This is a genomic window from Citrobacter sp. GW821-FHT07H02 (assembly GCF_059418505.1).
Genome location: NZ_JBWKPZ010000008.1, coordinates 57,672 through 115,342, shown reverse-complemented (window position 1 = coordinate 115,342; position 57,671 = coordinate 57,672). Strand labels below are relative to the sequence as shown.

Sequence of the window (57,671 nt, the reverse complement as noted above, 5' to 3'; positions counted from 1 at the left end):
CACCCTGGGAACCCTGATTTTGTGGCCCCGTTTGGGGATCCGCCTGCCAGGACACCTTCCGGCGCTGTTGGCAGGCTGTGCAGTCATGGGGATCGTCAATCTGACCGGAGGGCACGTCGCCACCATCGGTTCCCAGTTCCACTATATTCTCGCCGATGGTTCACAGGGCAACGGCATTCCGCAACTGTTGCCGCAGTTAGTGCTGCCGTGGAATCTGCCTGATTCCGATTTCACACTCAGTTGGGCCTCTCTGCGTGCCCTGCTTCCAGCGGCGTTCTCAATGGCAATGCTTGGGGCGATTGAATCCCTGCTGTGCGCCGTGGTGCTTGACGGTATGACCGGCACCAAGCATAAGGCCAATAGCGAACTGATCGGTCAGGGGCTGGGTAACATCGTCGCACCGTTCTTTGGCGGCATTACCGCGACGGCGGCGATTGCCCGCTCTGCGGCTAACGTCCGCGCCGGAGCGACCTCACCTGTCTCTGCGGTGATCCACGCCATCCTGGTCATCCTTGCCCTTCTGGTACTGGCACCGCTGCTTTCCTGGCTGCCGCTTTCCGCGATGGCGGCCCTGCTGCTGATGGTCGCCTGGAATATGAGCGAAGCCCATAAAGTCGTAGACCTATTGCGCCATGCGCCGAAGGACGACATCATCGTCATGCTGATGTGTATGTCACTGACGGTACTGTTTGATATGGTGATTGCTATTAGCGTGGGGATTGTTCTCGCGTCCCTGCTCTTCATGCGTCGCATCGCGCGTATGACGCGTCTGGCGGCAGTGAACGTCGACGTTCCGGATGACGTGCTGGTGCTGCGCGTGATTGGGCCACTGTTCTTTGCGGCGGCTGAAGGACTCTTTACCGACCTGGAGTCACGTATTGAAGGCAAACGGATCGTTGTTCTGAAGTGGGATGCGGTACCAGTGCTGGATGCAGGGGGTCTGGATGCCTTCCAGCGCTTTGTGAAGCGTTTACCCGAAGGCTGTGAGCTGCGAATCAGTAATCTGGAGTTCCAGCCATTACGTACCATGGCGCGCGCAGGCATCCAACCGATTCCTGGTCGCCTGGCGTTCTTCCCTAATCGCGAAGCCGCACTGGCTGATTTGTAATCACTATCAATTACCGGTCTGCGCCTTTGCGGACCGGTAATTAAAAAGTGACAGGCAAGATAAACTTAGCTGTGACGACGATTATCGCTGCGACGACAACGTTTATCGTAGTGGCGAACCCACCAGTATCTGTCACTTACCTGCTCATGCCCGCCAACACGCGCTCCTGCCAGCCAGAGGATAGCGCCGACAAAGATACTGAGCACCGCGCCGTGTGCGAAAAACTGCGGCAGGTTAAACTGCGGAAGCTGATTTAAAATGGAATAACCAACACCAACAACCATTACCACTAAACCCAACCCCATGAGCACATTGCCGAGTAGCGAAGCGTTTTTGCGTTTCATGTGTCACCTCCGGAACTTTTGGGTTGCTGCAGGGAATACCCCTAATCCTTATGTGTAAAGTATAGACAACAGTTATCTTTGCATGTGCGGGAACGATCACAATTACAAACATCTGTTCAACAAAACTTTACAAATAACCCTCTGAACACCTTGACATTTCAATAGTCCACAAGGGAAATTATTCAGTTCCTCTCTTAACACACGCTGTTTTTTGTCAAGCGACGCCGCAGACAGTACACTACGCGCCAGTGATAGACATACTCAGGACAAATAGCGTGACGATTAAATTGATTGTCGGCCTGGCAAACCCCGGCGCTGAATACGCAGCAACCCGACACAATGCAGGCGCATGGTTCGTTGATTTACTGGCAGAGCGATTGCGCGCCCCTCTGCGCGATGAGCCTAAATTCTTTGGTTATACCTCCCGAGTGACGCTGGAGGGCGAAGATGTTCGCCTTTTAGTACCGACCACATTTATGAATCTGAGTGGCAAAGCGGTTGGTGCAATGGCCAGCTTTTACCGTATTAATCCCGATGAAATTCTGGTCGCTCACGACGAACTGGATCTCCCCCCCGGCGTGGCGAAGTTTAAACTGGGCGGCGGACACGGCGGACATAACGGGCTGAAAGATATCATTAGCAAGTTGGGCAATAACCCTAACTTTCATCGCTTACGTGTCGGAATAGGGCATCCCGGCGATAAAAACAAAGTTGTGGGCTTCGTGTTAGGCAAACCGCCTGTTTCTGAACAGAAGTTAATTGATGAAGCCATTGACGAAGCGGCCCGTTGCACGGAGATTTGGTTCAAAGATGGCCTGACTAAAGCAACGAGCCGGCTGCATACCTTTAAAGCGCAATAAGCAGGGATATGCGGCATTTTTGCCTTACGCTGTGTATAATAGGCAAAGTTATTTACTTTTCTACAATCTGTTTTCTATAACAGGTTGATTATCAAGATATTAAGGTGATTTAAATCATGGGATTCAAATGCGGTATCGTCGGTTTGCCCAACGTCGGGAAATCTACCCTGTTCAATGCGCTGACCAAAGCCGGTATTGAAGCGGCAAACTTCCCGTTCTGCACTATCGAGCCGAATACCGGTGTCGTACCAATGCCCGATCCTCGTCTGGACCAACTGGCAGAGATCGTTAAGCCGCAGCGCATTCTCCCCACCACTATGGAATTCGTCGACATCGCTGGTCTGGTAAAAGGGGCGTCCAAAGGTGAAGGCCTGGGTAACCAGTTCCTGACCAACATTCGTGAAACCGAAGCCATCGGCCACGTTGTTCGCTGCTTTGAAAACGACAACATCATCCACGTGAATAACAAAGTCGATCCGGCTGACGATATTGACGTTATCAATACCGAACTGGCGCTGTCAGATCTCGACACCTGCGAACGTGCCCTGCACCGCGTGCAGAAGAAAGCCAAAGGTGGCGATAAAGACGCCAAAGCCGAACAGGCCGCGCTGGAAAAATGTCTGCCGCAGCTGGAAAACGCAGGCATGTTGCGTGCGCTGAAAAATCTGACCGACGAAGACAAAGCGGCAATCAAATACCTGAGCTTCCTGACCCTGAAGCCAACCATGTATATCGCCAACGTGAACGAAGACGGTTTTGAAAATAACCCGTACCTCGATAAAGTGCGCGAAATCGCGGCTGCGGAAGGTTCTGTCGTGGTTGCCGTGTGTGCCGCCGTTGAATCCGATATCGCTGAACTCGACGATGCCGATCGCGAAGAGTTTATGGCAGAACTCGGGATCGAAGAGCCGGGCCTGAACCGCGTTATTCGTGCTGGTTACGAACTGCTGAACCTGCAGACGTACTTCACCGCAGGCGTAAAAGAAGTTCGCGCATGGACCATCCCGGTCGGCGCTACTGCACCGCAAGCGGCAGGTAAAATCCATACCGATTTCGAAAAAGGATTTATCCGCGCCCAGACCATCGCATTCGAAGATTTCATCACCTACAAAGGTGAACAAGGTGCGAAAGAAGCCGGTAAGATGCGCGCCGAAGGTAAGGACTATATCGTTAAAGACGGCGACGTAATGAATTTCCTGTTCAACGTCTAAATAAGTTTTGTCGTCTCATGAGGTTTTATTGAATCTCATGGCAACCAACAAACCCGCTAAAATCCACGCAATTGCGTGGATTTTTCTTTTCCTAAAGTCTCAATTTGGACTGACCTGACCTCTCCTCGCCAAAAATTCAGTTTACTCTACAAGTGCCTTCTAATTGTGTATTTTCAGACTTTTTATCCTCCCCCCAAAAGATGTATTATACGTTAATATTCCCATACGTTTAATATGGTGGTTTATTATGATCAGGAAAATTGCTCTATTGTCTTTATTTTTAGTGTGCGCTTGTGATAATAATAAGGCTGATAACACATTAAGCTCTGACGTTGCGATCTCATTGATAAATGAGAAAATATCTTCAGATTGTGTTTACTCAAACCTTCATCGTGAATTCGATGATATCGAATTCAACACGCAGAGAAGATATTACGATAATTATTTTAACGAAATGAGAACAGATGAAAAAAGGGATACTATTAGTATAGAAACTAACGGAATACACAATAAAGCCCTAAAGCAAATTAATGTATTAGCTAACATAGGCCTTTTTGAAAAAACTAACGATAAGGTTATTGTTGGAGCGTCGAGTATTAATGGGTACTTTACGGATCCTATCAATTATAAAAACGAGCATCGTACAGAGACAACGACAAACATCCCTGGACTCCAGTTTAAAATAACCAAAAAAGGCGAAGAATATATATCTGTCGATAAAAAAAGATACAATGCCATTTTAGTTTGCATCGGGAAAATGAAAGTTAAAGATGTGACTATATATAATGACAAAGAAGCCATAACAAGTGGTCGATTTCGGGTAAAGTTTAATGCGGATGTAGTAAACACCCCAAGCTGGCTAGACACTATTGATGTAAAAAAATCGTTTCCTTCAATATCAGAGGATTTAGATATGAATAATGGGTCACATGGTGAAGTTTATATTACCAGAAGCAATAAGGGATTTAGTATTGAAAATGACGGCAAGATTTTTTTATCAAAGAAAAATGGCTCATGAAAATAATTATTTTGTTTCTATTTTAAGACCTTTAGTCAGGTCAGTTGCCAGTGTTTTTTAGTTTTTTCATCCATGAACTGCCTGTTTCTGCTGTCTAAATGAGCATGTTATTAACAGGCAGTCACACAGAAACCTTAATTAAAATCTTTCGAGTAAAGTACGCATTCAACCCGTTACAACTGTGCTATATCAGAATGTGACTTATTCAATTTTATTAAATCTGATCAGAACTGACAGATACCAGCTATTTATACTGATACCTGTCAGATTACATCACGTTCTGGCATCCTTACTTTTGATTAAAAAATCAGCTTACAAAATCACGTAGAGAGTCATGCTTCAGACAATAGCACCGAGGTAAACACCCACCATTAACTGGAATCTGCCGTATATTTTTACCTGATCTCCTTTCGCTTTGGCACTGCACTGCACTGCACTGCACTGCACTGCACTGCACTGCACTGATTTTGGGCCAGGTTCACTTGGTCGGGATCTCAAAAAGTGCGTGGAACTAAAGCGGGTCTATTTACACAACGTCTAAATAAAATTTGTTGTCTCATGAGGTTTTATTGAATCTCAGGGCAACCAACAGAGCCGAAAAAATCCACGCAATTGCGTGGATTTTTCTTTTCGCACTCTCTCAATTTATCGCCTGATAGACGCAGTCCCCAATGGGTATCCGGGAGAATTCAGCGCGGCGCTGGCAGCCCCAGACCTGGTGTGTGACTGCGTCAGGCAAACCAGCAGGGCATAATCTGTCGTAGACGCTGACATTGTCGCTTGCGTACTTCCTGAAGCCAGGTTGATAGATTGCGCCTTATTGTCTGCCGTCAGATCGGCACCCCAATAGACATAATTGGTCGGCCATCCATAAAGCGTTGCCACCGCACCACCAGGATGATCACCGTAGAGTGTTTGCCACTCACTGAGCAGCGGTATTTTATCGATGGAACATCCCTCGATATTCAACGAAGAAGCCTGTGGGTAAGTTATCGCAGACCATTTTTCGTTATTAGCCGAACTGTAGGAACCCACACCGATCTCTGCCTGAAGCATTGGCCGACGAAAAACAACGCCATCACTGCTGGTTACTGTCTCTGGCATATGACCCCAGTACTGGGCTTTACTAGAGTCAGGGCTCGTCAGCACGGTAAAAACAGTGTCCAGACTGGACGTTACGTCGGGAATGTCAGTGATCGCGATATTAATCGGTGCTTTTGTGCCTTTTACGGTTGACGGACGCGTTACATCCAGAAGCAGGTTACCGGCGTCATCAGTAGACAAATTGCTTGTTGATCCTGGTGAAGGCAATGTGGAGCCGTTAACCGTCATCGCTTGTGCTGACTCCTGGACTGCCTGACGGTTATAATCATTGCCGCGGGAAATGGTCAGCATTGTTGCGGGTACGGGATTGCCGCTGGCATCTTCGACGGTCACGTTTAGATGAAGTGTCTCACCGCTTTTTGCCTTCGCAACATTCTGTGATGCATCCCATTGCGTGCTATCGACGGGTTTGATAACGATCTTCGATGGCGCTGGGTTGGCGTCTTTCAGGCACGTAATCATCATCCACGATGATCCACTCGCAGAATACGTATATCCGCTTTTTAATTCGATTGAATACCAGGCCGAAAGTCTGTCTGGATAATAATACGTGGAGGTCCAGTAATTATAACTTGAGGTGACCGGCCAACCGAATTCGGTACTGATCTTATTGCCACTGTGCGCATCATATAACGCACTCATTTGAGCGATCTGCGGTAAATGGTTTACCGCACATCCCCCCGCCTCTGGGTTGTTGAAAGCCACGTTATGATCCCTCACGGTTGCCCAGGATTCATTGTTTATCGTCGAGTGACCACTTGCTGATGGGGCCTCCGCCGCCAGTTTTGGCCGCTCAAAAACCATATCATCTACCGTGATGGTATCTGGCATATGTCCCCACATCGCGGCTTTATCACTGTCCGGACTGGTTACTATCGTAAAAATAGAGGGCATATTTTCAGCTAAAGCGCTGTTTTCATCGGGTGAAACAGAGAGTAATGCCTCAAACCCTGCGCCGCCGGAAACCTCCACCAGCGCCTGCCCATTGCTGTCCGTGACACCGTAGAAACGGGTACTCCCTGATAAATATGTCGTAGACCCTCCGGGATATCCGGCGTACAGGTAACCGCTGTAAGACTCACCATTACGTTTCGTGCCCGATGCACCAAGAATAGAAAAAGCGACATCTGGTACTTCATTCCCCTGTGCGTCTTTGAATTTTATCTGCCACGTAATTTTCTCACCTTTTTTCACTTTGGCGGCATGCAGTTCGGGTACATATTGCGCAGACGTCAGTTCAATTTGAGCGACATTCCCCTTTGGTCGCGCTTTATCAAGACAAGTCAGATACTTTGTTTGATTTTGTGCCATCCCCGAACTGCTGTCCGAATACAGGCTAACGGTATAATAATTGCGACTGGCGGTAACAGAATTATCAGCCGTATTACTCCAGTAGTAGGTGTAGGTGGGCCATCCTTGTTCAGATTCCATTTTGCCGCCCGGATAGGCGCTGTAGAGCGAATTGAGCGAATCTCTGGTCGGGATATGTGCCTCATCGCATCCAGATGAGGCGTTATCTTGTGCCTGCGGATACGTTAAGACAGCCCACGACTCATAATTTTCCGAAGCAGATTTATACCCGCTCGTCTGAGCCAGTTCATTAAAGAGTTTCGGGCGTTTAAAGACGGTACCATCGGTTGCCGTCAGCGTTTCGGGCATATGCCCCCAGTAAGTCGCTTTCGCCGAGTCCGGGCTGGTGACAACGGTAAAAAGGGTGTCTATGCCAGCCGTGACGCTGGTGTTATCAGAGAGCTTTGCGGTAAGCGTCGCTTTTGTGCCTTTGGTGTTTGCCCTGGTGATCTCCAGAATCAGACTACCGTCAGCGCCGGTTGACGCATACAGCAAAGAGGATGTATTGGCTAATGCCTGCCCGTTAATCACCATGGATGCGGGGGCACTCTCTTTGACTTCCTGGCGAGAATAATCGTCTCCACGCGAGATAACGACCGACGTATCCGGTACCGGATTGCCCGCACTGTCCTTTGTCATCAGTTTTAATCGCAGGGTATCGCCTTTTTTCACTCGGGCGGCGTTCAGCGTCTCTGACCACTGAGTTTTATCCGCCGTCTCCAGGGTTATCTGTGCCGCTACCGGGTTGGCGTCTTTCAGGCAGGAGACCACGAATATGCCAGCGCCGCTGGAGCCCGTGGAGCCGGACGCCATACTGATAACATCCCAACCGGCGCTGGGGCCTCCTGAAGACAGCGTCGACGTCCAGTAGCTGTAGGTAGTCTGCCAGCCGTGTTCAGTATTCATTTTGTTGTCTTTGTTCGCGTTATACAGCGCCTTCATCTGGTTAGTACTGGGGAGGTGGCCGGTTTCACATCCTCCCGCCGCGCTGCTCTGTACACCAGCGTTCGTCAGCAGTCCCCACACCTCGTTATCCAGTGCACGCGTTGAGCCGCTTGGGGTGGCAGTAAACTCACTCGCCAGTTTGGGGCGATAAAATGTATCATCACCCACCGTCACGCTGTCATCCATGTGCCCCCACATCTGCGCTTTGTCCGTATCCGGGCTGGTGACGGCGGTAAAAATCACCTCATAGTTAATCGCATCGGCAACCCGCGAGTCATTCAGTTTGATGATCAGCGGCGTTTTTACGCCAGGCCCTTTCGGTTGCTCAATGACCAGTTGCGCCTGCCCCTGCGCATCCGTTGTCCCCAGGTAAGAGCCAGTCATGCCGCTGTTGGTGCCAAACGACTGTCCGTTCACTATCAACGCGCCGCCGGATGTAAACCCGGTGGCACTCCCCTGCCGGTTAGTCGACGCTTCGGACGTCACCGTGAACGCCACGTTCGGCGCAGGCAAACCGTTTACCGCGTTGGTTGTCTGCACCGTCAGCGTGATGGGTTCTCCCGCTTTCGCTTTTGCAAGCCGCGGGCTGGCGTCGCCGTTGGTAATGACCTGAAGCTGCGCCACCAGCTCCGTGGCGGCGCAGGAGAGATAGTTCGGCGCGCTACCGGTAAAGCTGCCCTGGTCGCCGTTTTTCAGGCTGACGTTGTGGTACGTGGTGCCATCCGTGTCTGCCGCTATGTAGCTGTAACCGTCTGTCGGCCACCCCAACGCCGTGACTATCTGGTTTGCGCTGTGCCCGGCATACAGTTTTTCCAGCGAACTGGCTGACGGCACCTGTCCGTCACCGCACTGGCTTTCCGCCTTACTCAGCTGCGCAAATGTCGCCCAGTCCTCGTTGTTTTCCCGGTAATTACCCGTTTCATAGCCAGATTCAGCCGCCAGTAGCGGGCGCACGAACAGACTGCCGTCTGCCGTTGCCGCATCCTTCATATGGCCCCACATGCGGGCTTTGTCGCTGTCCGGACTGGTGATGACGGTAAAAATCACGTCTTTACTGTCAGTGGTGGTATACCCTTTGCGCATTTCGGCCGTGATGGTGGTACGCACGCCGGCGCCCTGGGGCTGGGTCAAAACTACGGTTGCGGCGCCGTTGGCATCGGTAACCCCCTCATAAAGGTGTGGATCGCTGGCCTGAATCTGCTCGCCAGTGATCACCACGGGAGACGTTTCCCACTCGGAACTGGTTTCATTGGCGCGGTTATGTACCTCGCCCAGCGTCAGGGAGTAATACATGTGAGGAAGCGGCTCCCCGGTCACGCTGTCGGTGATCGTGACCGTCATGGTGATGGATTCCCCGGTCATCGCTTTCGCCGCAGTTAGCGTGGTGTCGTAATGATCAGGCGTCAGCGTTATTTTGGGTGTAACCACCGGCATAGCGTGATCCACGCAACTGACAAGGTAGTGCTCACTGTCATTGCTGGATGCGCTCTCCTGACCATTCATATCCACCGCGAAGTGCCGCCCTGATTCACCGGGCGAAGCCGACCAGTAATCATTGCCCTGTATCGGCCACCCCAGCGTGTCCTGAATAGTTTGCGTGCCCTGGGCAACGTCCAGCGCGACTAACCGTCGGAGATCCGGCAGAAGGGAATTGCAATGGCTGTTAGCGTTGTTCCAGTCAAACAACGCCCAGACTTCGTTATGGTCGGTCACTGCGCCATTCGTTCCAGTGGCCTCCCCCGCCAGTTTAGGGCGACTAAAGGTAAAATCGCCTACCGTGGTACTCTCCGCCATATGGCCCCACATCGCGGCTTTATCGCTGTTCGGGCTGGTCAGCGTGGTGAATATCACATCCACATCTTCTTCCAACACGCTGCTTTTTGATGGCTTCACCTTCAGCGTGGTTTTTACCCCAGGCCCACCATCCTGCGTTACTGCCACGGTCGCCGTACCGTTAGCATCCGTGACACCCTGATATTCGGTGTCGACGGTGGTCAGTTCGGTATTGCCGATATGCACCGGTGCGTCGTTTTTAACATCGCCCCGTCGGCCAAGCGCATCGCTGCGGGTAATGACAAAGGGTACGTTATTCAGCACATTTCCAGCGCAGTCATGGGTGGTAATGGTCAGTACGATACTCTCACCGGCCTTCACCTTCGCGGCTTTCAGCGTATCGTCATAGTGGCTGGCGCTGACCGTCAGCGGCGCATTCGGCGACGGAGCGATATCAATTGCCACCCGCTTATCCTGCAGCGCCACGGTACCGGTGGTGGGCGAGCCGGTGAGCGTGGAGAGATACAGCAGAGGTAGCGGCGCCGTCGAATCCACCTGCGGCCACGTCACCAGATGACGCCCGGCCAGATTTTGTGCACAAAAGCTTTCGTCGTCCACCGGCTGTGGATCAAGCAGCGTATCCGGGGTGGCGGCATCGGCCCAGACCAGGTCCGCGCCGGGCGGCTGCTGGTTCTCCCACTGTAGCGCTGGCGGTGCGGCGAACAGGTCGCCTTCGGTATCGTGGGGATTCGTCAGGATAAGATGACTGGCGGCAGTATCAGCACTGAAATCGCCGGGCGTTGCGCTGAACGGTACGGCGTACGTTTTTGAGGGATCCAGCTGTATACTGCCCTGATAAACCGCGATCGCCGCGCTGTCGGCCTGTGGGCTGGTCCCCTTAATTTCACCTGTAGAGGTGGGCGTTGTCTGCCAGGTTCCTCCTTTAAGCGCTGCCTGGGCTGAAAATGCGGGTATCCCGAACGACATCGCCAGTAGCAATAAGATACTCAATATCTTCTTCATTTTCCGATATCCGCGCATAAATCAGTCCTGACTGGTTTCGTTCTGTTTGTTCAGTGGTGTATTCAACAAAAAATGCATCTGCAAAAATGCCATTCCCCATGGAGAATGGCATCAGAGATAAAACACTATTTACGTTTGTATTTGATGGCCAGCGTATTGCCCTGAACGCCATCCACGCCTGCGCCGGAGAGAACACTGGTTGCGGCAGTATTGGTTGCCGGGAGCACCAGATCCTGGTTCTGTACGCTGGAATCGCCGGACGTATTTGCCGTCGCGCTCGTACCGGTGAACACCCACATATAGTCATAGTAGCTGGTGACATCGGTATCCGTACCGGAATCGTAGGTGCCGTTACCGTTGGTATCTCGCCACAGTTTGACCTTATAGGTATGACCGGTATGCAGTGGAACCGTGGTGTTCTTGAGCAGGTTAACCGTGGTATCGGCGGCGTCATAAATCGTCACCTTCAGATCGTCATCCACCACCGGCCCTTCCGGAATATCATCACTGTCGCTACCGCCGCCAGCCGCGGTGGACAAATCGGCCATATCAACCAGCACGCCCGTGCGGGGATCGCCGGTCTCCGTCATCGGGGTAATTTGCATCCCGATATAACAGTTCTCGTCTGCGGCTACGATGGTATAAGAGTCCGAGCCATTCGTGCCGTTGCCCTGAAGGGTCCGGCCATCCTTTTTGCTCTGATCCTTGTAACACATCCACTTGATGCTCTTTTTAGTTAACCCCGTAGCATCCGTATCGCCTTCGGTATCGTTGATCTCCCAGGAGACGGTTAACTTATCGCCGACATGAAGTTGCTTCTCGCCATCCGTCGACGCCGTAGATCCGCCCGTACGACCCGAGCGATCAATTTCCACCTTGACGTGCAGGCCGTCATCGGTCGCTGGCGCGCTCGGGATTTTAATTTTAGGGGCCGTACCGACAATGCTGCCCGTGTTACCACTCGTCAACCAGCCAGCCCCCTCTTTTAGATTGCCCACTTTACTCACTTTATTCGCTGCAAATGCGACAGGTACGGAGCAATATCCGGCAATGGCTAACGCTATAGCAATTTTGGTCAGACGCTGTGTTGTTACTTGTTTCATTAATATTCCTCTTGTTTCGAATATCAGCGACTGGCCTTGTTAACCATCGCGCCAATAGCCTTTTACTTTTTGTGATACGTGACACGTATCCCATACCCCTGAACGCCACTTTTTTCGCTGGCGCCAAATTTTTGCTTCGCTTCACGGTTCGTCACCGGAAGCACCAAATCCTGGTTCTCGGTATTGGTTTGTGCCCCCGAATCCCCGCTGATGCTTACACCCGTAAACTCCCATTTGTAGTCGTACTGCGCCATTTCCTCAGCGCTGAGCTGCTCCGACATCTGGAACACCCCGTCCTTGTTTTTATCGCGCCATAACATAAATCGGTATGCGCTGTTCAATGGCAGGTGTCCGTTCTTATTCCCAATTAAATTCACCGGGTTACCGACATGAGTCTGGTAAATAGCAGCATTAACATCGTTGATGTTTTGGCCCAGGAAAGTGATGTCCACATAATTACTGTCATCGTAGGCATCCGTTTTCGCCTTCCAGCGAAAAGTGCCCGGCTGCGTACTGGAGAGAGTGAGGGTTCCGGCCTGTTTATCGCGGTTGGCGATAAACACGCAGGGTGTTACGTTCGTGCAGGGTTTGGTCGAGAGCGCGACCTTTTTGTCATTGCTGTCGTACAGCTCAGGCACCATGGCGTCATCCGTCAGTTTGTCGCCTTTGCTGTCGTTATCATCGCCATAAGCATCTGTCAGCAGCAGTGCCATCACGACGCCGTCGACGCCATCCGCCTGTGCGCTGGCCTCGTGTTTATGCTGACTGAGATCGGCCCCCGCGAGGGTATCAACAACCAGTTCAATTTTGCGGTGCTGCTGTACCGTCAACTCCACGATGCCGGAGTTCTGCTGATTACCTTCTTCATCCACCAGCGTGATCCTGACTTTCCATGTATTCAACGCAAGACGTTCAGCATCCGTGGCCGCGTTTTCCCATGTAGGCAATACCAGATTCCAGCTGTTGTTATTACCTTCCGTCAGCGTGTTCGCTTTAACCACGGGCATGACCAGCGTACGGTTCGCATTATTCTTTGCCTGCCATGATGCCGCCGCTATTTTGTAGCGATGACTCACCAGTGCATTGATCGTCCACTTACATTTTTCCAGGCCCACGCCCGCTTCCGGCGTATCGCTGATCACGCATTCCGGATGTTCATTGGTTGTGTCGGCTTTCAGAAACAGCGAAACGTCCAGCGGATCTTTTTCGCGATATTCGAGAACGATAAAGTTATTGCGGTCGACAAAATCATGGCGACTGCCTTCCAGTGAATGCTGGATTTTGACATTTTCCGGATCGAGCTGTGCCTTAAGCGGTGTGCCAAACTGATAATTTAGCGTGGCTGTCACGTTCACATCCGTGTTATCGCCCGTCCCGGCTTTATAATCCGTACTGAACGTGAGCAACGGTACAGGGGTATAATTTAGCCCGAGCGTGACGGCCTGCGGGTTACGCTCCAGGTTATCTTCACCAAACAGCGCCACCTCATCACCGTAATAGTGTTCATAGACCAGCTTACCGCCGACCTGTGGGTAAAACGGCAGCCATGTCTCCATGCGAACATCCCAGCCACGGGCCGGGCGCTCTTCATAAAAATCTAAGTCCTGCGAATTTTTCCAGCCGGAGAGCGGATGATAATAGTTGCCAGAGAACCGCAGGAAATCGGTCCAGGATTCGACGCCAAGTCCCAGGCGACGATGATTGCGGGTAAAATCATAATCATAAAAAGTATTGCCGCCGAGCATCCAGCGCCCAATATTATGGCGGATACCTAATCCCGCATTACTGATAGTACGATCTTCTTTACGCTGGGTAGAAAACTGGCTGAACAGGACCGTCTGCTGATCGTCAAACCAGGGAATGAAGTAGTCCAGAGAACTGCCTTCCAGAGAACCCTCCTGATCAACAGACAAATTAGTGCGTACAGTGCCGTAAGGCGACATCAGCCCTTCGATATAGGATTGTGTTGAGGAGGTAATTTTATTTTGTAAATAACTTTTAGCCTGTGATTCCAGCGCCTCCGGCGTCAGGTTTTCAAACCCCTGAGCGGCCGAATTCGTCACATAACTTTCTGATTGCTCTGTAAAAGAGACACCGTTGTTTTCTTTTTCTGCTTTCTGTGCCGCATCACTGCCTAAATCCGGCAGGTCCGCTGTTGCGGTAGAACCGTTCTTTCCTTTAGAAGGAAGTGGATTTTCAATAGATTGATATGCGGCTAATAATGTTCTGGGTATTATAAACATGAAGAAAAGGAACAACATAATACGATACATTCCAGAACCTACCATGACATTATTTTATAAAGAACCCCACTCAGACAAAACCTATATCCATATAACAAAATAAAATTCAATATGACTATTTTTAATATTATATACTTTAAGACGATTATATCTGATAGCCGTTACATGTTTCAGTATTAATTTGTCTATTTTTGGACTACTAAAATCTTAAATACAACGTTCTTGCAACTTTTCAGTATCAGCATGGTGTAAACCATTTTGTTTTGGTACCGATACACTTTACGGATTTTAATGTGTGCGATGGGTACAGCGTAATCAGCGATGTTCGGATTTCATGACCCGTTTTCGAACAATATGGTGAATCCCCAGGTTCCCTGGTTATCATTTTGTGAACGTGAGTAAAAATTCGTTATATTAAATAAGCAATTTAAATGATAACTCTTCATTCAACGTTTAAAGAATTCCTGCTGCCTTGTGAGGTTTTATTGCATCTCATGAAGATCAGTAGAGATCATATAAACCACGCTATTGCGTTAGCACCTTTCACTTAAGCCAATGAATGAGGGGAAACACCGGTGAGTCTACCGGCAGCGCTTATTCTCATCAGTTTTCGTATCGACGAATTCCATAAAATACTTATTAAACATAGAGATACGCACATCACTAAGAAGTGTCTGATTTTGGCGGAAGCTACTATATGTTGTAGTAGCCTGTATCACACTCCTGTGACAGTATTAACAATTCTGCAAAATGTGGTAGGACCCGCTTGATGTCAGAACATTCGCAATCCAGCCTGTTTAATGAAGGACAGGTCACTCTTCCTGAAGGTTATCAGGACCGCTCAGTCAATATTTTCACTCAGCCTGGCGCTGACGTCCCGGCGTTCAATATTTCCCGCGACACGCTGAACGCCGGTGAAAATCTTTCGGCTTACATCAACCGTCAACTGGTACTGATGGAAAAACACCTTAAAGGCTGGAAACAGAGCGAACGCCATACTGTCGTGCTGGGCGATAACCTTTTACAGGGCGAAAATGTGCACGCCAGCTACCTGCGCGATGGGAAACGTATCTGTCAGCAGCAGGCGGTGTTTAACACGCATGATGCGCATATTCTGGTCTTTACCATGACCTCCGCCACAACGCTGACAGACCGCGACGGCGATCTGTTTCTTTCATTGCTCGGGAGTTTTCGCCTCCACGCTTAACGATAAGGATTATTGTTATGTTTGAAGCTGCACGCGCGGGTGATGATATTGGACACTCCGGCGCGCTGGCCGGGATGATTGCCGGAACCGTCGTTGGCGGCCTGATCGCTGCCGTGGGGGGGATCGCGGCGGGTGCGATGTTTATTGCTGGCCTTGGGGCATCCTGTATTGGCGTAGGTGTACTGCTCATCGGCGCCAGCCTTGCGGTCGGTTATCTCACCAGTGAACTGGCAACTGCCGCAAGAGACAGCATTGCGGATGCCGGGGCATCCAGCATGACGAAAAAAGGCGTCATCACCGCCGGTTCGCCTGACGTTTTTATCAACAGTAAACCCGCAGCACTCGCTACCAACAGCATGGTGGCGTGCTCTGACGACGGCTCTCAGCAGATGGCGGAAGGCTCCTCGCGGGTCTCTATCAATGGCCTGCCTGCGTCCCGTCTGGGGGATCGCACCACCTGTGACGCAAAGATCATGGCCGGTTCGGACAATGTCCGCATTGGGGGTAGCCCGAAACAGACACTGCCTATCCAGTCCGAAGTCCCGGAATGGGTTTATAAAGCCTCAGATCTCACCCTACTGTTTACCGGATTGTTCGGGGGCTGGGGCGGCGCTGCGGGTAAAGTGGGGGCGCTGGCTAAGCTGCTTGACAAAATTCCCGGTATTAACAAACTTAGCCGTATTGCCTGTCGTGCAGGCACGTTGATGACCGGCGTGGCGGCCGCAGGGATCGTTGCCCGCCCGGTGGATATGGTCAGCGGGCAGAAGTTTCTCAGCGGCGATGACGAGCTGGATTTCATCCTCCCTTCCCGCTTGCCCGTCCGCTGGCAGCGTTACTGGCGTAGCGGTAACCCTGGCGACAGCGTTCTTGGCCGGGGGTGGAGCCTGTTCTGGGAAACCCGACTGGAACGCTATCAGGATGGACTGGTCTGGCGCGCGCCTTCCGGGGATTACGTCTCCTTCCCGAGGGTGCCGAAAGGCCTGCGGACATACTGCGCAGACGAAAAATGCTGGCTGGAGCATCACCCTGATAACAGTTGGTCGGTGTATGACATCAGCGGCGAGCGTTGGCATTATGCCCCGCTGGGCGAAGCGTCGCCTTCCCTGTTACAACGACTGTCTGACCCCTGCGGCAATGATATTCTGTTTGAATGGAACGACAATCACACCCTGCATGCGCTGACCGACAGCGCCGGACAGCGAGTGGTCTGCCGCTATGATAATGAGCGCCTCGCCAGTGTCTGGCAGGATGATACAATCTGCCTGGTCAGCTATGCGTATGATGAACAGCGCCAGCTCGTTTCAGTAACGGGCCGGGGCGGTAGCGTGCGCAGACGTTTCCACTGGCGGGATGGTCTGATGAGCGCCCACGAGGATGCGAACGGGCTGCTGAGTGAATACCGCTGGCAGGAGATCGACGGCCTGCCGCGCGTGGTCGCGTTCCGGCACAACGGCGGCGAACGGCTAACGTTCGAATACGATTTTGACAACGGCACCCGCCGTGCCATCCGTGATGACGGCGCACAGGCGCACTGGCTGATTGACGACGATGACAATGTCGCGCGTTTTACGGATTTTGACGGCCGCCAGACGGCGTTTATCTACCGCGACGGCGAGCTCTGCGATGTTGTCCTGCCCGGCGGTGCCATCCGCCGTAGTTTATGGGACAAATATGGCCGGATGACGCAGGAGACGGACCCGGCTGGCCGTCGTACCGAATATTACTGGTACCGCCTGACGGACCGTATCACCCGCACGGTTTACCCGGATGGAACGTCATCACAGAACATTTATGACCTGAAGGGTCGCCTGTTAGCGGAAGACGATGTTTCCGGCAACAAAACCACGTATCACTACCCTGCTGAAGACGAAATACTGCCGGACAGCATCACGGATGCCACCGGCGGTGTGGTGCGACTGGTGTGGAACAACCAGGGACTGCTGACACAACGCACCGACTGCTCCGGCAGCGTCACCTGTTTTAGCTATGACCGCTTCGGGCAACTGGTTGCCAGTGAGGATGCAGCAGGCAATATCACGCGTCGCGAATGGAACGACGCCGGGCTACTCAGCGCAGTGATTCACCCGGACGGCAGCCGTGAATCGCTGCTGTGGAACGAACGCGGGCAACTCGCCGCCTGGCGTGACCCGCTGGAAAGCGAAGTCAGTTGGATGTACGACGTGCTTGGCCTGCCGATCAGCCTCACCGATCGTATCGGTCGCACCCGTCGCTGGCGCTACGACCCGCGCGGCAACCTGCTGCGACTGGAGAATGGCAACGGCGGTGAATACCGGTTTACCTATGACGCCGTGGGTCGTCCGCTCAGTGAAACGCGCCCGGATGATACATCCCGCCAGATGGAATGGGATGCCCGGGGTTTTCTCTGCGCCCTCCAGGAAAACGGCAGGCCTGCCGCCGACAGGGGCATCGCCCGGCGTTTACAGCAGTTCAGTTATGACGACAGCGGTCTGATGACCGGGCGCAGCCACCGCCATGCTGAATATCGTTATTTCCGCGATCTGAGTGGTCAACTCACCCGTATCCTCCGCACCCCCACGGCCGAAGGTGTCGCGCTGGGTATCGAAAACGATGAAATTGCCCTGATCCGTGATACCGCCGGACGCATGTTAAGCGAATCCGGGGTGAATGGAGAGGTTGGTTACCAGTGGGATGGGCTGAATAATCTGACTTCCCTGACCTTGCCCGGTGAGCAGCCGATTTCCTGGCTGCACTATGGCTCCGGCCACGTCAGCGCCATCCGTTTTGGCCAGCAACTGGTCACCGAATTCACCCGTGACCGTCTGCACCGAGAAACGCACCGTACTCAGGGCGCACGCGGCCAGCGCCGCCGGTATGACAGCCTCGGCAGACGTACCGAGCAGCGCAGTGAAATAAACGCCGACGTCACCCTGCCAGAACAGGCGATACTCGGGCGTCTCTATCGCTATACCGCCCGTGGCGAGCTTTCTGGCGTCAGCGACAGCCTGCGTGGCGAAGTGAATTACGGCTACGACGCCGAAGGCCGCCTGCTGAAACACTACGAAGCCCGGCAGGGGCACAGCAGTGCGCATTTTCGTTATGACGCCGCAGACAACCTCGCCGCCAGTGACGACGACGCGCCGGTCACCGATAACCGGCTGCAGCACTGGCAAAACCTGTTTATGCAGTACGACGCCTGGGGCAACCTGGTCCGCCGCTGCAGCGGCCTGTATGAACAGCACTATGCCTGGGATGCCGAGAACCGCCTGATTTCGGCGCAGGGAACCGGTCCGGAGGGACGTTTTCAGGCTCATTATCAGTATGATGCCCTCGGCAGACGCACGCGAAAACAGGTCGCTACCGCCCACGGCACCACCGAAACCCGCTTCCTCTGGCAGGGATACCGCCTGTTGCAGGAGCAACACGAAGGCGGGCAGTGCAGCACATACCTTTATGACCCGAACGAAGCCTGGAGTCCGCTGGCGCGAATCGACCATCTGCGCGACGACAGACGTGGGGAGATTTACTGGTTCAGCACTGACCTGAACGGCGCACCGCTGGAAGTTACCGACCAGTATGGAAACGTGCGCTGGAGTGGTCATTACGGCAGTTTTGGCGAAGTACGGCATCAGACGGCAGGCTTCACCGGCGCGTTGCAGCATACCGCCCTCGCCCATCAGCCTCTGCGCTACGCCGGGCAGTATGCTGACAGCGAAACCGGACTTCACTATAATCTGTTCCGCTACTACGACCCGCAGGTCGGACGGTTTATTGTTCAGGATCCGATTGGGTTAAATGGCGGGTGGAACCTTTACCAGTATGCGCCGAATCCTCTTTCATACATAGATCCGCTTGGGTTGGCATCATGTCGTCTAAATAATATGGGAAAAACTCCAGGTAAAGATAGCAAGACCGGTAGAGCAGTAATTGAACGAATGCGCAGCGAAGGTCGTATTCGTGGTACAGGTGACAGGATGCAATTTAAGAGCTCAACAGATAAACAATGGTATTTTGTTAAAGATGCAGATATGGCTCACTTAACTGATGCTGTTAAATATTGGAACCAGAAGGGCGGTTATTATGGACCGAAATCTAAAGAAGTTAGAGCCTTTATGCGTGATTCTAATAATTATGAATTGGAATATTATGGCCATAACCGTTCTCAAGGTGCGAAACTGCCTGATAGATATAAAGAACCAAGTGATTTTATTGGGGCGGCAGAATTATCTCAATACTTTCCATGATTAAGGGTGGTGTGTAATGAAAGAATTTATTGAAAAACATGATAAATTAGAAAAATTAATAATCTCTACTGTAGAGAAAGGTAATGAACTTCATGATAGCAAATCTTATGAATCAGCATTAGATGAATATATTAAGGCTTGGGAATTACTCCCTGAACCTAAGTTAGAATGGGAAATCGCTAGTTGGATTGCTGCATGTATAAATAGTGCTTATTTTGATATGGGTATATTCCAAAAAGCGAAAACATGGGCAGAAATCGCATTACAAACTCGATGTTCAGATATAGATACGGCCCCGTTAATTGATCTTGGAATGGTCTGCTATGAGTTAGAACAATATGATGAATCATATAAATACTTTGATAATGCTTATAATTATGGCAAAGCTCGCGCCTTTAAAGAGAGGCCGGAAAAATATTTTGACTTTTATTTATCAAAGAAAAACACGATGAAGTAAAAATGAACGGCCGGAATGATTTTTTGTATATTTTCGGCCGTTTATTTGTTACTACTCCAGTGTATCTCCTCCATCAAAACCTGATAACCACAATGTCTATATCACATTGATTACCCGTGGTTACCTTGTCAGACCACACTGAACCCGCCAGTCTCTCACCAGATATTTCTTATCGCTATCTAATATCTACTCCAGGCTGAGATGGAAATAAGTGCTAACTCTAGTAATAACCGCTCAATATCTACCTTACTGAGTGTTAGGATTAGTTATGATGCAGATAGTACAAAGTGCTGAACCATGTGGCTAACGATAATAAACAGTTAATGCCAATCAGCAAGAGGCAGCACTTAAAGGGCACGACCATAACAATGCAGTGGTTGTGTGGTGTAAAGTCAATCTGAAAGGAAATTGCTTTTCACGTATGATGAAATTTATTACCATAGCCATAGATTAAACAACTCTGGTAACTGGTATAAATATGGTATCGCGAGGTGATGACGATCAAACACCTGCGGAGAAGTGAAATTTCTCACAGTAAAGGGTGGCTTAGAGGTCGCGTTCCTAAACATTGCGTATAGGTGGAAAAATGACGGTAAAACTAATTAATTCATATCCCTCTTTAACCGCAAATGATCTTAACAAGGTTGAAGCAGCATTAGGGGTTGTTTTCCCTCCTGTACTCAGGACTATGTGGCTGATGAGCAATGGCGGAGTTCTGGATGAAGAGCGCTGCGTCTATCAAAACGATCAATATGAATTCGATATTAAGTATTTTTTGCCAGTTTTACATACAAAAAAGGAAGGAATACTTAGGGTAGAGAGCCTCTATAAGATATTGACGCGCGATAAGGAAATATTGCCTGAAACAATCCTTCCCTTTGCAATTGATGGTGGTGGATTTCCATTTTGTATCAACATAAGTAATGGAACCGTTCATTTTGCGAATTTGGAAAGCCAAAAAATTATTTATCTTGAACAGGATTTTGATAGTTTCATAAACAACGTCATTACGGAGGATGAAGCCTGGGGATGATTATATAGCAACCAGAGCGAAAGATGCTTCCCCCCACCAAGTGCTTAATAGCAGGAATATATCTGGTATTATTCAGTCCTGTCGTAAATTTATTGTTCAACTGCGTTGTCTTCGATTTACGGATGCGGATAATATTCATAACCTAGTTTCCTGTAAGCATCTCACATAGTAGTGTCATTCACTTGTAGTGATCTTACGGTATGCTGCTATAGCCAACCTGATAATGATGCAAATTATTGTTTTATATTCCATATCTAACATCTTGATTAAATAGTAAAATAACTATCGTGCAGATAGATATCTTATCAGGGTGCTGCGGTAGCGTACGCACTCTGACGTAGTTATGCCTGGAACGTAAGAACGACACTGCAGGTCTGATTCGCTGTTGCGCCTGCTAAAACACTACGAAACCCGACAGGGGCACAGCAGTGCGTATTTTCGTTATGACGCCGCGGATAACCTCGCCGCTGTGGCCTGTATGAACAGCACTATGCCTGGGATGCAGAGAACCGGCTGATATCGGCGCAGGGAACCGGTCCGGAGGGGCGTTTTCAGGCGCATTATCAGTATGATGCCCTCGGCAGACGCACACGAAAACTGGTCTCTACCGCCCATGGGAGCACCGAAACCCGCTTCCTCTGGCAGGGATACCGCCTGTTACAGGAGCAGCACGAAGGTGGACAGTGCAGTACATACCTTTATGACCCTAACGAAGTCTGGAGTCCGCTGGCGCGAATCGACCATCTGCGCGACGACAGACGTGGGGAGATTTACTGGTTCAGCACTGACCTGAACGGCGCACCGCTGGAAGTTACCGACCAGCGTGGAAGCGTGCGCTGGAGTGGTCATTACGGCAGTTTTGGCGAAGTACGGCATCAGACGGCAGGCTTCACCGGCGCGTTGCAGCACACCGCCCTCGCCCATCAGCCCCTGCGCTACGCCGGGCAGTTTGCTGACAGCGAAACCGGACTTCACTATAATCTGGTCCGCTACTACGATCCGCAGGTCGGACGGTTTATTGTTCAGGATCCGATAGGGTTAAACGGCGGGTGGAATCTTTACCAGTATGCGCCGAATCCATTAACCTATATTGATCCGTTAGGTTTAACTAACTTAAATTCTGCTCAGCAACAGATTGATTCTGTACTTAGAGAACATCTGTCTGCAATACAGCAGTTCGATCCAAATGCAACTATAGGTTATAGAGGTAGTGTAGCAAGTGGTATTAGTAAAGCTCACGATCCTAGTATATCCAGAGCTATAAATTTTAATAATTTTGATGTGGATGCCTATATACAGTCGGATTATTTGGCTAATAACCCTGTCTTTACTAACAGGCGTCGTGATGCCGCAAAAATTGCAGGAATGAGCGAAATAGAAGCATCTATAGACCGTAAGTTACGTGATATTTTCCCAGGATTAAGATCTGAACCTTTTGGTTTTAGAATTTTTAAAAGCCATGAACTAAGCGACATGGCGCGGCACAGTGACATTCAGCACAAAGTTGGCTGCAAGTAGGAATTAATGGACGTTAATAAAAGATGGTTAAGCTTTGTATTAATTGATGACAGCACATTTGATGAACTAGTTATAAAAATGGAACGGGCATTTAAGCATAATCTAATATGTGTAGATGATGAAGGACGTTATATTGCCAGTGCTGAACTTGATAGTTTTTGCATTAAAGTCATTGACAAAATTGATAGGCTTAGCGAATTGTTATGTGACGAACACTATACACTTGAAATAGCAATAAGCTCTGATAAATTCTTTAATTTTGAATTTGAAAAGCATATAAAAGAAATATTGAATAAAAATGCTGTGCAATGGGAGCGTTCTATGTGGGCTCCGGATAAATTACCTGACTAAATTATGATTGCTATCTAAACATTTAAAGCCGGGGCAATTATTATAATTTCCCGGCTTTTTTATTAATTAACTCTCGTTCAGCACACAAAACACCTCGTCCTTCAACCCATTAACCACTTGTTCAACCTAGTAAATTTACTTCTTAAGCTCCTGCGCCTCGCTGCAGTCAACGATCAGGATCACGCCCCCCTTCGAGATCTTCACCGTGATGCCCGTCCCGCTATCAAATCCCATCTCAGTGAACCAATCTCCCTCAAGGTGCAGGCAGGCATACTGTGAATAATCCGTTATATACCTATTTTACTGTTTTCGGGGAAAGTTCTGAAATAGCTCACCTGATAATGCCGTTGAGTCATTTATATTATATTTGGTGTTTAACCTTATGATTAAATAGTAAAATAAGTATCGTGCAGATAGATATCTTATCAGGGTGTGGCGGTAGCGTTTGCACTCCGACCAGGTTGTTCCTGGTATGTAAGAAGACACTACGGGTCTGATTCGCTGTACCGACTACTGAAATACGATGAAACCCGGCAGGAATAGTCTTCACCGGCGCGTTGCAGCACGCCGCCCTCTCCCATCAGCCCCTGCGCTACGCCGGGCAGTATGCTGACAGCGAAACCGGACTTCACTATAATCTGTTCCGCTACTACGATCCGCAGGTCGGACGGTTTATTGTTCAGGATCCGATTGGGTTAAGCGGCGGGTGGAACCTTTACCAGTATGCGCCGAATCCGCTGGGGTGGATTGATCCTCTTGGGTTAAGTTGTTCCAGTGATGCAAAGGCCCTCAGAGGAAATATGGTTGCTGCTGGTAAAGTCGAACCTAATTTCAAAAATTCTGCTCATCATATAATTATGTCTAATTCTACGGATCCGCGAATGACTGCGCTACAGAATAAAATGAAAACTTTGGGGTGGATATTAATACTGCTGAAAACGGGATATTCTTACCTTCAAGTAGTAAAGTCCAACTCCCTACTGGAAATACCTTACCTAATCATGCAAGCATCCATACAGATGCTTATAAACAGAAGGTCTTTGATCGTTTGAACAAAATAAATAACAAGGGTAATTTCTTAAGTGAATTAAATAAGATAAACTCAGAGATAGCCGGTGGCTTATTCTAGTTAGTAGAGGATATTATGTGTAAACTAACGCAACTTGAAAAAAAAATTTTTGAAGTCAGTTCGGATAGTGAAAAGTATTTATCTGAATATACTTCTTCTGTATCTTCAGTTTCAAATGAAATTGTAATAAGCAAAGGTGCTTTATATAATCTAAGGCCTTATGAAATTGAACGAGCTGGGTTTAAAAAAGGTAAGAAACTTAGTAAGTTACCAAAAAATGTAAAGAATACACATGTTTATCATTTTGATGTGTCTGGATGTATAGTGGTGATTGAAATATATGGGCAGGCTGAAAATATAATCAGCAAGGAATTTTGTATATACGGAGATGATTTCCTTGAGCGTCTGCATTTTACAAGCGCGGGAGTATTGCGAAATATATCTGTCTCTTTATTTGAAAACTCAATACTCAAGAAAGATATAAACTGGGGAATGTATGGATGCAGTATATCTGACTATATATGTTGATTCCATTCTTGATAAAATAACAGTTCATCAGAAAGAACATGATGATACTTCATTCTCAGAATTTGATGTTATCCTTAAATACCAAAATGAAGAGTTAGAAAGTATTACAAATGTTTTCCCCAACGGTTATCAAGAACAACGGTATCCATAATTAGGGCCTAACTCATGGTAACAACAAACAATCTGAATGAATTTATTAAAACAAACGATTATGTCTCTTTATTGAATGAGGTAATCGAGCGTTTGAATATAAAAGTGAGTAAAGATGAACCATCTAGCCAGATGTTTAACATTCATGCGTATTGTTTAAATAAATCCAGTATTAATTTAGATGAATTAAATGAGTTATGTTACTCAGAAAAAGAGCATCTTGTATGCATTTACCAAATTAAAGCTTGCAGAAATAGAAGGTGATGACGATGATTATAATGATGATACCGGTAAGTCTGAAACATTAGAGATACTGCCATTTCACAAAATATTTTTAATCGGATATATCATTGAGTTTAATTTTTAAAAATAATCCATATGCTCTTGCTAACCACCTGAAAAAAATTAAGGATTCTAGGCTCCATAAAATATGCAAAAGAATTAAAATCAATATATAGTCGTATTTAATGCCTTCTTAGCCGAGAAAAAGGACTATATTATAGCCTGTTCAGGTACTACGATCCGGAATGCGGGAGGTTTACCCAGCCAGACCCGATAGGGTTAAACTGCGGGTGGAACCTTTACCAGTATGCGCCGAATCCGCTAGGGTGGATTGATCCGTTGGGGCTTAAGTGTGGTGGGATTGTCAAAGCTAAAAGTCGAAATGATGCTTTGAGACAAGCCCGACAACATGCTCAGGTACCGCGAATATCTCGTGGTGGTGAAAATATTGGATTGGATGATTTAAATCCAAGTAGCCGTGGTGTTAACTGGGGAAAATGAAAGCTGAAAGTGGGCAATCATTAGGTTTGCGTAACCCCAATGGGAAAAATCAGTGGTTTGAACACCCTGATGGTCATCCCGATGCTGGTCAGCCAGGCATTCCCGAACATCATTCTGATGGCCATATACATGCAATAGATCCCAAAGGGAACGAGGTTATCTTTACATGGTAAATAATTCGAATGAAAAATTAATTAAACTCCCTATGTCTGAATGGATGATTCAATCCGGTGGTTTTACAAAGGTTCTCCCCCAATCAGCCTATTGTATTTACTATCAATATAATATTGATGATGATGGGTTTGGTCCATATGGTTTTTCCACTACGCGGTCTGATAGGCTGTTATCTTTTTTATTTCCTAATATCTTATTTTTTTATAAGAATGAAAATAAACTTGAGTCTAGTTCAAAGATTGATAAGCGAGGAGTTTATTTTTATGGAAATAACAATGGTGAAATTGATAAAAAAACAAAGGAATATAACAAGTTAATTTTAAAAAATAAGTTTAGAGCTAATAAAGGGCTACCTGAAGAGACTCTCGTTGAGAAACCACCGTTACTTGAACTCTATAGTGGCAATACAATTGAAGTAAATGTAGTAAACGAACTCATAAAAAATAATTTCCATCTCTTATTTAATTGTTTTTTTACCCCAATGGCAGGACAAACTTTAATTTTATTTGATCATGATGTATGGGTTAAAGCAACAGAGTATTGTAAGGATAATAAGATTTGCGTACAGGAAGTTAATTCAATCGATGATTTAAATTCATGGTAATTGCTAATAAAAGTATGGTAATTATCAGATAGGCAAAGTTTCCCTAAAAACGGCGCACCGCTGGAAGTCACCGACGTACGCGGAAACGTGCGCTGGAGTGGTCACTACGGCAGTTTTGGCGAAGTACGGCATCAGACGGCAGGCTTCACCGGCGCGTTGCAGCACACCGCCCTCGCCCATCAGCCTCTGCGCTACGCCGGACAGTATGCTGACAGCGAAACCGGACTTCACTATAATCTGTTCCGCTACTACGATCCGCAGGTCGGACGGTTTATTGTTCAGGATCCGATAGGGTTAAATGGCGGGTGGAATCTTTATCAGTATGCGCCGAATCCATTAAGTCATATTGATCCTCTAGGTTTAAAAGGTGAGAAACCATCAAATTCACCTGATATGGATAAATGGCTTAACAAAGGAGGAGCTGTATGGGCAGAAATGGATGGTACATGGGTTTATAGAAATAAAGATGGTGCGGTTGTTCGTTACCCAAATGGTTATCCAGATTTTTCTCCTTATGCTATTCAGGAAACAAATGTCCCTGATTTGAAAGGAAATCACGGAAAAATGCCGGCGGTGATTTTGGTAAGGCTGATGCTTTAGCACCGAATGGGCCAGCAGATTATAGAAATAATACATGGTACCATCATCAAAATGGTACAACAATGCAAGAAGTTCCGAAAAATATACATGGTGAATTTACGCATAAAGGCGGGGTTTCTAATATAAAATGTGGAGGAGCGTAAAGCATGGCAATAGAGATTTATCATGGTATATCTAACTTAGATATTGGTAAGATATCCAATCTATATGGTATAATTTTTCCTGAGAGCTATATCAATTTTTTATCTAACTATAATGGATTGTTTATAGGTTCTAATTCTTACTGTACGATTCCTTGTTTAAAAGTTGATGATGATGAGATAGAATTCCAGGAATTATATGGCATTGATACATCGAGTCCGCTGTTTGATTTGACCAAAGTTAATAATGTCAGAGATGAAATAGTTGTATTTGAAAACCCATTTATCATTGGCGCTGACCCTGGGGGTAATTTTTTCTTATTCTCTGGCAATAAAAATGATAGTGCTATTTATTATTGGGACAGGACTCATATTCATTTTGGGGATGGTTTTGATTATCATGAAGTTAATGAGGAAGGGAATATTTATATGATATTTGAAAATTTTTCCGATTTTTATGATACAATAATGTCAAATGTGGGTGGCGATACCAATATAATTAAAGTGGCGTTTTAGAAAAACCTCTCATTAACGTACAAAAACCGGGAGAGTTTAACATATCTCCCAGCTTTTATTATTTAACATTCATTCAACACATTAAACATCCCGCCGCGCATTCCCTTAATAGCCTGTTTAGCCTGATAAAGTTACTTTCGCAACTCCTGTACTTCGTTACAATCCGCGAGCAGGATTAGGCTGCCTTCTGAGGTTTTTACGGTAACCGATCCCAATATCAAAATTGAATTTTGTCCCGCCTCTTGCAAAATCAACCCAACCTACACTCGCCAGAAGAAACGAGAAAAAAGGATGAGCACTGGATATATTTCAAGGCGTCCCAGTATCATCGCGACGCACATCAGGTACTTTGCCCCTTCGTTAAGGGTGCCGAATGTTGAAACGGTTTCACCAAATCCCAGTCCCATATTGTTAATACAGGCCGCAACGGTTGCAAATGAGGTTAATAAATCATAACCCATCATATTAAGCAGCCAGATGAAAAAAACGGTAAACAGAACATAGAGGAAAAAGAAACTCCAGACCGAGCGCATCACACGGTCAGTGACGACACTTCCGCCAATCTTAATACTTATCAAGGCTCTTGGATGGGCTAACTGATGTAATTCATGTCGGCTTTGCTTGAAGAGAATAAGAAATCTGAGCGCCTTAATACCACCGCACGTCGAACCAACACAGCCGCCAAAAAAGCTCACTAACAGCAAAAAGATGATTGTATGCGTCGGCCAGTCCGCGTAATCCAAAGGCGCCAGACCATTATCCGTCATCATCGAACTTGCCAGGAAGAACGAATGCACAAGGCTTTCCGGGATGTTGTACATTCCTGCATGCCAAACCTGCCATGCCGTAATCAGGATGACAATTAACGCGGTCAACAGAAAGAAATGCAACTCTGCGTTGCGAAGCAGAGGTTTGAGGGTACGCCTGAGAATGACCACGTACCATAGCGTAAAGTTGAACGCTGATAATAATGAAAACAGACCAGCAACAAACTCAATAGCATTGCTGTTATAAAATCCTATGCTCTCTGTGTGCGTTGAGAATCCCCCCAACGATACCGTCGACAATCCGTGACAAATAGCATCAAAAACCGGCATTCCTGCAATGACGTACGCGAGGCTACATACGACGCCTAGCAACAGATAAGTTAGCCAAAGCGTGCGAGAGGTATCAGCAAGCCGCGGTGTCAGTTTCTCTTCTTTAAATGGGCCGGGCATTTCTGATTGATACAGTTTTGAACCACCAATCCCCAACAGCGGCAGTACGGCGACTGCCAGCACGATAACCCCTAATCCACCTATGAAATTAAGTTGAGCACGATAGTAAAGGTAGGATCGTGGTAACGCATTAACATCACCGATCACGGTCGCACCGGTGGTTGTGATGCCAGAAACACCTTCGAATAACGCATCGGCGAAGGTTAAATGAAGCACGTCATCCAGCCATAAAGGAAACGCGCTGATCGTCGAAAACAAGAGCCAAAATAACACGATAATGATAAATCCATCGCGCGTGCGCAGTTGAATACCTGTTCTTTTTGTTGCCATCCACGCAGCACCACCGAGGATAAAACATGCGATGAACGTTTCCAGAAAAACAAAAAAGCTCCTTTCCTTGTTAACTATTGCGATTATCATCGGCGGCAACATAGAAAAACTGTAAAGCCATACCAAAAAACCGCACATATGAGTAACAACTCGAAGCTGAGATGTATTCAGGGAATAGTAGGTTTTCAAACAACACCCCGGGCTTAAAGCGAAAATTCGTCATTTTTATCGCGTTAGTATATCTCTTCTCGCGATGAATCACCTGTCTGCGACAATCCCACTCATACTCTGTGCTTACTTTGCAACCAGCTCCCCTTCCCGACGTTGCAAGCTTTTATTCCGCTGCAGTCGGCAAGTGTCGTTGTCACCGGCTCATCGTTTTTGAGTCAATGCCGCACATAAATGCCGTAACGGCAATGTTCTGGTCAACAGGTTAATGCCTGCCGATATCAGGATATTGGTGAGATAGCGTATAAACAGGAAGATTGTAAAAGTCCCAGCGACTACCGGGACTTTAAGGAGGAGTGTAGCGCCTTGCAGGGCGACTACATGCTTGTTGCTGGTTTGCCCCTGTCACCAGGGGGAATCACCGCAAAAGGGTAAAAGGTGAATTAGTTGGTTGCTTTGCCAATCATAGCGCCAGCACCGGCACCCACTGCGGCACCCTGAACCATGCTACGACCCGTCATTGCAGCAGCCCCAGCGCCGACAGCAGCACCGACAGCGCCGCCCTTACGCGCAGACTTCCCCTCTTTACCGTGTTCAGTCATGGCGCCAACGCCGCCGCCGACGACGGCGCCTTTAACGGTGGAGCTAACACTTTTGCCTGTCAACGCGCCAACTGCGGCACCCGCGACTGCGCCACCTGAAGTTTTATCCATTGCCTGGGCTGAAAAAACTGGAACCATTGATAGAGCACAAACAACCAGCAATGTGCCTTTAACAAAATTTTTCATGTGTACATCTCATTTTTTAGAGCAATTAATCTTCCCAGTGAATTTTACTTGCCCAAAAGCAAACCTCAAGTTAAAAGCGTTAACAACCTACAACAGTGCCGCCAGTATCAGAATATTCACTATCAATTGCCGCCGGGTTGGTGGCCGCCACAGGGGCTACTCGTTACCCCATTGGTTCAGAAACGTGGCTATCTCATCAATACGCTGTCTGTCGATACCCGCTTCACTGGCCATCTCTTGCTGCGCCTCCTCACTGATTTCTTCATTATTCATTAAACGTGTAATCAGCAACTGGAAATAGTGCGCCAGGGCGTCACGTTCTGACTCGTTCACCAGCTTTGCGCATTCCGTCGAATACTCATCCACGATGTCATAATATTTAAGCGGTATTTCATTGTTCATAAATTGATCCTGGGGGGTTACGTTTATGTCAGTGGGTGTCTACGTTGTCTGACTTAGATAATGACATGCTCAAGGGCTGGACACACCTCAGTTCCTTATGCGAGGGGCTGGTGAACAGCTCAAGCACCATAGCGATGGTTATATCGACATCTCGCGTACGGCAGGCTTAAACGTCATCCAATATCACCCCGTCAATAATCTGTCTTTTAACCCTCATTTTCTACTACTTATTGTGAAAATCCGCCCTGGTACACCAATGCTAAAATTAGCACGCGAACCAAAAGGTTGATTTACCTGAGAGTGCGAATCCTATGCGGTGTATCACTCGGTGATTTTTACCTGTTCACCCTAAATAGCTGCGCGGAATAGTAGATCACTTAAAGGGAACTCAGCCCGGATTGTGCGATCTGATCAATCGCCAAATATCCCACATCACCAACCGGACTGAGCGATGCCGATCATAGCACCCATACCCCGTATCGAACGACGCCTGATGCAGAAAACTATCCATAAAACGCGTGACAAGAACCATGCCCGCAGACTGACCGCCATGCTGATGTTACACCGGGGAGACCGTGTCAGCGATGTCGCCAGAACACTCTGCTGTGCCCGTTCATCTGTCGGTCGCTGGATTAACTGGTTTACGCTGTCGGGTGTTGAAGGTCTGAAGTCCTTGCCCGCAGGGCGCTCCCGCAGCTGGCCTTATGAGCATATCTGCGCACTGTTACGTGAACTGGTAAAACGCACTCCCGGTGATTTTGGCTATCAGCGTTCACGCTGGAGTACCGAACTGTTGGCAATAAAAATCAATGAGATAACCGGATGTCAGTTGCATGCCGGAACCGTTCGTCGCTGGCTGCCCTCTGCCGGGCTTGTGTGGCGCAGGGCGGCCCCGACCCTGCACATCCGTGACCCACATAAAGAGGAGAAGATGGCGGCAATCCATAAGGCACTGGAAAAATGCAGCGCAGAGCATCCGGTCTTTTATGAAGATGAAGTGGATATCCACCTCAATCCCAAAATCGGGGCAGACTGGCAACTTCGTGGGCAACAAAAGCGCGTGGTAACACCGGGACAGAATGAAAAATACTACCTGGCCGGGGCGCTGCACAGCGGTACCGGAAAAGTCAGCTACGTTGGCGGCAACAGCAAGAGTTCGGTGCTGTTCATCGCCCTGCTGAAACACCTGAAAGCCACATACCGACGGGCAAAAACCGTCACGCTTATTGTGGATAACTACATCATTCACAAAAGCCAGGAAACGCAGCGCTGGCTGAAAGAGAACCCGAAGTTCAGCGTGATTTACCAGCCGGTTTACTCGCCGTGGGTGAACCACGTAGAGCGACTGTTGCAGGCGCTTCACGACACAATAACGCGCAATCATCAGTGTCGTTCAATGTGGCAACTACTGAGAAAAGTTCGTCATTTTATGGAAACCGCCAGCCCGTTCCCCGGAAGAAAGCATGGTCTGGCAAAAATGTAGCGGTATTAGACGCAGCTATTTAGGGTATTCGTTATACCGACTCATCTTGCTATCACCCGTCGTAGCGCTTGTTTTATCAGCAAAGCCTGGACGTCCGCACACGGTATACTCTCGTCTGAGCATGTTTATCAATGTAATAACTCATCCGCACTGGATTATTGCATACCAAACGATCGCAGATTAATCGACAGTCTGCATACCTCTTTTGACAGAATTGCAACCACGCAAAAAAGTTGTATCCATGTGATGTCTCAGCCAGCTAGCAAAACTAAATCTCGAAACTTGATTTATGATTTAATTTTATTTCAAAGGCGTGTTTTAGTGCATTCGTTATCCCTTCGAAATCATTCATCCCTAAAGTATCATTCAAACATACTTGTGTTGTACCATCTGACAATGTCTTGATGGCATCATTTATATTTTCAGTAGACAACGTAAAGCATATCCCTCTATCCTTTGGATGCGTAGGGTTAAATTTACCATTGGCCAATTGCCAATATCTGAATAAATATTGCGTTAGCCGTAGAGGAGCTCTGAATTTCTCACCTGATGATTCATTTAATAATTCTTCTTCATGCTGCCATATTTCATCGAAAGTACTTTTCAAAAATGGTTGTGGGACATGCTTGCTATAAAACCCTTCGAAAAGTCTTTCTTTTCTGTTAAGAAAATTCTTCATCATAAATCGCCCATAATTCGGGCTATAGTATTTATTTTTATGCTCACGCATTTTTATTTTTTTATCGAAATGACTATTTATAACGCTTACATTGAGAAAATCGGATGAACTCATTATGATCTCACCTTTATTTTTCGGCGGATATTTTTTTATAATCAAGAAATCATTAGGATAATCGTTCTCAAAGTAAAAATTTTCTGCCAAAGGTGATGTAATAAACGTATCATCATTAAACAATACAAACTTATCACTTAATCCTTTTATTCTATGGATATTTAATTCTATAGTATTAGAATTGAATGTTGGCAAATATTCATTCGGAATAAAATCATGATGAAAAACAATGTTTAGCTTTTCATGCTTTGTATTAATCCATGACGGAATTTGTCCACAAGTAACCAAATGTACTTTTCTTACCCATGGTGCGTATTTTTCCACACATCTGAACCAATAGTTGAAAATCCCCATATCTCTGAATCGAGAGGGATTGATAGCGCTCTCTTGATGTTTACCCTTTCCTTTAAATTTAATAAAATTTTTTTGCCAGGACGGATCACAGGAATCAACCCACAAAACAACAAAATCAATATCGCTCATTTGCACTACCCTGGATAGTTACTTTTCGCGCGATAATAACAAACTGCAGAACCCTTTTTTGAACTAATATTGGCAAATTAGCGACACTATTCTTTTTATTTAATCACTCGATAATCACAAAAAATTAAATAATTATAAATTATTTAAAACTATAAAAATCACGCCAAAGATATACCCGATATTTGAGTGTTTCAGATGCAGTCTGAGTGAATCGCCAGCGCGTATTTGACTGTCCACCCGGACTGACTTCGTTCTTATTGCCCCTTACCGGCTGGTTTTGATAACCGTTTGAAGGCTAATAATAAAAATAGGAATCAATCGATTCCCGTTCTTGTTTAACCCAGAAACTGGATCACATGATTTCGATGGTCGTGCCACTAAACTCTGTACATTTCAGCAAGTTGAGTGAGCACAAATCCATAGTTTCTTCACTACCTTCTCTTAGCAACTACACTTTAAAGTGCCGATTGATTCCGAGCTCTCAGCAGCTTGTGGCTTACGAGGATGCAATGATGAAAAGACTACTGTGTTTCTCTGTAGTAGCGGCTCTTATGGCACTTCCGATAGTGACCATGGCTGCAGCCACAGTTACGCCAGCCAAAGAATTAGCACCTGGAACGACTCATCAGCAACAGATAGGTACTATCTCTGTCTGGGGAGATTCCTCTAATGATGTAGAGGCTTTCATTAGCAAAGAAGCCACTCATAAAGGTGCGACAAGTTATAAAATAATTTCTGAGAAAACCTTTGGGGATCAGATATACGGAACTGCAGTCCTTTATAAATAGTATTCATCCACAAGGTAGAACTAGCCCTTATACGTTAACGGCTTCCTCTGAGGGGAGTCGTTAACGAGTGATGTGGACTGCCCCATAGAAATTTCCTGTCCTCACGACGAGGCCTGTTCAAAGGCCACCATCTTGCCCCCTACTCATCTTGTATTGATAAAATTTTGATAACCGTTCGAATCCTAATAATAAAAAACGGGAGCCAACCGGCTCCCGTTCTCACACAACCCAGAAACTGGATTACATGTTTTCGATGATCGCGTCACCAAACTCTGAACATTTCAGCAGCTTAGCGCCGTCCATCAGACGTTCGAAGTCATAGGTTACGGTCTTCGCGGCGATCGCGCCTTCCATACCTTTAACAATCAGATCTGCAGCTTCGAACCACTGCATGTGGCGCAGCATCATTTCGGCAGACAGAATGATTGAACCCGGGTTCACTTTATCCTGACCTGCATATTTCGGTGCCGTACCGTGGGTAGCTTCAAACAGTGCACATTCGTCACCGATGTTTGCACCCGGCGCGATACCAATACCGCCAACCTGGGCTGCCAGCGCATCGGAGATGTAGTCACCGTTCAGGTTCATACACGCGATAACGTCGTACTCAGCCGGACGCAACAGGATCTGCTGCAGGAACGCATCGGCGATCACGTCTTTAACCACGATCTCTTTGCCGGTGTTCGGGTTCTTGATTTTAACCCACGGGCCGCCATCGATCAGTTCGCCACCGAACTCTTCACGCGCTAACTGGTAACCCCAGTCTTTGAACGCGCCTTCGGTGAACTTCATGATGTTGCCTTTGTGCACCAGGGTCACAGAATCGCGATCGTTAGTGATTGCATATTCAATCGCCGCACGCACCAGACGTTTAGTCCCTTCTTCGGAGCACGGTTTGATACCAATGCCACAATGTTCCGGGAAGCGAATTTTCTTCACGCCCATCTCTTCACGCAGGAATTTAATCACTTTCTCTGCATCAGCAGAGTCAGCTTTCCATTCGATACCCGCGTAGATGTCTTCAGAGTTTTCGCGGAAGATGACCATGTCGGTCAGTTCAGGATGTTTAACCGGGCTTGGAGTGCCCTGATAATAACGAACCGGACGCAGACAGACGTACAGGTCAAGTTCCTGACGCAGTGCAACGTTCAGAGAGCGAATACCGCCACCGACTGGGGTCGTCAGGGGACCTTTAATGGCTACGCGGTAATCACGAATCAGATCCAGGGTTTCAGTCGGCAGCCAGACGTCCTGACCGTATACCTGAGTGGATTTCTCACCGGTGTAGATTTCCATCCAGGAGATTTTACGCTCGCCTTTATAGGCTTTCTCGACTGCAGCATTCACAACTTTGATCATCGGAGGGGTTACATCAACACCGATGCCGTCGCCTTCAATGAATGGGATAATCGGATTGTGCGGCACGTTCAGTTTGCCGTTTTGCAGGGTGATCTTTTTGCCTTCAGCCGGAACAACTACTTTACTTTCCATTCACCTCTCCTTCGAGCGCTTCTGGTTTGCTCGTCTGTCATCACGCTGCATGTGCAATTGCGTCCTGCTACACGGATGCGTTAGAGCAATTTTTTGTTAATGTTTTGTAATGAGCGTGTCAATACTACCCTATTGTTTGTCGCCATGAAAGACACTCGTTATTAGGCTATAATGCGTCAATTGATAAGGCCTGAAAATACCATGCAAAAAACATCTTTTAGAAATCACCGCCTTGAGCGATTCAGCTCACGACAAACCACCAGGCAGCGCAAAGAAAACCAGCCAAAACGCGTGGTTTTGTTCAATAAACCTTACGATGTTTTGCCGCAATTTACCGATGAAGCGGGCCGCAGCACGTTGAAAGATTTTATTCCCGTGCAGGGTGTCTATGCCGCAGGCCGTCTCGACAGGGACAGCGAAGGGCTTTTAGTGCTCACCAACGACGGTGCATTGCAGGCACGACTCACGCAGCCAGGCAAACGCACCGGCAAAATATATTATGTGCAGGTTGAGGGTGAACCCGGCAGTGAAGCGCTGAATGCCCTGCGTCACGGCATTACGCTGAATGATGGTCCTACCCTACCCGCAGGGGTGGATATTGTGGCTGAGCCGGAATGGCTGTGGCCAAGAAACCCGCCGATTCGCGAACGCAAAAATATTCCTACCGCGTGGCTTAAAATCACGTTATATGAAGGGCGTAATCGCCAGGTTCGCCGAATGACCGCCCATGTCGGGCATCCGACGCTGCGGCTTATCCGCTACGCTATGGGTGACTATACGCTTGACGGACTGGCGAACGGCGAGTGGCGGGAACATCCGTCGTCGCACAGTGTCTGACGAAGCACATTACCCGACATCATCATGGAAGAAGAATTATGGATACCCGTGTTATCGCCGCGTTAGTGTTATCCGTTATATCGCCATTTTGCGTGGCAAAGCAGGACTGCGAAGCCATTGCGGGCGATAGCGCAGGCGCGGCGGAATATCTTTATGAAACCGCCGAGGTGAAAACGAACTCTCGCCTGCATTTCTATTCTGCGCCACATGCGGAATGCCGACTCCCCGCCCATTTGATCAACGGCGACACGGTGGAAGTCCTGAGAAGCCAGCAAATCAAGCAATCGAAAGATGCCCCCATCCAGACGTTTCGCTACATTCGTTATCGTGATGCTAAAGGCTTGTTTGCAACCGGATGGGTCACCGCTGAAGGTCTGGCTCCCGTGGCGAATCCCTTGCCTGTAAACGAAACCTGTCAACAGTGGGCGAATAATGCAATGCCCGGGCGGGTCCGGCACGCACCGGCCACGGATAACCATCACCAGGTTCAGGGGAGCGGGCGCGCCTCTTTTTATACGATGCCGAATGAACAGTGTCGCAGTACCTTCCTATTCCTGATCCCTGGCGACGTTGTTTCCGCCCAAGAACAATCAGAAGATGATTTTATTGAGGTGGTGTATTACACCGCCGATCGCCGCGCCGTTCGCGGCTGGTTAAAGAAATCGCAACTGCAGCCTGTAAACAGCGGTGATCGTTATCGCGATGATATCAATCCGTTATCTACGGATAAGGCGACTCGCATCGCCACACTCAATTTGCGTCATGACTATCAATGTGTCTTTTATGAGAGCTGGAACGCGAAAAAGGCCATCGAGTTTATCGTGCGCGAAGACCATCAGGCCGCGTTATGCCGTGGAGGCGCCGATCCCGCAACCTCTCCGCCAACGGCCTATATAAGTATCGATAAGACCAGCGGCGAGATTAGCTGGCCGGATGTCGCTGAAGGATTTAAAGAAGAATAAGAGGTCACCGATGTTTAAACCGCACGTCACCGTCGCCTGCATTGTGCATGCAGAAGGAAAATTTTTAGTCGTTGAGGAAACCATCAATGGCAAAGCGCTGTGGAACCAGCCCGCCGGACATCTGGAAGCGGATGAGACATTAGCCGAGGCCGTCGCGCGTGAACTGTGGGAAGAGACCGGCATCAGCGCGCAGCCTCAGCACTTTATTCGTATGCATCAGTGGATTGCCCCTGATAAAACGCCGTTTTTACGTTTTCTGTTTTGCATTGAGCTTGCCAATATGTGCGATACCGAACCCCATGACAGTGATATAGATTGCTGCCGCTGGGTGAGCGCACAAGAGATACTCAATGCGCCAAACCTGCGTTCTCCGCTGGTTGCCGAGAGTGTGCGCTGTTTCCAGAGCGGGCAACGTTATCCACTGGCGATGATCGGTGAATTTAACTGGCCGTTTACAGAGGGTGTCAAGTAAATGGCTGCGTGATAGAATATGCCGCCTTGAAGTTCAATGTCGTGAGTATTCCAATGTCTGAAAGCCCAAAAAAAGTGATCGTCGGCATGTCCGGCGGTGTCGATTCCTCCGTTTCTGCCTGGCTGTTGCTGCAACAGGGTTATCAGGTAGAAGGCCTGTTCATGAAGAACTGGGAAGAGGACGACGGTGAGGAATATTGCACAGCGGCCGCCGATCTTGCGGATGCTCAGGCCGTCTGCGATAAGCTCGGCATTGAACTGCATACCGTTAACTTTGCCGCAGAATACTGGGACAACGTTTTCGAACTCTTCCTCGAAGAGTACAAAGCCGGTCGTACGCCGAACCCGGATATTCTGTGCAATAAAGAAATCAAATTTAAAGCCTTCCTCGAATTTGCCGCTGAAGATTTAGGTGCCGATTACATCGCCACCGGTCACTACGTGCGCCGTGCCGATGTAGACGGTAAAAGCCGCCTGCTGCGCGGCCTTGACGGCAATAAAGACCAGAGCTATTTCCTCTATACGCTCGGCCATGAGCAGATCGCGCAAAGTCTGTTCCCTGTAGGTGAACTTGAAAAACCGCAGGTACGCAAAATTGCCGAAGATCTGGGGCTCATCACCGCGAAGAAAAAAGATTCCACCGGTATTTGCTTTATCGGTGAGCGTAAATTCCGTGAATTCTTAGGTCGTTACCTCCCGGCACAACCCGGCAAAATCGTCACTGTTGACGGCGACGAGATCGGCCAGCATCAGGGGTTGATGTACCACACCCTTGGCCAGCGCAAAGGTCTGGGGATTGGCGGGACCAAAGAAGGTTCTGAAGATCCGTGGTATGTCGTAGACAAAGATGTTGAGAACAACATTCTGGTTGTTGCTCAGGGTCATGAACACCCGCGTCTGATGTCTGTCGGGCTGATAGCGCAACAATTGCACTGGGTTGATCGCGAGCCGTTCAGCGGAACCCTGCGCTGCACGGTGAAAACCCGTTACCGTCAAACCGACATCCCTTGCACGGTTAACGCCCTGGACCATGATCGCATTGAAGTTGTCTTCGATGAGCCGGTTGCAGCCGTTACGCCGGGTCAGTCAGCGGTCTTTTACATGGGTGAAGTGTGTCTCGGCGGCGGTATTATCGAGCAGCGCCTGCCCCTGCCGGTATAATTATTCTCTTAGACTGATACAAGGAAGCAGTGATCGTGGCAAAGAATTTTTATGACATCACCCTCGCGCTGGCCGGTATTTGCCAGTCGGCACGCCTGGTGCAAGAACTGGCGCACCAGGGACACTGTGATGCCGATGCGCTACACGTTTCACTGAACAGCGTCATCGATATGAACCCCAGCTCTACGCTGGGCGTGTTCGGTGGCAGCGAGGCCAATCTGCGCCTCGGACTGGAGACCCTGCTCGGCGTGCTCAACGCCAGCAGCCGTCAGGGCTTAAACGCAGAACTTACCCGTTACACCCTGAGCCTGATGGTGCTGGAGCGCAAATTGGCGGCAGCAAAAGGGGCGATGGATACGCTGGGCGAGCGAATCAACGGTTTACAGCGCCAGCTTGACCATTTTGATTTGCAGTCGGAAACGCTGATGAGCGCCATGGCGGGCATCTATGTTGACGTCATTAGCCCACTGGGGCCGCGCATTCAGGTGACCGGTTCTCCTGCTGTTCTGCAAAGTCCTCAGGTTCAGGCAAAAGTTCGCGCCTCTCTCCTTGCAGGTATCCGTGCGGCCGTGCTCTGGCATCAGGTTGGCGGAGGCCGTCTGCAATTAATGTTTTCTCGCAATCGTCTGACCACTCAGGCCAAACAAATTCTTGCTCATTTAACCCCGGAGTTATGATTTATGGAATTATCCTCACTGACCGCCGTTTCCCCTGTCGATGGACGCTACGGCGATAAAGTCAGCGCGCTGCGCGGGATTTTCAGCGAATACGGTTTGCTGAAATTCCGTGTACAAGTTGAAGTACGCTGGCTGCAGAAACTGGCCGTGCACGCAGCGATCAAGGAAGTTCCTGCTTTTGCTGCCGACGCAAACGGTTTCCTTGATACTATCGTGGCGAACTTCAATGAAGAAGATGCTTCGCGTATCAAAACCATTGAGCGCACGACAAACCACGACGTGAAGGCAGTAGAGTATTTCCTGAAAGAAAAAGTGGCCGGAAACCCGGAACTGCATGCGGTTTCTGAATTCATCCACTTCGCCTGCACCTCCGAAGACATCAACAACCTGTCTCACGCATTGATGCTGAAAACCGCCCGTGATGAAGTGATCCTTCCGTACTGGCGTCAACTGATTGATGGCATCAAAGATCTGGCAGTACAGTATCGCGATATTCCGCTGCTGTCGCGCACCCACGGTCAACCCGCTACACCGTCGACCATCGGCAAAGAGATGGCTAACGTGGCGTACCGTATGGAGCGCCAGTTCCGCCAGTTAAATCAGGTAGAAATTCTCGGTAAAATCAACGGCGCCGTCGGCAACTATAACGCCCACATCGCTGCGTACCCGGAAGTTGACTGGCACCAGTTCAGCGAAGAGTTCGTCACCTCGCTGGGCATCCAGTGGAACCCGTACACCACGCAGATCGAGCCGCATGATTACATCGCCGAACTGTTTGATTGCATTGCCCGCTTTAACACCATTCTGATCGACTTTGACCGTGATGTCTGGGGTTACATTGCCCTCAATCACTTCAAACAGAAAACCATCGCCGGTGAAATTGGTTCTTCAACCATGCCGCACAAGGTTAACCCGATTGACTTTGAAAACTCCGAAGGCAACCTGGGCCTGTCTAACGCGGTACTGCAACATCTGGCGAGCAAACTGCCGGTATCCCGCTGGCAGCGTGATCTGACAGACTCTACCGTACTGCGTAACCTGGGTGTCGGTATCGGCTATGCGCTGATCGCCTACCAGTCCACCCTGAAAGGCGTGAGCAAACTGGAAGTGAACCGCGATCGTCTGCTGGACGAACTGGATCATAACTGGGAAGTACTGGCGGAGCCGATCCAGACCGTCATGCGTCGTTACGGCATTGAAAAACCGTATGAGAAGCTGAAAGAGCTGACCCGCGGTAAGCGCGTCGATGCCGAAGGCATGAAGCAGTTTATCGACGGTCTGGCACTGCCGGAAGAAGAGAAAGTTCGCCTGAAAGCCATGACCCCGGCCAACTACATTGGTCGCGCCATCACCATGGTTGACGAGCTGAAGTAAATACATTGCCCGGTGGCGCTGACGCTTACCGGGCCTACGATCGTGTAGGCCTGATAAGGTGCTCGCGCCGCCATCCAGCACATCCCTCCCCTCCGGTTTAGTCAATGTTTATCCCCACAACAACATAATCGCGTTAAACTATTCATACCATTTACTTAGGGAGAAAAGAGAATGCGCGTACTGGTTGTTGAGGATAATGCATTGTTACGCCACCACCTGAAGGTTCAACTGCAGGATTTAGGACACCAGGTGGATGACGCAGAAGACGCAAAGGAAGCCGATTATTACCTTAACGAACATCTGCCTGATATTGCGATTGTCGATTTAGGTCTCCCGGATGAAGATGGTCTGTCCCTTATCCGCCGCTGGCGTAGCAACGAGGTTTCTCTGCCCGTCCTCGTATTAACCGCGCGTGAAGGCTGGCAGGACAAAGTCGAAGTGCTCAGTGCCGGGGCCGACGACTACGTGACAAAACCGTTTCATATTGAGGAGGTGATGGCACGTATGCAAGCATTGATGCGCCGCAACAGCGGTCTGGCCTCACAGGTCATTTCACTGCCGCCTTTTCAGGTCGATCTCTCCCGCCGCGAACTGTCGGTCAATGACGAAGTGATTAAGCTGACGGCGTTTGAGTACACTATTATGGAAACGCTGATCCGCAATAATGGCAAAGTCGTCAGTAAAGATTCGTTGATGTTGCAGCTTTACCCGGATGCCGAACTCCGTGAAAGCCATACTATTGATGTTCTCATGGGGCGCCTGCGCAAAAAAATCCAGGCCCAGTACCCTAACGACGTGATCACCACCGTGCGTGGTCAGGGATATCTTTTCGAACTGCGCTAATGAATAAATTACTGCGTCACTTTTTTCCCCTGTCGCTGCGGGTCCGCTTTTTACTGGCAACGGCGGGCGTTGTGCTGGTCCTTTCCCTGGCTTACGGCATGGTGGCGCTGATCGGTTACAGCGTTAGCTTCGATAAGACAACGTTCCGCCTGCTGCGCGGGGAAAGCAATCTTTTCTATACCCTCGCAAAATGGGAAAACAACAAGCTCCAGGTAGAACTCCCTGAACATCTCGATATGCAAAGCCCAACGATGTCGTTGATTTATGACGAGAACGGCAAACTGTTATGGGCGCAGCGCGACGTGCCGTGGCTGGTCAAACAGGTTCACCCTGACTGGCTGAAAACCAATGGCTTCCACGAAATTGAGGCCGACGTCGACGCAACCAGCGCATTGCTGAGTGACGATCATTCCGTCCAGCAGCAGCTTAAAGAAGTGCGCGAAGATGACGACGATGCCGAAATGACCCACTCTGTGGCCGTGAATATTTACCCCGCCACCGCGCGCATGCCGCAACTCACTATCGTCGTTGTTGATACTATCCCCATCGAGCTGAAACGCTCTTATATGGTGTGGAGTTGGTTTATCTATGTGCTGGCTGCCAACCTGCTGTTGGTGATCCCCCTGCTGTGGGTCGCCGCCTGGTGGAGTCTGCGGCCTATTGAGGCGCTGGCGCGAGAAGTGCGTGAGCTGGAAGAGCATCATCGCGACATGCTTAACCCTGAAACCACACGCGAACTAACCAGCCTTGTGCGTAACCTCAACCGACTGCTGAAAAGCGAGCGCGAACGCTACGACAAATACCGCACCACCCTGACCGACCTTACACACAGCCTGAAAACCCCACTGGCGGTACTGCAAAGTACACTGCGTTCCCTGCGCAGCGAAAAGATGAGCGTCAACGAAGCCGAACCGGTCATGCTCGAGCAAATTAGCCGTATTTCGCAACAGATCGGCTATTACCTGCACCGCGCCAGCATGCGCGGCAGCGGTGTTTTGCTGAGTCGCGAACTACATCCTGTCGCGCCGCTTCTGGATAATCTGACCTCTGCGCTGAATAAGGTCTACCAGCGTAAAGGGGTCAATATCAGTCTCGATATCTCGCCAGAAATCAGTTTTGTCGGTGAGCAAAACGACTTTGTCGAAGTGATGGGCAACGTGCTGGATAATGCCTGTAAATACTGCCTTGAGTTTGTCGAAATCTCCGCCCGCCAGACCGACGATCATCTGCATATTTTGGTTGAGGATGACGGACCGGGGATCCCGCACAGTAAGCGCGCGCTGGTCTTTGATCGTGGCCAGCGTGTTGATACCCTGCGACCCGGGCAAGGCGTCGGACTGGCGGTGGCACGTGAAATTACCGAGCAGTATGACGGGCAAATTATCGCCAACGACAGCTTGCTGGGTGGTGCGCGCATGGAGGTTATTTTCGGTCGACAGCATCCGGGCCAGAAAGACGAATAACGCGGCATGTAATATTTGTGTATATAGTTCACCGCATCGGGTTACGCATCCGTTATAATCGGTGTCAGATACCAGCCTGCGGATACTCAATATGGAATACCAATTAACTCTCAACTGGCCCGAATTTCTCGAACGCCACTGGCAAAAACGTCCGGTGGTGTTGAAGCGCGGGTTCACCAATTTTATTGATCCGCTCTCTCCTGACGAACTGGCAGGACTGGCAATGGAAAGTGAAGTCGACAGCCGTCTTGTCAGTCATCAGGATGGCAAATGGCAGGTGAGCCACGGTCCCTTCGAAAGCTACGACCATCTCGGTGAGAACAACTGGTCACTGCTGGTGCAGGCCGTGAACCACTGGCATGAACCGACTGCCGCGCTGATGCGCCCTTTCCGTGCGTTGCCTGACTGGCGTATCGACGACCTGATGATCTCGTTTTCTGTTCCCGGCGGCGGCGTAGGCCCCCATCTGGATCAGTATGATGTCTTTATTATTCAGGGAACGGGCCGCCGTCGCTGGCGGGTGGGCGAAAAGCTGCATCTGAAGCAGCATTGTCCACATCCCGACCTGTTACAGGTTGATCCTTTCGACGCCATTATTGATGAAGAGCTGGAGCCAGGCGATATTCTGTATATTCCACCGGGATTCCCACACGAGGGTTATGCGCTGGAAAATGCCATGAACTACTCCGTCGGGTTCCGCGCGCCAAACGCCCGCGAACTGATCAGCGGTTTTGCCGATTATGTTCTGCAACGCGAACTGGGCAGCACCTATTACAGCGACCCCGATATGCCGCCTCGCGATCATCCTGCCGACATTCTGCCGCAGGAAATGGATAAATTGCGCGAAATGATGCTCGGGTTAATCAATCAGCCGGAGCATTTCAAACAGTGGTTTGGGGAGTTTATTTCTCAGTCTCGTCACGAACTGGACATCGCACCGCCGGAGCCGCCCTATCAGCCCGATGAGATTTATGACGCTCTGAAGCAAGGTGATGTGCTGGTTCGTCTTGGCGGGTTGCGTGTACTGCGCATTGGTGACGATATATACGCAAACGGTGAGAAGATCGATTCTCCACACCGTCCGGCACTGGAAGCGCTCGCCAGCCATATCGTGCTGACCGCCGAAAACTTTGAGGACGCGCTGGACGATCCGTCGTTCCTTGCGATGCTGGCCGCGCTGGTCAACAGCGGATACTGGTTCTTCGAAGGGTAATTATTGCGTTAGTTGCCGGATGGTGGCTTACGCCTTATCCGGCAACTATCGATACCCATTACTTTTGCTTTGCCGTCAGTTCTGCAATACGCACAATCACCTGTACCGCTTTTTCCATCCCTTCCAGCGTCACAAATTCATGCTTGCCATGATAGTTGTAACCCCCGGTGAAAAGGTTCGGACACGGTAATCCCATGAACGACAGCTGCGCCCCGTCGGTACCGCCGCGAATCGGTTTCATTACCGGCTCAATGTCACAATCACGCATTGCCTGCTGAGCGATATTCAGAATGTGTGGATGCTCAACAACCTTTTCATGCATGTTGTAGTAGCTATCTTCAATCACCAGCTCAATGTAGCAGTCCGGATGTAGCCCCTTGCCGACCTTCTTGGCAATATCCATGATTTTACGCTTACGCGCTTCAAACTGCTTGCGGTCAAAATCGCGAATAATGTAGTGCATATCGGCCCGATCGACGGTGCCTTTCATGCTGGCAAGATGGTAGAAGCCTTCGTAACCGTCTGTGGTTTCAGGGCTTTCATCCGCCGGAACTTCCGCATGAATTCGCGCAGCCAGTGACAGCGCATTCACCATCACCCCTTTTGCAGTGCCCGGATGCACATTGTTACCCACGATTTTGATATTGACGGAGGCGGCGTTGAAGTTTTCAAACTCCAGTTCACCAACACCGCCACCATCAACGGTGTAAGCCCATTGCGCATTAAAGGCGGCAACATCGAAGTGTTTCGCCCCTTTGCCAACCTCTTCATCTGGCGTAAAGGCGACGCGAATATCGCCGTGCGGAATCGCTTTGTGTTTCAGTACCGCCAGCGCGGTCATGATTTCTGCCACACCCGCTTTGTCATCCGCGCCGAGCAGCGTTTTACCGTCAGTGGTGATCAGCGTTTGCCCCAGCAATTGATGCAAAACCGGGAACATCACCGGCGATAACACTTCATCACCAATGCCCAACGCAATATCGCCACCGCGATAGTTTTCCACAATTTGCGGATTCACGTTTTTACCACTGAAATCCGGTGAGGTATCCACATGGGAAATAAAACCGATGGCAGGAATATCACCAGGGACATTGGCTGGCAACGTCGCCATCACGGTCCCTTTGTCACTTAACGTAACGTCAACCAGCCCCATCTCTTCGAGCTGTTGTTTGAGTAACTGTAGTAGCTTCCACTGTCCCTCGGTGCTGGGAACTTGTCGCACACCCGGCTTTGACTGGGTATCCAACGACACATAGTGCAAAAAACGCTCAAGTAGTTTATCCATGCAGTCACCCTCACTTTTTGTGACAACATTATCAATAAGCAAGAAAAGACAAATATTGCGTCAGGTCACTTTTATCCCCTAAACGAGAATATTTCGATCTGTAGCCCTTCCTGAATATAAAGCTAACCCCGCAATTCGCAACAAGGATTGGCGATTTCAGTGGTTTGCCGTAGAATAACCGCCCTCATTAAGAGTCACCAAGGTGGTCAACCACAAACCCCGCATCGGTCAGCCATCCGTTGCGTCTACATGGGACAGAGTAAAAAATTGAATAAACAACCGCGTTCGCTTTCACCGCTGGTGCAATTGGCGGGAATTCGCAAAAGTTTTGATGGCAAAGAGGTCATTTCTAACCTGAATTTGACCATTAATAATGGTGAATTTCTCACGCTGCTTGGCCCCTCTGGCTGCGGTAAAACAACCGTTCTACGCCTGATTGCCGGTCTGGAAAATGTGGATTCCGGTCATATCATGCTGGATAACCAGGACATTACCGATGTTCCGGCGGAAAACCGCTATGTGAATACGGTATTCCAAAGTTATGCGTTATTCCCTCACATGACGGTGTTTGAAAACGTGGCTTTCGGATTACGCATGCAGAAAACCCCCGCCGCCGAAATCACACCCCGCGTTACCGACGCACTGCGCATGGTGCAACTCGAAGAATTTGCCCAGCGTAAGCCGCATCAACTCTCCGGCGGACAACAACAACGCGTGGCGATCGCCCGTGCCGTGGTGAACAAACCGCGCTTGCTTCTGCTGGACGAATCACTGTCAGCGCTGGATTACAAGTTGCGCAAGCAGATGCAGAACGAACTGAAAGCGTTGCAGCGTAAACTCGGCATCACTTTTGTGTTCGTTACCCACGATCAAGAAGAAGCGTTGACCATGTCTGACCGTATCGTGGTGATGCGCGACGGTGTTATTGAACAGGACGGCACCCCGCGCGAGATCTACGAAGAACCGAAAAACCTCTTCGTGGCCGGTTTTATCGGCGAGATCAATATGTTCAACGCCACCGTGATTGAGCGTCTTGACGAGCAGCGCGTTCGTGCAAATGTGGAAGGTCGTGAATGCAACATTTACGTCAATTTTGCGGTTGTCCCAGGGCAAAAGTTACATGTCTTGCTGCGCCCGGAAGACCTGCGCGTTGATGAAATCAATGACGACAACCACATTGAAGGTCTGATTGGTTACGTTCGCGAGCGCAACTACAAAGGGATGACGCTGGAATCGGTCGTCGAGCTGGAAAACGGCAAAATGGTGATGGTGAGCGAATTCTTCAATGAAGACGATCCCGATTTTGATCACTCGCTCGACCAAAAAATGGCCATCAATTGGGTAGAAAGCTGGGAGGTCGTACTGGCTGATGAAGAACACGAGTAAGTTCCAGAATGTGGTGATTGTCACCATCGTCGGTTGGCTTGTGTTGTTTGTCTTTTTGCCCAACCTGATGATCATTGGTACCAGTTTCTTGACCCGCGATGACGCTAATTTCGTCAAAATGGTCTTTACGCTGGAAAACTACGCGCGTCTGTTCGATCCGCTCTATTTTGAGGTGCTGCTGCACTCGCTCAATATGGCGTTGATTGCCACCCTCGCCTGTCTGGTTCTCGGTTATCCGTTCGCCTGGTTTCTGGCAAAATTGCCGGAAAAAGTCCGTCCGCTATTGCTGTTCTTGTTGATCGTTCCGTTCTGGACTAACTCACTGATCCGCATCTACGGGCTGAAAATTTTTCTTAGCACCAAAGGCTATCTCAACGAGTTCCTGCTCTGGCTGGGTGTTATCGATGCGCCGATTCGCATCATGTTTACCCCCAGCGCCGTCATTATTGGTCTGGTCTATATCCTGTTGCCGTTTATGGTGATGCCGCTCTACTCCAGCATTGAAAAACTGGATAAGCCACTGTTAGAAGCGGCGCGTGATTTGGGTGCCAGCAAGTTGCAGACCTTTATCCGCATTATCATTCCGCTGACCATGCCGGGGATTATCGCGGGCTGTCTGCTGGTGATGTTACCCGCGATGGGACTGTTCTACGTCTCAGACCTGATGGGGGGCGCCAAAAACCTGCTGATTGGTAACGTCATTAAGGTGCAGTTCCTGAACATTCGCGACTGGCCGTTTGGCGCCGCCACCAGCATTACGCTGACCATTGTGATGGGGCTGATGCTGCTGGTTTACTGGCGTGCATCGCGTCTGCTGAACAGAAAAGCAAGCGAACTCAGCGATTAAACCGCCACGTTCATTGCATTGATGATGGCAAAAACCGGCACCGTAAGGTCGCCGGTTTTTTATTGCTCACTCACCTTCTATTGCCACACTGACTTGCCGTTCACTATTTTATCTATTTACCAGGTTTCATCCGAAATTGTTAAACACTATTATGCACAGCCTCTGGATAATTCCACTTTCGACATAAGACGATTCCCATATAATTATTAAAACCGCCCCTCAATTAATTAACAGTAAAAATTAACTGCTGCATACCAAAAACCAATATCCTTAAAACAAGCCGATAACACAATAGCCGCTATGGGAATAATGACGTGGTAAAACAAGAATTTAAAAAAACATATAATGCTATATTTATTTATTGAACAACCGACAACTTTAATAGAATAATCTCATCAGACCACTCATAAAGCTATCTTTGCATAGGGATGCAAGTACAACCACTGCGTAAAAAACACAGGAAGGAGATAGTTTTCTGAGTCATATAACCTGAGAGTAAAATAATGAATAAAGTATCAATGCTGTTAGCTATCGGTAGTTTGTCAGTCTTGTTATCCGGGTGTGTTATTGCACCGCCGCAAGGCCACAATGGGTATGCCAAAAACCTTGAGCAGCAAGGCTGTACGCAGGTAGAAGATGCCAATGGAACCTGTGGTAATAACCCGCAGCGCCACCACAAACATCACCATCAGGATAAAAACATGATTACCCGCGATGGCATCACACTACCCGCATGTGCAGACATTCCCGATGCAAGCCAGGCCGATAATGGTTCCCGCTGCTGGTATTAATGGCGTTAAACGAGGTTCACCCTCTCACAGGGAATAAAATACTGAGCTTGCAGGAAAAACGCCTGCCTGCATTACCCTTTTATCTCCTTGCCAGTCAGCGTGTTATTTGTGTAAGTCGTATGTAATAAAAATCCCGGCATAATATTTTGCTGAGCGATACAAATATTAGCACTGCCGAAAACGAATAACTCTGATGTTATTTTTATTTTGGCAGGTAAAAAATTGAGAGTTAAAAATATGAAAAGTAAAAATATTACAGCAGCACTCATTATGGTGTTCGGCGGACTCTATTTTCATAGTGCTTTTGCTATCAGTGAGTCTTATCGGGCACAGCTGGAAAGTTCGGGTTGTACACAGGTTAGTGAAACAAACGGAACATGCAACCCTCATCATTCTAAGCAACAGAATGCCGCACAAGCGAACCGCCACCACCAGGCAGACCCCGACGCCGCGGCTGACGTCGCCCGCACAATTGATCGCCACATTGCAGGAAAGTATCAGGGGGAAGCGGTCGATTACATGGAGTCCCAGGGATGGCAATCGCAAAACGAAGAACGCACCCACTGGCGCAAATCCGGCTTTACCGCCAGGTTTGATATGAACCAGAGTAACGGGATGGTGATGGGGGTCATCGTACAGTAATCCTCCATCCGGCTGTATTGGTGGGCAAAACGTATAACGCCCGTCATTAAATCAGCCATTTTTTCCCGATAGCCAGGAAAATTGTTGTAAAATGCGCGGCCTCATGTGATGGCCGCGTTTTTTTGCGCGCTATTTAATCAACGAGTTTTGGAGATATTTTGGAGATAAAGGAAAAATTGAATAATTTCAATACTCTGAAACTGTCCCTTCTGCAACGCAAGGAGGTGGGTCTCGAATGATCGGTAGACTGCTTCGCGGTGGTTTTATGACCACCATTTATGCTTATCTGTATATTCCAATCATCATCTTGATTGTGAACTCCTTTAACAGCTCGCGCTTTGGCATCAACTGGCAAGGGTTTACCACTAACTGGTACAGCTTATTGCTCAACAACGACAGTCTGCTTCAGGCTGCACAGCATTCACTCACGATGGCCGTTGTCTCGGCAACCTTTGCCACGCTCATTGGCTCACTCACTGCCGTCGCACTGTATCGCTACCGCTTTCGCGGCAAACCCTTCGTCAGCGGTATGCTGTTTGTCGTCATGATGTCACCGGACATCGTCATGGCCATCTCCCTGCTGGTGCTGTTTATGCTGCTTGGCATTCAACTGGGGTTCTGGTCGCTGCTCTTCTCCCACATCACGTTCTGTCTGCCATTTGTCGTCGTGACTGTCTATTCACGTCTGAAAGGCTTTGATGTACGGATGCTGGAAGCGGCAAAAGATCTGGGCGCCAGCGAAGTCACTATTCTGCGCAAGATCATTTTACCGTTGGCCATGCCCGCCGTGGCGGCGGGTTGGTTGCTGAGTTTTACCTTGTCGATGGATGACGTCGTGGTGTCGTCATTTGTCACCGGACCTGGCTATGAAATTTTACCGTTGAAGATCTATTCGATGGTGAAAGTGGGCGTATCACCCGAGGTGAATGCGCTGGCAACAATATTGTTAGTTCTGTCGCTGGTGATGGTGATTGCCAGCCAGCTTATTGCTCGTGATAAAACGAAGGGCCGTTAAGGTCCGTAATTCAGGGGACGTTAAATGAACAAATGGTCACGCCACCTGCTTGCCGCGGGTGCTCTGGCACTGGGTATGAGCGCAGCTCACGCCAAAGATAACAACACGCTCTATTTCTACAACTGGACCGAGTATGTTCCGCCAGGACTGCTTGAGCAGTTCACCGAAGAGACCGGTATTAAGGTTATCTATTCGACCTACGAGTCGAATGAGACCATGTACGCCAAGCTCAAAACGTACAAAGACGGTGCCTACGACCTGGTGGTTCCTTCCACCTACTACGTCGACAAAATGCGCAAAGAGGGCATGATCCAGAAGATCGACAAGTCGGCGTTAACCAACTTCAACAATCTCGACCCTGAGATGCTCAACAAGCCGTTTGACCCGAACAACGACTACTCTATCCCTTACATTTGGGGTGCCACGGCGATTGGCGTCAACAGTGAGACGATCGACCCGAAAACCGTCACCAGCTGGGCCGACCTGTGGAAGCCGGAGTACAAAGGCAGTCTGTTGCTGACGGATGATGCGCGTGAAGTGTTCCAGGTGGCGCTGCGTAAACTGGGTTATTCAGGTAACACAACCGATCCGAAAGAGATTGAAGCGGCCTACAACGAGCTGAAAAAGCTGATGCCAAACGTGGCGGCGTTTAACTCTGACAACCCGGCTAACCCGTATATGGAAGGCGAAGTGAATCTGGGAATGGTGTGGAACGGCTCTGCCTGGGTTGCGCGTCAGGCCGGTACACCGCTGGAGGTGGTCTGGCCGAAAGAAGGCGGGATCTTCTGGATGGACAGCCTGTCGATTCCGGCAAACGCCAAAAACAAAGAAGGCGCGCTGAAACTGATTAACTTCCTGCTGCGCCCGGATGTCGCGAAACAAGTGGCGGAAACTATCGGTTATCCGACGCCTAACCTGGCGGCCCGTAAACTGTTAAGCCCGGACGTCGCCAACGACAAAACGCTGTACCCTGATGCAGAAACAATCAAAAAAGGGGAATGGCAGAATGACGTCGGTGCGGCCAGCGCCATTTATGAAGAGTATTACCAGAAGCTGAAAGCAGGACGCTAATTCAGCAGGAAGGCCCGATGTCGCAGTGCGAACCGGGCCTTTTATTTTACAAGCCTTTCAACAACTTCTCGACAAACTCCGGCACCACCTGACTCGCCGGGCCGTAATACTTCTCTTCAAATTCGCTGCCGACCTGGCTCGGTTCAAGGTTCAGTTCGATCGTATGTGCGCCGTGCAGTCGCGCTTCATGGACAAAACCCGCCGCCGGATAAACATGCCCCGAGGTGCCAATCGCGATAAAAATATCCGCCATTGCCAGCGCCATGTAGATGTCATCCATCCCCAGCGGCATTTCGCCAAACCACACCACATGCGGGCGCAACGGCGCCGGGAACTGGCAACAGTGACACTTATCGTCGGGGGTGACATCGCCTGTCCACTCCAGGATCTGCCCGCTCTGGGAACAGCGCACCTTCAACAACTCACCATGCATGTGGATAATATTCTCGCTGCCCGCACGCTCATGAAGATTGTCGATATTCTGCGTCACCAGTAAGAAGTTCTCACCGAGGGCTTCTTCCAGTTTTGCCAGTGCAATATGCGCCGCATTCGGCTCAATTTCGGGTTGCTGCAGTTGCTGTCGACGCGCGTTATAAAATGACTGGACCAGTGTAGGGTTGCGCGCAAATCCTTCCGGGGTCGCCACATCTTCCACGCGATGCTCTTCCCAGAGACCATCGGCCGCACGAAACGTACGAATGCCGGATTCTGCTGAGATCCCTGCCCCTGTAAGTACTAATACTCTTGGTTTTTCCATCACTTCCGGCACCACTCTGTCTCTGAAAAAGATCCGTTGACGCAGGCGTTCGCGTAAATGGCGTTTGTTTTTACGAAAACGAGTTAATCGATGACCCCGACGCGACTGCATAACAACCTCTTTTGATTAGTCGGTAAGATGTAAGAAGGCGGCGCCGCGCATTCCCCCCGCATCCCCATGTCGTGCTCGTTCAATACGCGGCACCCGGGCGACGGGCAAGAGATGTTGTGGCAATCGGTCCGCCAACTGCGTTGTTATCGCTGTGAAATTCGATAAACCGCCGCCGATCACGACCAGGTCGGGATCGACAATAGTCAGGATATTGCCCAGACAGACCGCTAATAAATCCAGATAGCGTTCAACGTGGGCTCGCGCCTGAACATCACCCTGCTCCCACAGCGCAATGATTTCAGGAGCCTGCAAAGGTTGATGATAGTAATGCTGATACAGCCATGCAAATCCACGGCCGGAAAGATAGTTTTCGATACAGCCCAGTTGCCCACAACCACAGCGGCGTAATGGGAAGTCAAAACCCATCAGCGTGAGTGCATCCACCGGTAAACGGATATGACCAAATTCACCGGTAATGTAGCTGTGTCCGGCGATCGATTTTCCATTGATGATCAGACCGCCGCCGACACCGGTGCCGAGGATCAGCCCCATCACCAGCGGATACTGCGTAAACTCATCGTCCCAGGCTTCGGAGAGGGCAAAACAGTTGGCGTCGTTATCCAGGCGAACATCACGATCCAGGCGAGCGCTGAGATCGGCACGTAAAGGTTTGCCGCTGGCGGCAGGCACATTGGCGGCGTACAGCGTACCGTCCGCCGTCTCAGGCATACCGGGAATACCGATGCCGACGCTGCCTTTCTCGCCAAATCGCGCATCGGCCTCAGCGACCAAATCACACACCGCATCCAGAAAAGCCTCATAGCTGTCGCGGGGGGTTGGCACACGCTTTTCCCACTGCAAATGCCGTTTGTTATCAAACACGCCTAACGCAATTTTGGTCCCGCCAATGTCAAACCCGTAATACATCGCCGCTCCTTGTTTCTGTGTACCGCAGTTACTGGCCGCTGAGAACTCTCGCTGGATCGATATTACTGGCGCGCCGCGCCGGATACCAACTGGCTAACAAACTCAGCAACAATGCCGTGACCAGTACGTAAAGGACATCCAGCCAGTGTAATTCGGATGGCAGGAAGTCGATAAAATAGATATCCCCGGACAAGAACTGATGGCCGATAATCGTCTCAATACCTTCGATGATGGGGGTCAGTTGCAATGAAACGACAACACCGATAACCACCCCACACAGGCTGCCAAACAGCCCCGCCAGCAGTCCATACCAGACGAAAATGGCACGAATCAAACCGTCTTTGGCGCCCAGTGTTCTTAATACGGCAATATCGCCACTCTTGTCTTTTACCGCCATCACTAAAGTCGAGACGATATTAAAACAGGCCACGCCGATCACCAGCACCATCGCCAGATACATAATGGCGCGGATCATCTGAATATCGCGGTACATATAGCCGTAAGTCCCAATCCAGCTTTTAATGTAAACATAGCTATTGGTGACTTCGCCCGCGTCACGCACCAGTTTGTTGGCGTTAAAGACATCGTTAACTTTGATCGCAATACCCGAAACACTGGATCCCATCTCCAGATACTGTTGAGCATCGGTCATCGGGATCATCGCGAAACTGTGATCCAGCTGGCCGCTCAGTTGCAAAATCCCCGCGACATGCAGACGCACGCGTTTGGGCTGCATCAGTTTATGATCCGCATTTGAATTTGGGATCATGATCGAAACCCAGTCGCCCTGTTTGACTTTCAGGGCATCTGCCACGCCTTTGCCGATGATAATTTGCTGTTCACCGGCCTTAAAGTTATCCCAGGCATGGTTTTGCACAAACGAGGGAAGCGCGCTCAGTTGCTGTTCCTGTTTAGGATCGACACCTTTCACCTGAATAGCGCGCAGATTAGCGCCGCTCTCCACCAGTCCGGTAAAGTTGATGTAGGGTGCTGCCGCCGCAATGCCCGGCACCTTCTGTACGTTTTCCAGCGCGTCGCGCCAGTTGGTCCACGGCTGATTAACCGCTTCAATTTCACCGTGCGGAACCACTGCCAGAATACGGTTATTCAGCTCACGTTCAAAACCGTTCATCGCGCTTAAACCGACGATCAGCACCGCCACCCCCAGCGCAATGCCGATCGTAGAAATCACAGAGATCAGCGAGACCATTCCGCCACGCCGACGACCACGGCTAAAACGCAGCCCAATCAATAACGATAAAGGCGACGCCATTACTCTGCTCCCATCAGGCTCAATTCCGCCGTCAGGCGACCGTCGCGCATCTCAAGCTGACGGTTCATCCGTTTCGCCAGTTGCAGGTCGTGGGTGACGACCAAAAATGCGGTGCCCTGTGAACGATTCAACTCGCCCAAAAGCTGGAAAATACTGTCGGCGTTACGCGCATCCAGGTTCCCCGTGGGTTCATCCGCCAGTACCAGCCGCGGGTTGTTGACCAGCGCACGCGCAATCGCCACACGCTGGCGCTCGCCGCCGGAAAGCTCAGAAGGACGGTGGCTGGCGCGATGATCCAGCCCCACGGCTTTGAGCATTTCACGCGCACGTTCGCTAATTTCCGCCGGTTTCTTTTTGCCGATCAGCAACGGCATGGCAACGTTTTCCAGCGCGCTGAAATCCGGCAGCAGATGGTGGAACTGATAGATAAAACCGAGTTTTTGATTGCGCAACTCCGCTTTTGCGGTCGAGGAGAGTTTACTCATCGGTTGGCCGCTAAATATCACATCGCCCGAGGTCGGCGTATCCAGTCCGCCCAGCAGATGCAGCAAGGTACTTTTACCCGAACCGGAGCTGCCCACGATCGCCATCATTTCGCCTTCGCCTACGCTAAAACTGACATCATGCAGCACGTCGGTTTGCACAGTGCCTTCCTGATAGCGTTTGCACAGGTTGTCGCATTGCAACAGGATCTTATTCATAACGTAAAGCCTCAGCGGGTTGAGTGGCGGCAGCGCGCCAGGAAGGATAAAGCGTAGAAAGCAGTGCGATAGCCATTGCCACCAGCGCGATGACAATAACCTGCAGCGGTTCAATGGCCACAGGCAGCGCGGCGCCGTCCAGGATCGCGCCAATCACCGGCATCAGATTATTCAACTGACTGGCCAGTAATGCGCCCAACGCAGCCCCCAGCAGCGCGCCGATAATACCGGCACTCGCGCCCTGAACCATAAAGACCATCATGATTTGGCGCGGCGTCAGCCCCTGCGTTTGCAAAATAGCCACTTCCCCTTGCTTCTCCATCACCATCAAGCCCAGCGAAGTAATAATGTTGAATGCGGCGACCGCCACGATCAGGCTTAACAACAGCCCCATCATGTTCTTTTCCATTCTTACCGCCTGGAACAGTTCGCCTTTGCGCTCACGCCAGTCCTGCCATTTTGTCCCTGCCGGCAATGTTTGCTGGCTGAGGGTGTCGACTTTCAGCGGTTCGTTCAGCCACAAACGCCAGCCGGTGATATTCCCTGCCGGATAGCGCATCAAACGCGAGGCATCCTGAATATTGACCAGCATCTGGTAGCCATCGACCTCGCTATTCGCCGCGAACGTGCCAATCACCGTAAATAAGCGCTGGCTTGGCAGCCGTCCCATCGGGGTAAACTGGCTGGCGGAAGGCACCATCACGCGAATTTGATCGCCGCGATTCACCCCCAACTGCCCGGCGAGCTGTTCGCCAAGGATGACATTATACTTGCCCGCTTCGAGGGAGGTTTGCTTCACATTGACCAGATACGGCGTTAACGGATCTTTTTGCGCCGGATCGATACCCAGCATGACCCCAACCGCCACACTGCGCGCACTTTGCAGGACGACATCGCCCGTCGTCAGAGGCGCAATACGATTCACGCCGTTTAAGGCAACGGCTTTTTCCGGTAACTGCTGAGGATTAAGGGAACCCTGCTCAGACGAGAGAATTGCCTGAGGCATCAGGCCAAGAATATTGTTTTGCAGTTCACGTTCAAAACCGTTCATGACCGACAATACCGTCACCAGCGCCATCACCCCAAGGGTAATGCCAATGGTGGAGAGCCAGGAGACAAAGCGACCGAAGCGATCTGCTGCACGCCCACGCATGTAGCGCAGGCCGATGAATAGAGCGACAGGTTGATACATGAAATCCGTCTGGTTGCGGTTAGCAAAGTCACGAGTATATAAGCGAAAGCGGAATGGGTAAATGACTGAACCGCAAGTGTTCGTCAGTGTTATTCCTAAAAGTATCCACAAATCAACTTACTAAAGTGACCCACTCCGCGCCCTCATCCTGACCTGATCTTTATCTTAAAAATATAAAAAGCAGATTGTTACGCATTACAGCAACGCGCATGACCCGCAGGATCGTAGGCTACGTCGAACACTACGGGCAGGCCGTTTTTATGAAACAAAAAGAATTATGGATTAACCAAATCAAAGGGTTATGTATTTGTCTGGTGGTAGTCTATCACTCGGTAATCACCTTCTACCCTCACCTCACCACCTTCCAGCATCCCTTTTCGCAGGTGCTGTCTAAATGTTGGATCTATTTCAATCTCTACCTTGCGCCGTTTCGTATGCCCGTTTTTTTCTTTATTTCGGGGTATTTGATCCGCCGCTATATTGATGCGGTCCCCTGGAAGGCGTGCGTGGAAAAACGCATCTGGAGTATTCTGTGGGTCCTCGCGCTGTGGGGCGTAGTGCAATGGCTGGCATTAACCTCGCTCAATCACTGGCTGGCGCCTGACCGGGATATCAGCAGTAGCGCAAATGCAGCCTACGCCACCAGCGTAAACGCGTTTCTGCACGGGATGCTCACCGCCAGTACCAGCCTGTGGTATCTGTATGCGCTGATGGTCTATTTTGTCCTGTGTAAACTCTTCACCCGCTGGGCAAAACCGCTGTTTGCCGTCTTTGTCGTACTGAGCGTCACTATCAATTTTCTCCCGACACCGTGGTGGGGGATGAACAGCGTTATCCGCAATCTCCCCTGGTACAGCCTCGGTGCCTGGTTTGGCGGGTCGCTCATGACGGGCATAAAACAGACGCCGCTACGGCGTCATCCTGTTGCCATGCTGACCCTCGCGGTAGTGGCTGTTGCCGCATGGCTGGCAAACATCGCATTGCTTCTTTCATTTGTTTCAATCGTACTGATCATGAAAACGTTTTATCAGTTCGAGCAGCGTTACGGCATGCGTTCTTCCGGTCTGCTCAACATCATTGGCTCTAACACCATTGCTATCTACACCACCCACCGTATTCTGGTTGAAGCGTTCAGCTTAACCCTGACGCCCAAACTGAATCAGGCGTCATGGTCGCCTCAGATTGAGTTCGCGCTGTTGCTGGTCTATCCCTTCCTCAGTCTGCTGCTTTGTACTCTGGCGGGACTTGCCGTGCGCACTGTATCGCAGAAGGTCTTCGCCGATCTCTTCTTTTC

The 57,671-nt window shown here is 49.5% G+C and carries 49 protein-coding genes and 5 pseudogenes (2 of these 54 cut by a window edge); 37 read left to right on the top strand and 17 right to left on the bottom strand.

Annotation, left to right across the window (positions count from 1 at the left end; all coding sequences use genetic code 11):
* Positions 1-1,108, top strand: partial view of a C4-dicarboxylic acid transporter DauA gene (gene dauA, locus AC07NP_RS11070; protein WP_276294875.1) — the 3' portion only. It extends 572 nt beyond the left edge of the window; the window shows 1,108 of its 1,680 coding nt (coding positions 573-1,680); its start codon lies beyond the left edge, outside the window; its stop codon occupies positions 1,106-1,108.
* Positions 1,109-1,173: 65 nt separating this feature from the next.
* Here dauA and ychH read toward each other — a convergent pair whose 3' ends face one another.
* Positions 1,174-1,452: a stress-induced protein YchH gene (ychH, locus tag AC07NP_RS11065; protein ID WP_192612442.1), complete on the bottom strand. Its 279-nt coding sequence runs from the start codon at positions 1,450-1,452 to the stop codon at positions 1,174-1,176.
* 275 nt (positions 1,453-1,727) lie between these two features.
* On the opposite strand from ychH, the gene pth reads away from it, so the two are divergent.
* The 3 genes from pth to AC07NP_RS11050 all read left to right on the top strand — a co-directional run bounded on the left by pth (position 1,728) and on the right by AC07NP_RS11050 (position 4,541).
* Positions 1,728-2,312 (top strand): aminoacyl-tRNA hydrolase, encoded by a 585-nt coding sequence (pth, locus tag AC07NP_RS11060; RefSeq protein WP_192612443.1) that lies wholly within the window; start codon positions 1,728-1,730, stop codon positions 2,310-2,312.
* A 116-nt stretch (positions 2,313-2,428) separates the two neighbouring features.
* Positions 2,429-3,523: a redox-regulated ATPase YchF gene (ychF, locus tag AC07NP_RS11055; RefSeq protein ID WP_203360980.1), complete on the top strand. Its 1,095-nt coding sequence runs from the start codon at positions 2,429-2,431 to the stop codon at positions 3,521-3,523.
* A 247-nt stretch (positions 3,524-3,770) separates the two neighbouring features.
* Positions 3,771-4,541 (top strand): hypothetical protein, encoded by a 771-nt coding sequence (locus AC07NP_RS11050; RefSeq protein WP_494660504.1) that lies wholly within the window; start codon positions 3,771-3,773, stop codon positions 4,539-4,541.
* 645 nt (positions 4,542-5,186) lie between these two features.
* On the opposite strand, the gene AC07NP_RS11045 is transcribed toward AC07NP_RS11050, so the two are convergent.
* The 3 genes from AC07NP_RS11045 to sinH all read right to left on the bottom strand — a co-directional run bounded on the left by AC07NP_RS11045 (position 5,187) and on the right by sinH (position 14,112).
* Positions 5,187-10,736 carry an adhesion domain-containing protein gene (locus AC07NP_RS11045; protein WP_494660503.1) on the bottom strand — a complete coding sequence of 1,850 codons (5,550 nt, stop codon included), beginning with the start codon at positions 10,734-10,736 and terminating at the stop codon, positions 5,187-5,189.
* A 125-nt stretch (positions 10,737-10,861) separates the two neighbouring features.
* Positions 10,862-11,839, bottom strand: a complete 978-nt coding sequence (locus tag AC07NP_RS11040) for a SinI family autotransporter-associated protein (protein WP_494660502.1) — start codon at positions 11,837-11,839, stop codon at positions 10,862-10,864.
* Positions 11,840-11,901: 62 nt separating this feature from the next.
* Entirely contained in the window at positions 11,902-14,112 is a 2,211-nt protein-coding gene (sinH, locus tag AC07NP_RS11035) for an intimin-like inverse autotransporter SinH (RefSeq protein WP_494660501.1), read from the bottom strand.
* Positions 14,113-14,851: 739 nt separating this feature from the next.
* Between sinH and AC07NP_RS11030 the strand changes: the two genes are divergently transcribed.
* The 6 genes and pseudogenes from AC07NP_RS11030 to AC07NP_RS11005 all read left to right on the top strand — a co-directional run bounded on the left by AC07NP_RS11030 (position 14,852) and on the right by AC07NP_RS11005 (position 22,871).
* Positions 14,852-15,289: a DcrB-related protein gene (locus AC07NP_RS11030; protein ID WP_494660500.1), complete on the top strand. Its 438-nt coding sequence runs from the start codon at positions 14,852-14,854 to the stop codon at positions 15,287-15,289.
* A 17-nt stretch (positions 15,290-15,306) separates the two neighbouring features.
* Entirely contained in the window at positions 15,307-19,512 is a 4,206-nt protein-coding gene (locus tag AC07NP_RS11025; RefSeq protein WP_494660499.1) for an RHS repeat-associated core domain-containing protein, read from the top strand.
* A gap of 16 nt (positions 19,513-19,528) precedes the next feature.
* A complete protein-coding gene (locus AC07NP_RS11020; protein ID WP_494660498.1) occupies positions 19,529-19,969 on the top strand; it encodes a hypothetical protein in 441 nt (146 codons plus the stop codon).
* 586 nt (positions 19,970-20,555) lie between these two features.
* Complete coding sequence (locus AC07NP_RS11015) at positions 20,556-21,002, top strand: SMI1/KNR4 family protein (RefSeq protein ID WP_494660497.1); 447 nt, start codon at positions 20,556-20,558, stop codon at positions 21,000-21,002.
* Between the two features lie 388 nt (positions 21,003-21,390).
* A pseudogene (locus AC07NP_RS11010) lies at positions 21,391-22,520 on the top strand (RHS repeat domain-containing protein); the annotation flags it as partial.
* Positions 22,521-22,526: 6 nt separating this feature from the next.
* Positions 22,527-22,871, top strand: coding sequence for a hypothetical protein (locus AC07NP_RS11005; RefSeq protein WP_494660496.1), 345 nt, complete (start codon positions 22,527-22,529; stop codon positions 22,869-22,871).
* 135 nt (positions 22,872-23,006) lie between these two features.
* Here the strand turns inward: AC07NP_RS11005 and AC07NP_RS11000 are convergent, their stop codons facing one another.
* Entirely contained in the window at positions 23,007-23,105 is a 99-nt protein-coding gene (locus tag AC07NP_RS11000) for a hypothetical protein (protein WP_494660495.1), read from the bottom strand.
* Between the two features lie 344 nt (positions 23,106-23,449).
* On the opposite strand from AC07NP_RS11000, the pseudogene AC07NP_RS10995 reads away from it, so the two are divergent.
* The 9 genes and pseudogenes from AC07NP_RS10995 to AC07NP_RS10955 form a co-directional block, all read left to right on the top strand.
* A pseudogene (locus tag AC07NP_RS10995) lies at positions 23,450-23,638 on the top strand (RHS repeat-associated core domain-containing protein); the annotation flags it as partial.
* A 149-nt stretch (positions 23,639-23,787) separates the two neighbouring features.
* Entirely contained in the window at positions 23,788-24,000 is a 213-nt protein-coding gene (locus tag AC07NP_RS10990; protein ID WP_494660494.1) for an AHH domain-containing protein, read from the top strand.
* A 15-nt stretch (positions 24,001-24,015) separates the two neighbouring features.
* Complete coding sequence (locus tag AC07NP_RS10985) at positions 24,016-24,468, top strand: hypothetical protein (RefSeq protein ID WP_494660493.1); 453 nt, start codon at positions 24,016-24,018, stop codon at positions 24,466-24,468.
* Between the two features lie 633 nt (positions 24,469-25,101).
* Positions 25,102-25,248, top strand: a pseudogene (locus AC07NP_RS10980) (RHS repeat-associated core domain-containing protein); the annotation flags it as partial.
* A 149-nt stretch (positions 25,249-25,397) separates the two neighbouring features.
* Entirely contained in the window at positions 25,398-25,574 is a 177-nt protein-coding gene (locus AC07NP_RS10975; protein ID WP_494660492.1) for a hypothetical protein, read from the top strand.
* Positions 25,568-26,179 (top strand): hypothetical protein, encoded by a 612-nt coding sequence (locus tag AC07NP_RS10970; RefSeq protein WP_494660491.1) that lies wholly within the window; start codon positions 25,568-25,570, stop codon positions 26,177-26,179. Before AC07NP_RS10975 ends, AC07NP_RS10970 begins: the two co-directional genes overlap by 7 nt.
* Before the next feature lie 48 nt (positions 26,180-26,227).
* A pseudogene (locus AC07NP_RS10965) lies at positions 26,228-26,542 on the top strand (RHS repeat-associated core domain-containing protein); the annotation flags it as partial.
* A gap of 299 nt (positions 26,543-26,841) precedes the next feature.
* Complete coding sequence (locus tag AC07NP_RS10960; protein ID WP_494660523.1) at positions 26,842-26,922, top strand: hypothetical protein; 81 nt, start codon at positions 26,842-26,844, stop codon at positions 26,920-26,922.
* 3 nt (positions 26,923-26,925) lie between these two features.
* Positions 26,926-27,435, top strand: a complete 510-nt coding sequence (locus tag AC07NP_RS10955; RefSeq protein ID WP_494660490.1) for an SMI1/KNR4 family protein — start codon at positions 26,926-26,928, stop codon at positions 27,433-27,435.
* 62 nt (positions 27,436-27,497) lie between these two features.
* On the opposite strand, the pseudogene AC07NP_RS10950 reads toward AC07NP_RS10955, so the two are convergent.
* From AC07NP_RS10950 to AC07NP_RS10935, 4 genes and pseudogenes are all read right to left on the bottom strand, one after another.
* Positions 27,498-27,689: pseudogene (locus tag AC07NP_RS10950) on the bottom strand (SymE family type I addiction module toxin).
* 6 nt (positions 27,690-27,695) lie between these two features.
* On the bottom strand, positions 27,696-29,153 hold the full coding sequence (locus AC07NP_RS10945) for a TrkH family potassium uptake protein (RefSeq protein ID WP_494660522.1): 1,458 nt from the start codon (positions 29,151-29,153) through the stop codon (positions 27,696-27,698).
* Between the two features lie 440 nt (positions 29,154-29,593).
* Complete coding sequence (locus AC07NP_RS10940) at positions 29,594-29,938, bottom strand: YMGG-like glycine zipper-containing protein (RefSeq protein ID WP_203360973.1); 345 nt, start codon at positions 29,936-29,938, stop codon at positions 29,594-29,596.
* Positions 29,939-30,094: 156 nt separating this feature from the next.
* Positions 30,095-30,340: a YmjA family protein gene (locus AC07NP_RS10935; protein WP_494660489.1), complete on the bottom strand. Its 246-nt coding sequence runs from the start codon at positions 30,338-30,340 to the stop codon at positions 30,095-30,097.
* 451 nt (positions 30,341-30,791) lie between these two features.
* Between AC07NP_RS10935 and AC07NP_RS10930 the strand changes: the two genes are divergently transcribed.
* Entirely contained in the window at positions 30,792-31,823 is a 1,032-nt protein-coding gene (locus AC07NP_RS10930; RefSeq protein WP_494660488.1) for an IS630 family transposase, read from the top strand.
* Positions 31,824-32,091: 268 nt separating this feature from the next.
* Here the strand turns inward: AC07NP_RS10930 and AC07NP_RS10925 are convergent, their stop codons facing one another.
* Positions 32,092-33,099: a Stealth CR1 domain-containing protein gene (locus tag AC07NP_RS10925; RefSeq protein WP_494660487.1), complete on the bottom strand. Its 1,008-nt coding sequence runs from the start codon at positions 33,097-33,099 to the stop codon at positions 32,092-32,094.
* Positions 33,100-33,611: 512 nt separating this feature from the next.
* Here AC07NP_RS10925 and AC07NP_RS10920 point away from each other — a divergent pair.
* Complete coding sequence (locus AC07NP_RS10920; RefSeq protein ID WP_494660486.1) at positions 33,612-33,887, top strand: YdgH/BhsA/McbA family protein; 276 nt, start codon at positions 33,612-33,614, stop codon at positions 33,885-33,887.
* 240 nt (positions 33,888-34,127) lie between these two features.
* Here AC07NP_RS10920 and icd read toward each other — a convergent pair whose 3' ends face one another.
* Positions 34,128-35,378, bottom strand: coding sequence for an NADP-dependent isocitrate dehydrogenase (gene icd / locus AC07NP_RS10915; RefSeq protein ID WP_192612462.1), 1,251 nt, complete (start codon positions 35,376-35,378; stop codon positions 34,128-34,130).
* A gap of 171 nt (positions 35,379-35,549) precedes the next feature.
* On the opposite strand from icd, the gene rluE reads away from it, so the two are divergent.
* From rluE to roxA, 9 genes are all read left to right on the top strand, one after another.
* The gene (gene rluE / locus AC07NP_RS10910; protein ID WP_494660485.1) at positions 35,550-36,215 is read left to right on the top strand and encodes a 23S rRNA pseudouridine(2457) synthase RluE; all 666 of its coding nucleotides are present in this window, start codon (positions 35,550-35,552) and stop codon (positions 36,213-36,215) included.
* Positions 36,216-36,253: 38 nt separating this feature from the next.
* A complete protein-coding gene (locus tag AC07NP_RS10905; protein ID WP_494660484.1) occupies positions 36,254-37,177 on the top strand; it encodes a hypothetical protein in 924 nt (307 codons plus the stop codon).
* Positions 37,178-37,187: 10 nt separating this feature from the next.
* The gene (locus tag AC07NP_RS10900; RefSeq protein ID WP_494660483.1) at positions 37,188-37,649 is read left to right on the top strand and encodes an NUDIX hydrolase; all 462 of its coding nucleotides are present in this window, start codon (positions 37,188-37,190) and stop codon (positions 37,647-37,649) included.
* 53 nt (positions 37,650-37,702) lie between these two features.
* Positions 37,703-38,809: a tRNA 2-thiouridine(34) synthase MnmA gene (gene mnmA, locus AC07NP_RS10895; RefSeq protein WP_494660482.1), complete on the top strand. Its 1,107-nt coding sequence runs from the start codon at positions 37,703-37,705 to the stop codon at positions 38,807-38,809.
* Between the two features lie 35 nt (positions 38,810-38,844).
* Positions 38,845-39,486, top strand: coding sequence for a high frequency lysogenization protein HflD (hflD, locus tag AC07NP_RS10890; protein WP_192612467.1), 642 nt, complete (start codon positions 38,845-38,847; stop codon positions 39,484-39,486).
* 3 nt (positions 39,487-39,489) lie between these two features.
* Positions 39,490-40,860, top strand: coding sequence for an adenylosuccinate lyase (gene purB, locus AC07NP_RS10885; protein WP_494660481.1), 1,371 nt, complete (start codon positions 39,490-39,492; stop codon positions 40,858-40,860).
* A 171-nt stretch (positions 40,861-41,031) separates the two neighbouring features.
* On the top strand, positions 41,032-41,703 hold the full coding sequence (gene phoP, locus AC07NP_RS10880; protein WP_192612469.1) for a two-component system response regulator PhoP: 672 nt from the start codon (positions 41,032-41,034) through the stop codon (positions 41,701-41,703).
* Entirely contained in the window at positions 41,703-43,166 is a 1,464-nt protein-coding gene (phoQ, locus tag AC07NP_RS10875) for a two-component system sensor histidine kinase PhoQ (RefSeq protein ID WP_203360942.1), read from the top strand. The genes phoP and phoQ overlap by 1 nt, the downstream gene beginning before the upstream one ends.
* Before the next feature lie 91 nt (positions 43,167-43,257).
* A complete protein-coding gene (roxA, locus tag AC07NP_RS10870) occupies positions 43,258-44,379 on the top strand; it encodes a [50S ribosomal protein L16]-arginine 3-hydroxylase (RefSeq protein WP_494660480.1) in 1,122 nt (373 codons plus the stop codon).
* Between the two features lie 58 nt (positions 44,380-44,437).
* Here roxA and pepT read toward each other — a convergent pair whose 3' ends face one another.
* A complete protein-coding gene (pepT, locus tag AC07NP_RS10865) occupies positions 44,438-45,664 on the bottom strand; it encodes a peptidase T (RefSeq protein ID WP_192612472.1) in 1,227 nt (408 codons plus the stop codon).
* A gap of 249 nt (positions 45,665-45,913) precedes the next feature.
* On the opposite strand from pepT, the gene potA reads away from it, so the two are divergent.
* The 6 genes from potA (at position 45,914) to potD (ending at position 51,416) form a co-directional block, all read left to right on the top strand.
* Entirely contained in the window at positions 45,914-47,050 is a 1,137-nt protein-coding gene (gene potA / locus AC07NP_RS10860; protein WP_162380597.1) for a spermidine/putrescine ABC transporter ATP-binding protein PotA, read from the top strand.
* Positions 47,034-47,897, top strand: coding sequence for a spermidine/putrescine ABC transporter permease PotB (potB, locus tag AC07NP_RS10855; RefSeq protein ID WP_494660479.1), 864 nt, complete (start codon positions 47,034-47,036; stop codon positions 47,895-47,897). Before potA ends, potB begins: the two co-directional genes overlap by 17 nt.
* 503 nt (positions 47,898-48,400) lie before the next feature.
* The gene (locus tag AC07NP_RS10850) at positions 48,401-48,688 is read left to right on the top strand and encodes a hypothetical protein (protein ID WP_494660478.1); all 288 of its coding nucleotides are present in this window, start codon (positions 48,401-48,403) and stop codon (positions 48,686-48,688) included.
* Positions 48,689-48,925: 237 nt separating this feature from the next.
* Positions 48,926-49,330: a hypothetical protein gene (locus AC07NP_RS10845; RefSeq protein ID WP_494660477.1), complete on the top strand. Its 405-nt coding sequence runs from the start codon at positions 48,926-48,928 to the stop codon at positions 49,328-49,330.
* A gap of 235 nt (positions 49,331-49,565) precedes the next feature.
* The gene (potC, locus tag AC07NP_RS10840; RefSeq protein WP_192612477.1) at positions 49,566-50,345 is read left to right on the top strand and encodes a spermidine/putrescine ABC transporter permease PotC; all 780 of its coding nucleotides are present in this window, start codon (positions 49,566-49,568) and stop codon (positions 50,343-50,345) included.
* Positions 50,346-50,369: 24 nt separating this feature from the next.
* A complete protein-coding gene (gene potD, locus AC07NP_RS10835; RefSeq protein ID WP_494660476.1) occupies positions 50,370-51,416 on the top strand; it encodes a spermidine/putrescine ABC transporter substrate-binding protein PotD in 1,047 nt (348 codons plus the stop codon).
* A gap of 46 nt (positions 51,417-51,462) precedes the next feature.
* On the opposite strand, the gene cobB is transcribed toward potD, so the two are convergent.
* From cobB to lolC, 5 genes are read right to left on the bottom strand one after another with little or no spacing between them, the layout of a single operon-like run.
* The gene (cobB, locus tag AC07NP_RS10830; RefSeq protein ID WP_494660475.1) at positions 51,463-52,284 is read right to left on the bottom strand and encodes a Sir2 family NAD+-dependent deacetylase; all 822 of its coding nucleotides are present in this window, start codon (positions 52,282-52,284) and stop codon (positions 51,463-51,465) included.
* 15 nt (positions 52,285-52,299) lie between these two features.
* The gene (gene nagK / locus AC07NP_RS10825; RefSeq protein ID WP_494660474.1) at positions 52,300-53,211 is read right to left on the bottom strand and encodes an N-acetylglucosamine kinase; all 912 of its coding nucleotides are present in this window, start codon (positions 53,209-53,211) and stop codon (positions 52,300-52,302) included.
* 28 nt (positions 53,212-53,239) lie between these two features.
* Entirely contained in the window at positions 53,240-54,484 is a 1,245-nt protein-coding gene (gene lolE / locus AC07NP_RS10820; RefSeq protein WP_203360934.1) for a lipoprotein-releasing ABC transporter permease subunit LolE, read from the bottom strand.
* On the bottom strand, positions 54,484-55,185 hold the full coding sequence (lolD, locus tag AC07NP_RS10815; RefSeq protein ID WP_301697352.1) for a lipoprotein-releasing ABC transporter ATP-binding protein LolD: 702 nt from the start codon (positions 55,183-55,185) through the stop codon (positions 54,484-54,486). The genes lolE and lolD overlap by 1 nt, the downstream gene beginning before the upstream one ends.
* Positions 55,178-56,377, bottom strand: coding sequence for a lipoprotein-releasing ABC transporter permease subunit LolC (lolC, locus tag AC07NP_RS10810; RefSeq protein WP_301697353.1), 1,200 nt, complete (start codon positions 56,375-56,377; stop codon positions 55,178-55,180). Before lolC ends, lolD begins: the two co-directional genes overlap by 8 nt.
* A 260-nt stretch (positions 56,378-56,637) precedes the next feature.
* Here lolC and AC07NP_RS10805 point away from each other — a divergent pair, with 260 nt between their 5' ends.
* On the top strand, positions 56,638-57,671 hold the 5' portion of the coding sequence (locus AC07NP_RS10805; protein WP_494660473.1) for an acyltransferase family protein. Its footprint extends 40 nt past the window's final position; only the first 1,034 of its 1,074 coding nucleotides appear in the window; it begins with the start codon at positions 56,638-56,640; its stop codon lies off the right edge, out of view.

Excerpts from the sequence above, each read along its gene's own strand:
- purB (WP_494660481.1), top strand. The coding sequence starts at position 39,490 with ATGGAATTATCCTCACTGACCGCCGTTTCCCCTGTCGATGGACGCTAC.
- AC07NP_RS10925 (WP_494660487.1), bottom strand. The coding sequence starts at position 33,099 with ATGAGCGATATTGATTTTGTTGTTTTGTGGGTTGATTCCTGTGATCCG.
- pepT (WP_192612472.1), bottom strand. The coding sequence starts at position 45,664 with ATGGATAAACTACTTGAGCGTTTTTTGCACTATGTGTCGTTGGATACC.
- AC07NP_RS10905 (WP_494660484.1), top strand. The coding sequence starts at position 36,254 with ATGGATACCCGTGTTATCGCCGCGTTAGTGTTATCCGTTATATCGCCA.
- phoQ (WP_203360942.1), top strand. The coding sequence starts at position 41,703 with ATGAATAAATTACTGCGTCACTTTTTTCCCCTGTCGCTGCGGGTCCGC.
- ychH (WP_192612442.1), bottom strand. The coding sequence starts at position 1,452 with ATGAAACGCAAAAACGCTTCGCTACTCGGCAATGTGCTCATGGGGTTG.
- cobB (WP_494660475.1), bottom strand. The coding sequence starts at position 52,284 with ATGCAGTCGCGTCGGGGTCATCGATTAACTCGTTTTCGTAAAAACAAA.
- potA (WP_162380597.1), top strand. The coding sequence starts at position 45,914 with ATGGGACAGAGTAAAAAATTGAATAAACAACCGCGTTCGCTTTCACCG.
- AC07NP_RS10920 (WP_494660486.1), top strand. The coding sequence starts at position 33,612 with ATGAAAAGACTACTGTGTTTCTCTGTAGTAGCGGCTCTTATGGCACTT.
- AC07NP_RS10975 (WP_494660492.1), top strand. The coding sequence starts at position 25,398 with ATGAAAGCTGAAAGTGGGCAATCATTAGGTTTGCGTAACCCCAATGGG.
- roxA (WP_494660480.1), top strand. The coding sequence starts at position 43,258 with ATGGAATACCAATTAACTCTCAACTGGCCCGAATTTCTCGAACGCCAC.
- lolD (WP_301697352.1), bottom strand. The coding sequence starts at position 55,185 with ATGAATAAGATCCTGTTGCAATGCGACAACCTGTGCAAACGCTATCAG.
- AC07NP_RS10985 (WP_494660493.1), top strand. The coding sequence starts at position 24,016 with ATGTGTAAACTAACGCAACTTGAAAAAAAAATTTTTGAAGTCAGTTCG.
- AC07NP_RS10940 (WP_203360973.1), bottom strand. The coding sequence starts at position 29,938 with ATGAAAAATTTTGTTAAAGGCACATTGCTGGTTGTTTGTGCTCTATCA.
- AC07NP_RS11045 (WP_494660503.1), bottom strand. The coding sequence starts at position 10,736 with ATGAAGAAGATATTGAGTATCTTATTGCTACTGGCGATGTCGTTCGGG.
- AC07NP_RS11025 (WP_494660499.1), top strand. The coding sequence starts at position 15,307 with ATGTTTGAAGCTGCACGCGCGGGTGATGATATTGGACACTCCGGCGCG.
- rluE (WP_494660485.1), top strand. The coding sequence starts at position 35,550 with ATGCGTCAATTGATAAGGCCTGAAAATACCATGCAAAAAACATCTTTT.
- AC07NP_RS11040 (WP_494660502.1), bottom strand. The coding sequence starts at position 11,839 with ATGAAACAAGTAACAACACAGCGTCTGACCAAAATTGCTATAGCGTTA.
- AC07NP_RS11015 (WP_494660497.1), top strand. The coding sequence starts at position 20,556 with ATGACGGTAAAACTAATTAATTCATATCCCTCTTTAACCGCAAATGAT.
- AC07NP_RS11005 (WP_494660496.1), top strand. The coding sequence starts at position 22,527 with ATGGACGTTAATAAAAGATGGTTAAGCTTTGTATTAATTGATGACAGC.
- AC07NP_RS11000 (WP_494660495.1), bottom strand. The coding sequence starts at position 23,105 with ATGGGATTTGATAGCGGGACGGGCATCACGGTGAAGATCTCGAAGGGG.
- AC07NP_RS10930 (WP_494660488.1), top strand. The coding sequence starts at position 30,792 with ATGCCGATCATAGCACCCATACCCCGTATCGAACGACGCCTGATGCAG.
- AC07NP_RS11030 (WP_494660500.1), top strand. The coding sequence starts at position 14,852 with ATGTCAGAACATTCGCAATCCAGCCTGTTTAATGAAGGACAGGTCACT.
- sinH (WP_494660501.1), bottom strand. The coding sequence starts at position 14,112 with ATGTATCGTATTATGTTGTTCCTTTTCTTCATGTTTATAATACCCAGA.
- AC07NP_RS10850 (WP_494660478.1), top strand. The coding sequence starts at position 48,401 with ATGAATAAAGTATCAATGCTGTTAGCTATCGGTAGTTTGTCAGTCTTG.
- AC07NP_RS10900 (WP_494660483.1), top strand. The coding sequence starts at position 37,188 with ATGTTTAAACCGCACGTCACCGTCGCCTGCATTGTGCATGCAGAAGGA.
- AC07NP_RS10845 (WP_494660477.1), top strand. The coding sequence starts at position 48,926 with ATGAAAAGTAAAAATATTACAGCAGCACTCATTATGGTGTTCGGCGGA.
- lolE (WP_203360934.1), bottom strand. The coding sequence starts at position 54,484 with ATGGCGTCGCCTTTATCGTTATTGATTGGGCTGCGTTTTAGCCGTGGT.
- nagK (WP_494660474.1), bottom strand. The coding sequence starts at position 53,211 with ATGTATTACGGGTTTGACATTGGCGGGACCAAAATTGCGTTAGGCGTG.
- potC (WP_192612477.1), top strand. The coding sequence starts at position 49,566 with ATGATCGGTAGACTGCTTCGCGGTGGTTTTATGACCACCATTTATGCT.
- mnmA (WP_494660482.1), top strand. The coding sequence starts at position 37,703 with ATGTCTGAAAGCCCAAAAAAAGTGATCGTCGGCATGTCCGGCGGTGTC.
- AC07NP_RS10960 (WP_494660523.1), top strand. The coding sequence starts at position 26,842 with ATGCAAGAAGTTCCGAAAAATATACATGGTGAATTTACGCATAAAGGC.
- potB (WP_494660479.1), top strand. The coding sequence starts at position 47,034 with ATGAAGAACACGAGTAAGTTCCAGAATGTGGTGATTGTCACCATCGTC.
- ychF (WP_203360980.1), top strand. The coding sequence starts at position 2,429 with ATGGGATTCAAATGCGGTATCGTCGGTTTGCCCAACGTCGGGAAATCT.
- AC07NP_RS10970 (WP_494660491.1), top strand. The coding sequence starts at position 25,568 with ATGGTAAATAATTCGAATGAAAAATTAATTAAACTCCCTATGTCTGAA.
- phoP (WP_192612469.1), top strand. The coding sequence starts at position 41,032 with ATGCGCGTACTGGTTGTTGAGGATAATGCATTGTTACGCCACCACCTG.
- AC07NP_RS10955 (WP_494660490.1), top strand. The coding sequence starts at position 26,926 with ATGGCAATAGAGATTTATCATGGTATATCTAACTTAGATATTGGTAAG.
- AC07NP_RS11020 (WP_494660498.1), top strand. The coding sequence starts at position 19,529 with ATGAAAGAATTTATTGAAAAACATGATAAATTAGAAAAATTAATAATC.
- icd (WP_192612462.1), bottom strand. The coding sequence starts at position 35,378 with ATGGAAAGTAAAGTAGTTGTTCCGGCTGAAGGCAAAAAGATCACCCTG.
- potD (WP_494660476.1), top strand. The coding sequence starts at position 50,370 with ATGAACAAATGGTCACGCCACCTGCTTGCCGCGGGTGCTCTGGCACTG.
- AC07NP_RS11050 (WP_494660504.1), top strand. The coding sequence starts at position 3,771 with ATGATCAGGAAAATTGCTCTATTGTCTTTATTTTTAGTGTGCGCTTGT.
- lolC (WP_301697353.1), bottom strand. The coding sequence starts at position 56,377 with ATGTATCAACCTGTCGCTCTATTCATCGGCCTGCGCTACATGCGTGGG.
- AC07NP_RS10935 (WP_494660489.1), bottom strand. The coding sequence starts at position 30,340 with ATGAACAATGAAATACCGCTTAAATATTATGACATCGTGGATGAGTAT.